This window comes from Streptomyces lanatus (assembly GCF_014655715.1).
In the GTDB taxonomy this organism is placed as follows: Bacteria; Actinomycetota; Actinomycetes; order Streptomycetales; family Streptomycetaceae; genus Streptomyces; species Streptomyces lanatus.
Genome location: NZ_BNBM01000022.1, coordinates 56,952 through 114,622, shown reverse-complemented (window position 1 = coordinate 114,622; position 57,671 = coordinate 56,952). Strand labels below are relative to the sequence as shown.

Below are 57,671 nucleotides of genomic sequence, written 5' to 3'. Positions count from 1 at the left end.
TGCGACGAAGGCGACAGCTCGCGTCCGGGGTGAGGGCCGGGCGCCGAACAGGTCCTGCGAACGGCCCTCGCAGCGGCGCCGTCCCGTGGCGTACCGGCCTCCACGACACCGTGTTCCTCGGCCACATCCGCACCTCGGGTCGTGGCCGCGCCCGCGACGGTTTTGTCTCGGCAAGGATCTTGAAGCAACCCGTAACCGGGCGAACGGTCCACGGTTGGTAGCCGTGGGGGTCCGCCACCCGTGTGCGGTCCCCCGTGCCCAGTTCCCCGGAGTTTCGAGTGGACGCTCGCGGGGCTTCGTATGTCGGGTCGGGCGAGGATGCGAGAGACCTGCTCGCCCCTGGACAGCGGGAGGACAGGGAGCCATGGCCGTGACCGAATCTGTGCGCGGGGGTATGTCCGAGTCGGCGGGGGTGGGTGCCGTACACGAGGGCATCCTTCGCCGTCAGTCGGCGCGCGAGTCGGCGGCGCGCACCTACGCACGTGCCCTGCCGATCGTGCCGGTGCGAGCACGAGGGCTGACCATCGAGGGTGCGGACGGCAGCCGCTATCTGGACTGCCTCTCCGGTGCAGGAACGTTGGCGCTCGGACACAACCATCCCGTGGTCCTGGAGGCCATCCGCGGGGTCCTCGACTCCGGTGCCCCCCTGCATGTCCTCGACCTGGCGACACCCGTCAAGGACGACTTCATCACCGAGCTGTTCCGCACCCTGCCGCCCGGTCTCGCCGACAACGCCCGGGTGCAGTTCTGCGGACCGGCCGGCACCGACGCGGTGGAAGCCGCCTTCAAGCTCGTCCGAGCCGCGACCGGCCGCACCGGAATCCTCGCCTTCAGCGGCGCCTACCACGGCATGACCGCCGGAGCGCTCGAAGCCTCCGGGGGCGCCTTCGACGTACGGGTCGCGCGCCTCCCCTACCCGCAGGACTACCGCTGCCCCTTCGGCATCGGCGGCGAACGCGGCGCCGAACTCGCAGCCCGCTGGACCGAGTCCGTCCTCGACGACCCCAAGTCGGGCGTCCGGCGCCCGGCCGGGATGATTCTCGAACCCGTCCAGGGCGAGGGCGGAGTGATCCCCGCGCCGGACGGGTGGCTGCGGCGTATGCGGCAGATCACGGCCGACCGCTCCATCCCCTTGATCGCCGACGAGGTCCAGACAGGAGTCGGGCGTACCGGATCCTTCTGGGCCGTGGAGCACAGTGGCGTCACACCCGATGTCATGGTCCTCTCCAAGGCCATCGGGGGCAGCCTGCCTCTTGCCGTCATCGTCTACCGCGACGACCTCGACGCCTGGCAACCCGGAGCCCACGCAGGCACCTTCCGCGGCAACCAACTCGCCATGGCCGCCGGCACGGCCACGCTCGCCTACGTCCGAGAGAACCGCCTCGCCGAGCGCGCGGCCGAACTGGGCTCGCGGATGCTCCACCAACTTCAGGGACTCGCGGGGGAGTACGCCTGCATCGGGGATGTGCGGGGGAGGGGGTTGATGATCGGGGTCGAGGTGGTGGAGCCGGAGGCCGAACCTGAGCGGGATGAGAAGCAGTCGGCGGTCTGGGCGCCCGAGGAGGGGTTCGATGGGCTCACCGCTTCGGGCCGGCACGGAGGAGCTGCTGACCAGTCGGCGCCGGGGGCCTCGCTGGAACCGGGTTGGCCTGGAGCCGGAGTCGGAGCGCCCGGGGCACTCGATCCGACCCGGAGCGCTGGGAGTCCGCCGATGGGCCTCGCCCGCGCCGGCGGAGGGGCGGGGACGGCAGCGGCGGTGCAGAGGGACCCGGCACGCTCCCCTCGCCCAGCCGCACCCGAACTCGCGGCAGCCATCCAGCGCGAGTGCCTGCGACGTGGCCTGATCGTCGAACTCGGCGGCCGTCACTCCAGTGTCGTACGCCTCCTTCCGCCCCTGACCATCAGCGACGAGCAGGCGTCCGCGGTGCTCGATCGACTTGCCGACGCGGTGGACGCGGTGTCCCGCGGCAAGACCGGGCCCGACCGGAGCCACGGCCGGCTGCACCTTCCGCACCCGGGGCAGGCCCGGCACAGCGACCGCGCGGATCGTGCCGAGCATGGCGGGCACGGTGAGCACGGCGATCTCGACGGGAGCGCTGATCTCGACGACAGCGCTGACCGCGCCGATCGCGATGAGAGCGCTGATCGCGCAGACCACGACGAGAGTGCCGACCGCGCCGATCGTGCCGAGCGGGCGCGATAGCCCGGCAGTCGACGCAGGCGCGCCGGCGTGCACGCAGACCCCGTCCTTCGGATCGTCACCCGTCAGCCGACGCCTCCCCGAGCAACCGCTCACCCCCAACCGAACCATCAAGCCCCCTCGACACCTCGCCTCCAACTGACACACCCCCTCCAAGCGCACCTTCGGAACGCGGCCCACTCCAACCCATCCCCCTCACCGCGATACGGCCGCCGTCGCCGCACGAGCCAGAACCACGCCAAGAGGACCAGCCTTGAACAGCACCCCCACCACGGACGGCCGCCCCGACATTCATCCGCACCTCCTGCAGCGCGACTCCTCCGTCGCACGCCTCCCCCAGGAGGAGCCGCCGACGACCGCACAGGTACCGGTCCGCACACCGACCCAGGCCGGAGCCCCGGCCCTTGAGCGCCTGCACGGCCTCACCTCCGACCTGCTGGAACACCCGGACCCGCACACCGCAGCCCACGCCGCAGCCGTGGAGAACCTGCTCCGCTGCTGGGTACGCGAGACAGGCGTCACGTCACTCCGCAACGGGATCCTCCGTATTCCGCTGCCCGCCACTGGCACGACCCTGCTGGTCCCGGTCCACTACTGGTCACCCACGGGCTGGCACCGCTTCGGCCTCCCGCGCCTGGCCGCCGCCCCGGACGAGCCCCCGCCCATCGACGCCGTCACCCTCGCCGCACTACTCACACGAGAGGCGACCTCGCGCTCGGCGCCTCCCGGTGGCGACGCCACCTCCGCCCTCACGCCCACCGCCATCCTCACCTCCGATGCCGCTCCTGCTCCTTCCGCCTCGGCGCATGATGGCGAGTCCAGGACTTCCGCTGGATCCGAGACCTCCTCCGCGCCAAAGCCCACATCCGTCACCAGTCCCGTCATGTCGGCCGCCACCGAGCTCGTCGCCCGCGTCGCCGACTCCGCCCAGCGAACCGCCACGTTCATCAGGGAGCGGCGAGAGAAGGCGGCCGACGGCCCCGACCTCTTCCTCACAGCCGAGCAGGCACTCCTCCTCGGACACCCGCTCCACCCCACACCGAAGAGTCGCGAGGGTCTCTCCGAGGCCGAAGCATGGCTGTACTCACCCGAGTTGCGCGGCTGCTTCCCTCTGCACTGGCTGGCTGTCGCTCCCTCCCTTCTCGCCACCGACTCGGCATGGACCGAACGCGGCCGTGTCATCCCCGCGCCCCAGCTCACGGCCCGACTCGCCGGCCCCGACCTCCCGCTGCCCGGCAGCTACGCAGCCTTGCCCCTACACCCTTGGCAGCTACGTGAGATCCGGCACCGTCCAGAAGTCGCATCTCTCCTCGACGCCGGACTGCTGGTCGACCTCAGTGCCCACGGCGCCCCATGGCATCCCACCTCCTCCGTACGTACCGTCCACAGGTCCCAGGCCCCTGCCATGCTCAAGCTGTCGTTGGGCCTGCGCATCACCAACTCCCGTCGTGAGAACCTCCGCAAAGAGCTGCATCGCGGAGTGGAGGTCCACCGACTCCTGCGCAGTGGTCTCTCGACGCATTGGCAGGCCGCGCACCCGGCATTCGACATCGTTCGCGACCCTGCCTGGCTCGCCGTCGATGGGCTCGACGGTGACCCTGTGCCCGGTCTCGACGTGATGATCCGGCACAACCCCTTCCGGCCCACCGACGACGTGTCGTGTGTGGCCGGCCTCGTCTCACCTCTCCCGCACGTCCCGCAATCCGGCACGTCTACGGCCCGCCCCCGCTCGGACCGGGAGCCCTTGCGGTCCCGCCTGGCCGAGCTGGTCACCCATCTCGCAGCCCGCACGGGACGATCACGAGGGGCCGTTGCCGCCGAGTGGTTCCTGCGCTACCTCGAACACGTCGTTCGCCCAGTGCTGTGGCTGGATGCCGAGGCCGGAGTCGCCCTGGAGGCGCACCAGCAGAACACGCTGCTTCTGCTGGACAGCGACGGCTGGCCCGCAGGCGGCCGGTACCGGGACAACCAGGGCTACTACTTCCGCGAGTCCCGGCGCGCAGAACTCGACACGCGGCTCCACGGCATCGGCGAGCGCAGCGACACCTTCGTCTCGGACGAGGTCACCGACGAGCGCTTCGCGTATTACCTCGCGATCAACAACGTGCTTGGTCTCATCGGTGCCTTCGGCTCCCAGCATCTCGCCGACGAACAACTGCTGCTCGCCGCCTTCCGCCGCTTCCTCGGCGAAGTGGCCTCCGGTCCCGCCCGGCTACGCACATCACTGCCTGCCCATCTGCTCGACTCACCGGTCCTGCGCTGCAAGGCCAACCTCCTGACCCGGCTGCACGGCCTCGACGAACTCGTCGGCCCCGTCGACACCCAGTCCGTCTACGTCACCATCGCCAACCCCCTTCATTCCTGAGGAACATGACTCACCCCGCCTCCTGAGAGGAGCGTCCCCGTGCCTCCCACCGACGCGACTGCCAACGCAGGTTTCGCCCCGGGCACCGAGATCGGCATCAAGACGAGCCCGAGTGCTCGCGAGGACCGCGGCCACGCTGCGCGGCACCCGGCAGCCGACGCGGGCGCAGACATCGAGGACACGCTGGACCTGCGCCTGCCCGACGAATTCCGCGCCTTCTTCGCGAACGACATCGGCACGGAGCCTTCCGGCACGGCGTCGTCCGGTGCGGAGCATGCCGGTGCCGAGGACACCGGCATCGGCGCGGAGCGAAGCCTGAACACCGGCATCGGCGTGCCTGCCTCCGCCGTCCCGAAGGACACCGATCTGCTCGGCGAAGTCGCCGACTGGGGACCGGTCAGCACGTCGGCCGGCGTGCTGCACCTTGTCCCCGTGCGGATCGAAAGAGACCTTTCGATCATCAGCCGTTGGATGAACGACCCCGCCGTCACTGCTTTCTGGGGCCTCGCCGGATCCCAGAACGCGACCGAGGAGCACCTGCACTCCCAGCTCCACGGGGATGGACGCAGCGTCCCCTGTATGGGCCTGCTGGAGGGCACGCCGATGAGTTACTGGGAGATCTACCGGGCCGACCTCGACCCGCTGGCTCGCCACTACCCGGCTCGGCCCCATGACATTGGAGTCCATCTCCTTATCGGGGGCCTCGGTGACCGTGGGCGAGGACTCGGTGGAACCCTGCTCCGAGCCGTCGCCGACCTCGCCCTCGACAACCGGCCCGCCTGCGCTCGTATCGTCGCCGAACCCGACATTCGCAACACCCCCTCCGTGGCTGCTTTCCTGACCGCAGGCTTCCGCTTCTCCGTCGAGATCGAGCTGCCCGTAAAGCGGGCGGCCCTCATGATCAAAGACAGGAGCCTGCGACACCTGCTGTGACGCCGCGTCGCGGCATCATCACTTTTGGTACACCGCTCGCGCCGATCCGGTTCCCACCTCCGGCGAACCGAATTCCGGTCGAGTCGATCTCTGCCGCGATCGAGGGATCGCGCGGTTCGTATCGTGCAAGTGAGGGGCAATGGCGCCTCCGCCCCACCTCACCCCCGACCCCACGCCTAGACCCATCCATGGACCACCGCCGGCCCACATCGGTCACAATCGGCCCTCCCCTCGACCTCACGTCGCCTTGTCCCTGATCTCAACCGAACGGATCCCATGTCCACCCGAAGCGCCCCGATCCCCACGTGAAGAGCTCCCAGTCCTGATCCGGCCCCCGTCCCCACCGGCGTGGCCCGATTGTCAGTGCCGGGCCGTAGGGTGGTCGCGCTATGACAAAGCCCTCACTCCCCGAACTCCTGCATGCTGCCGTCACTGCCGTTGGCGGCACGGAGCGCCCCGGCCAGGTGACGATGGCCGAATCCGTCGCCGAAGCGATCGACGGCAGCTCTCATCTGCTGGTCCAGGCCGGCACCGGCACCGGTAAGTCACTGGGCTACCTCGTGCCCGCGCTCGCGCATGGGGAGCGCGTCGTCGTGGCGACGGCCACCCTGGCCCTTCAGCGCCAGCTGGTGGAGCGGGACCTGCCGCGCACCGTGGATGCGCTGCATCCGCTGCTGCGCCGTCGCCCCGAGTTCGCGATGCTCAAGGGCAGGTCGAACTACCTGTGTCTGCACCGGTTGCACGAGGGCGTCCCGCAGGACGAGGAGGAGGGACTGTTCGACCAGTTCGAGGCCGCCGCACCCACCAGCAAGCTGGGGCAGGACCTGCTACGGATGCGTGACTGGGCGGACGAGACGGAGACGGGCGACCGTGATGATCTGGCGCCCGGTGTGTCCGACCGCGCCTGGGCGCAAGTGTCGGTGTCGTCGCGGGAGTGCCTCGGCGCCTCGAAGTGCGCCTACGGCGCGGAGTGCTTCGCGGAGATGGCCCGTGAGCGGGCCAAGCTCGCGGAGGTCGTCGTCACCAATCACGCCCTGCTCGCGATCGACGCCATCGAGGGCGCCCCGGTCCTACCGCAGCATGAGGTCCTGATCGTCGACGAGGCGCACGAGCTGGTCTCGCGGGTCACCGGAGTCGCCACCGGCGAACTCACTCCCGGTCAGGTCAACCGTGCCGTGCGCCGCGCCGCGAAGCTCGTCAATGAGAAGGCCGCCGACCAGCTCCAGACCGCCGCCGAGGGCTTTGAGCGGCTGATGGAGCTGGCGCTGCCGGGTCGCCTGGAGGAGATCCCGGAGGATCTCGCCTACGCGCTCATGGCGCTGCGCGACGCCTGCCGTACTGTCATCTCCGCGATCGGCGCGACGCGCGACAAGTCCGTGCAGGACGAGGACGCGGTACGCAAGCAGGCGCTGGCATCGGTCGAGACCGTGCACGACGTGGCGGAGCGGATCACCAACGGTTCGGAGTGGGACGTCGTCTGGTACGAGCGTCACGACCGTTTCGGTGCGTCTCTGCGGGTGGCCCCGATGTCGGTGTCGGGCCTGCTGAGGGAGAAGCTCTTCGCGGACCGCTCCGTCGTCCTGACCTCCGCGACCCTGAAGCTGGGCGGCGACTTCAACGGCGTCGGCGCATCCATGGGACTCGCGCCGGAGGGGACGGAGGGCGACGACATCCCGCAGTGGAAGGGACTGGATGTCGGCTCGCCCTTCGAGTACCCCAAGCAAGGCATCCTCTACGTCGCCAAGCATCTGTCGCGCCCCGCGCGGGACGGCGATCGCGCGGACATGCTCGACGAGCTGACGGAACTGATCCAGGCGGCCGGCGGCCGCACGCTCGGCCTGTTCTCCTCGATGCGAGCCGCCCAGCTGGCCGCCGAGGAGCTCCGCTCCCGCATCCCCGAGTACCCGATCCTCCTCCAGGGCGAGGAGACGCTCGGCGAGCTGATCAAGAACTTCGCGGCCGACCCGAAGACCTGCCTGTTCGGCACGCTGTCGCTCTGGCAGGGCGTCGATGTCCCCGGCCCCAGCTGTCAGCTGGTCGTCATGGACAAGATCCCGTTCCCACGCCCGGACGACCCTCTGATGAGCGCCCGCCAGAAGGCCGTGGAGGAAGCCGGCGGCAACGGTTTCATGGCGGTCGCCGCCACCCACGCCGCGCTGCTCATGGCCCAGGGTGCTGGACGCCTCGTACGGGCATCGGGGGACCGGGGCGTCGTGGCCGTACTGGATCAGCGGCTGGCCACGGCCCGCTACGGGAGCTATCTGAAGGCGTCACTGCCCGACTTCTGGTACACGACGGACCGTAACCAGGTCCGGAGGTCGCTGGCCGCGATCGATGCCTCGGCGCAGCAGACGGAGGCCGCTCAGCCCGAGTGATCGTGGTTAGCCTGTCGCGGACCCGCGACAGGCTAACCACTGATCCAAACTGATCCAAAATCCGCCTGCCGCCGGGTTCCCGCACTTCGCGGACCGGAACAGCACAGGGCCCCGGAACCGGCGCAGGGGTCCCGGGGCCCGGTCAGGGGGCGATGTCTTCAGACGTCGCCCGCCGCAGCCGTCACACGCGCCGCAGCACTGCCACCACCTTGCCCAGGATGGTCGCGTCGTCACCCGGGATCGGCTCATATGCCGCGTTGTGCGGAAGGAGCCAGACGTGGCCGTCCTCGCGCTTGAAGCGCTTCACGGTGGCCTCGCCGTCGAGCATCGCGGCCACGATGTCGCCGTTCTCGGCGACCGGCTGGCGCCGGACCGTGACCCAGTCGCCGTCGCAGATCGCGGCCTCGATCATCGAGTCACCGACGACCTTCAGCACGAACAGCTCGCCGTCACCGACCAGCTGCCGGGGGAGGGGGAAGACGTCCTCGACGGACTCCTCGGCGAGAATGGGGCCACCGGCGGCGATACGGCCGACCAGCGGGACGTACGACGCGGCGGGCTTGCCGGCGGTGTCCGTGGGCTGCACGGAGGCGGCCTGGTCGGAGCCGCGCACCTCGTACGCGCGCGGACGGTGCGGGTCGCGGCGGAGGAAGCCCTTGCGCTCCAGTGCCATCAGCTGGTGTGCGACCGAGGATGTGCTGGACAGGCCGACGGCCTGGCCGATCTCCCGCATCGACGGCGGATAGCCACGCCGCTGCACGGAATCCCTGATGACCTCGATCACTCGGCGCTGCCGGTCGGTGAGTCCCGAGCTGTCCGCCCGGATGCCGGGAGGTCGCCCCGGTAGGGAGCGCTTGTGTCCCTCGGGACTCATGGATTCGTTCATCGCATGCACCGGCTCGAGTCGGCCCTGGGAGCGGTCCTGGGCAGTGATGGTGGCACTGTCTGCGGTGGTGGTCACGTCGGCCCCTCTCGATGGTCTCCCTGCTGCACAACGGTAGTTGCTTTCGAAAGGTTGCGCCAAACACACGTTCGAGTGAAAAATCGCGAATCGGCTTACGTGATCGCGTGTCGGGGTGTATGGCTGACGACCTGACCGGCGGGCAAAAGGGCCCATTGTTGTACTCTTCACCGCCGGGGTACGACCTCGTGGGTTGTTGCCCCAGTCTGCCATCCGGGATCAGTTCAACCGGGAATCGACCCCCATCTGTGCGGGAGTCCCACGTCCCCTCCGTGCGGCGCTCACGGTATCTCCCTATGTGTCGCAGCGATACGGCTGTGCGGCCATGAGTGTGGAGCGCCGGTGCGACGGCGTGGCGCGTGCCGATGCTCGTGCGACACGCGCGTACGGCTTGGATGTATGAGCCAATCCCCACATCTAGTGGTTGGATTGCAGCAGCAGCCCAGAAGTTGTGGTCCCCCCGGTCTTCAGACCCTCGGAGATCGCCTATGCTTGGGGCTGCTTCGCGGGGCCCATGAGGCCTGGCGAGGCTATTGAGTCTGCTGTGAGGAGGGTTGGAGTTATGCACTGTCCCTTCTGCAGGCACCCCGACAGTCGTGTCGTCGACAGCCGTACGACCGACGACGGCACATCGATCCGCAGGCGCCGCCAGTGTCCTGACTGCTCCCGTCGTTTCACGACGGTGGAGACATGCTCGCTGATGGTGATCAAGCGGTCCGGAGTCACCGAGCCGTTCAGCCGTACCAAGGTCATCAATGGCGTGCGCAAGGCATGCCAGGGACGACCTGTCACCGAGGACGCGCTCGCCCAGCTCGGCCAACGGGTCGAGGAGGCGGTGCGGGCCACCGGAAGCGCCGAGCTGACCACCCACGACGTGGGGCTGGCCATACTCGGCCCGTTGCAAGAGCTCGACCTCGTCGCCTTTCTGCGATTCGCCTCCGTCTACCGGGCCTTCGACTCGCTCGAGGACTTCGAGGCCGCGATCGCGGAACTGAGGGAGGCGACGGGGCGGGCCGCGGACGACGACGACCGCGAAGCCGTTGTGGACGCAGTCACGGGGGGCCAGGAAGACGAGCGCGGGTCCGGAGGGACTGCACAGGTCCCCGTACCCGCCAACGCCGCCGAATAGGGCGAGCCGGATCCAGGCGTCAGACCCCGGATCCGGCCGAGAGGGCGGCGACACAAGACCTGCTGCGGGCGGCGACCAGAGGGTGCCCGCAGCAATAGACAGAACACGTGCCACAGGGAACATCGGGGCACTTCAGGGCGTTTTAGCCCGTACAGGGAGGCGGCATGACAGAGACGGCGAGCGGTCCGGCACGGAGTTCCCGCGCCAAGGGCACCAAGGCGACCAAGGGACTGCGTATCGAGCGCATCCACACCACCCCCGGCGTGCACCCGTACGACGAGGTGGCCTGGGAGCGCCGTGACGTCGTCATGACCAACTGGCGCGACGGCTCTGTGAACTTCGAACAGCGCGGCGTCGAGTTCCCCGACTTCTGGTCGGTGAACGCGGTCAACATCGTCACCAGCAAGTACTTCCGCGGTGCCGTCGGCACCCCGCAGCGCGAGGTAAGCCTCAAGCAGCTCATCGACCGCATTGTGAAGACGTATCGGAAGGCCGGCGAGGACTACAAGTACTTCGCTTCGCCCGCCGACGCCGAGATCTTCGAGCACGAGCTGGCGTACGCCCTCCTGCACCAGATCTTCAGCTTCAACAGCCCTGTGTGGTTCAACGTAGGCACGCCCCAGCCGCAGCAGGTCTCGGCCTGCTTCATCCTGGCCGTCGACGACTCCATGGAGTCGATCCTCGACTGGTACAAGGAAGAGGGCATGATCTTCAAGGGCGGCTCCGGCGCCGGCCTGAACCTCTCCCGCATCCGCTCCTCCAAGGAGCTTCTCTCCTCCGGCGGCAACGCCTCCGGTCCGGTCTCCTTCATGCGTGGTGCCGACGCCTCCGCAGGAACGATCAAGTCGGGTGGCGCCACGCGTCGCGCCGCCAAGATGGTCATCCTCGACGTCGACCACCCCGACATCGAGGACTTCATCGAGACCAAGGTGAAGGAAGAGGAGAAGATCCGCGCCCTGCGCGACGCGGGCTTCGACATGGACCTGGGCGGCGACGACATCACGTCCGTCCAGTACCAGAACGCCAACAACTCGGTCCGTGTGAACGACACGTTCATGAAGGCGGTCGAGTCGGGCGGCAAGTTCGGCCTGACCTCCCGTATGACCGGCGAGGTCATCGAAGAGGTCGACGCCAAGGCCCTGTTCCGCAAGATGGCCGAGGCCGCCTGGGCCTGCGCCGACCCCGGCATCCAGTACGACGACACCATCAATCACTGGCACACGTGCCCGGAGTCCGGCCGTATCAACGGCTCGAACCCGTGCAGCGAGTACATGCACCTGGACAACACGTCCTGCAACCTCGCCTCGCTGAACCTGATGAAGTTCCTCAAGGACGACGGCAAGGGCAACCAGTCCTTCGACGTCGAGCGCTTCGCGAAGGTCGTCGAGCTCGTCATCACCGCGATGGACATCTCCATCTGCTTCGCGGACTTCCCGACGCAGAAGATCGGTGAGAACACGCGCGCGTTCCGCCAGCTCGGCATCGGCTACGCCAACCTCGGCGCCCTGCTGATGGCGACCGGCCACGCGTACGACTCGGACGGCGGCCGTGCCCTGGCCGGTGCCATCACCTCCCTGATGACCGGCACGTCGTACCGCCGTTCCGCCGAACTCGCCGCGGTCGTCGGCCCGTACGACGGCTACGCCCGCAACGCGACGCCGCACCTGCGCGTCATGAAGCAGCACGCCGACGCAAACGGCAAGGCCGTCCGCATGGACGACCTCGACACGCCGATCTGGGCCGCCGCCACGGAGGCCTGGCAGGACGTGCAGCGCCTTGGTGAGAAGAACGGTTTCCGTAACTCCCAGGCGTCCGTCATCGCCCCGACCGGCACCATCGGTCTGGCGATGTCCTGCGACACCACCGGTCTTGAGCCCGACCTCGCGCTGGTCAAGTTCAAGAAGCTGGTCGGCGGCGGCTCGATGCAGATCGTCAACGGCACCGTCCCGCAGGCCCTGCGCCGCCTGGGCTACCAGGAGGAGCAGATCGAGGCGATCGTCGCCCACATCGCCGACCACGGCAATGTCGTCGACGCCCCGGGCCTCAAGCACGAGCACTACGAGGTGTTCGACTGCGCCATGGGCGAGCGCTCCATCTCCGCGATGGGCCACGTCCGCATGATGGCCGCGATCCAGCCGTGGATCTCCGGCGCCCTGTCCAAGACGGTCAACATGCCGGAGTCGGCGACCGTCGAGGAGGTCGAGGAGATCTACTTCGAGGCCTGGAAGATGGGCGTCAAGGCGCTCGCCATCTACCGCGACAACTGCAAGGTCGGCCAGCCTCTCTCCGCGAAGACCAAGGAGAAGGAGAAGACCGAGATCACGGAGAAGGCCGAGGCCACCATCCGTGAGACGGTCGAGAAGGTCGTCGAGTACCGCCCGGTCCGCAAGCGCCTCCCGAAGGGCCGTCCCGGCATCACCACGTCCTTCACCGTCGGCGGCGCCGAGGGCTACATGACCGCCAACTCCTACCCGGACGACGGTCTCGGCGAGGTCTTCCTGAAGATGTCCAAGCAGGGCTCGACGCTCGCGGGCATGATGGACGCCTTCTCGATCGCGGTCTCCGTCGGCCTCCAGTACGGCGTGCCGCTGGAGACGTACGTCTCGAAGTTCACGAACATGCGCTTCGAGCCGGCCGGCATGACGGACGACCCGGATGTGCGGATGGCGCAGTCGATCGTCGACTACATCTTCCGCCGCCTGGCGCTGGACTTCCTGCCGTTCGAGACGCGCTCCGCGCTCGGCATCCACTCCGCCGAGGAGCGTCAGCGTCACCTCGAGACGGGCTCCTACGAGCCCAACGAGGACGAGGTCGACGTCGAGGGCCTGGCCCAGTCGGCGCCGCGCGCCCAGGAGCTGAAGGCCGTCGCCACGCCGAAGGCCGAGGCCAGCGCGCCGAAGCCCGCACCGCAGCAGGCGCACACCAGCGCCGAGCTCGTGGAGATGCAACTGGGCATCCAGGCCGACGCCCCGCTCTGCTTCTCCTGCGGCACGAAGATGCAGCGGGCCGGCTCCTGCTACATCTGCGAGGGCTGCGGCTCGACCAGTGGCTGCAGCTGATCCTGCCGGGCGGCCCTGATGGGCTCTGACGGCAGATAGCTCAAAGGAGGGGTGTCGACGACATGTCGGCGCCCCTCCTCGTTGTACGGCCCGCGCGGGGGCGAGTTACGTCCACGCGCGTGTGCGAGCCACTCTCAGGGCTGGCTCAGGGCTGGCGAGCCCTGCCCATGACCGCGGTGAACGTCGCCGGGTCGTCCTCGAAACCGTGGATGCCCGAGTGGAAACCCCACGTGTTCGATCCCTCGCGTACGAACTCCGCGACCGTGGCCGCAGTCGCCCCGAGCACGCCGCCGAAGTCGTCCTCGGCCATGACGGTGTAGCCCTCGCGGATGCGCAGGGCGGGCTTGATGACGCTGACGAAGGTGCGCTCCGCCGGGTGCTGCTGGATCACGACGCCGACCATCACGCGCGCGTACCGGCTGTCGAGCCGGTCGAGCTCCACGGTCAGCACCTCGTCCCAGCCGAAGCCCTTGCCGTCCTTGCTGTCCCGGTTGAGGTAGATGGTGCCGTCAGGAGAACGGCTGTCGAAGTGCACCACGTAGGCGGGATCGCCGTAGGGATCGCTCGCCAGATAGGTCGCGGCGACTATGTCGAGATCGGTGGGCGGTTGTCCGGCCGGACTCGGGTCCCACTTGAGTGAGATCTCGACCTTCCGGATCCCCTTGTTGATGGCGTTCACCAGGCTTCCCCTTCCCCGTAACGCGTATGCCCTCAGTCCGAACTGCCCCGTGGACAAGGCCGGTTGTCCATCCTGCCACGCGCGTGGGATCGCGCGCCGGTGAGCTCTGCGGCCGAGCGTGACCGACGCCACGCCGAGTGGCCTTACCATGGCGCGGTGCTGGTCAAGTGGATTCGCTGCACCGTGGTGGACCGCCGCGGTTTCGAGCGGGGGCAGCGAAAATGGGCGGGGCTTCTGGGGGAGCCGGGATTTCGGGGGCAGGGGGGTGGCTGGAGCCGGGGGCGGCAGGGGGTGGCGCATGTCTTCTCGTTCTGGGAGAGCCGCTCCTTCTACGACTCCTTCATGGCCCGCTCTCACGACAGACTGGCGGTGGCCCAGTCGGGCACCTTCAAGGACGCGCAGGTCAAGCTCTTCGACTACCGCTTCGATGTGAAGACCGGCTTCGAGCCGCGTTTCACCGACGCGGACCTCGTCCGGGTGGCCCACTGCCGTATCCATGAAGACCGGGCCGAGCACTTCACGCTCATGCAGGAGAAGGTCTGGAATCCTGCCATGGCCGGATCTCCCGGTATGGTCCGCGGGCTGTTCGGTGAGGCACCGGGGCATGAGTTCCTGGTGCTGTCGATGTGGCAGTCGGCCGCGGAACACGGCAAGTACCGCACCGAGCGCGTGGAGCGGCTGGCGCTGAGGGCCCAGACGGAGGCGGATGTCGCGGCCCTTACGGGTGACATCGTGGAGCTCGAAGCCACCTGGACGGTTTGAAATCCGGACCCGCTACGCGTGTGCCTCAATGTGACTCGTGATGCAGTAAATGTGTGACCTACGCCGTATGGAGCCCGTACGAGTGCTCGATCTGCCGTCGGTCGATCTAGGGTTTTGGCATGGCACGACCACGGCGCATCGTCCTTGTCCGACACGGGGAGTCAACGGGCAATGTTGATGACACCGTTTACGAGCGTGAGCCCGACCACGCGCTGGCCCTGACCGAGCGGGGCTGGCGGCAGGCGGAGGAGACCGGTAAACGTCTGCGGGAGGTGTTCGGCCGCGAGCGCGTCAGCGTGTACGTCTCGCCTTATCGCCGCACGCACGAGACGCTGCGGGCCTTCCACCTGGACCCCGAGCTCATACGGGTACGTGAGGAGCCCCGCCTGCGGGAGCAGGACTGGGGGAACTGGCAGGACCGCGACGACGTACGCCTCCAGAAGTCCTACCGGGATGCCTACGGCCACTTCTTCTACCGCTTCGCCCAGGGCGAGTCCGGCGCCGACGTGTACGACCGGGTCGGCAACTTCCTGGAGAGCCTTTACCGCAGCTTCGAGGCGCCCGATCACCCGTCGAACGTGCTGCTCGTGACCCATGGACTGGCCATGCGGCTGTTCTGCATGCGCTGGTTCCACTGGACGGTCGCGGAATTCGAGTCGCTGTCGAACCCGGGGAACGCCGAGATGCGGATGCTCGTTCTCGGGGACGACGGCAAGTACACGATTGACCGGCCGTTCGAACGCTGGCGTGACCCGGAACCGTACGGGATCACCGGATAGAGTGGCAGGGCGATGACCGCTGACTCCTCTCCCGAAGGGCGCCTGGACCGCGCCCTCGCCAGCCTGCGCGGACTCGCGGTGGGGGACGCGCTCGGCTCGCAGTTCTTCGTGCCGGTGAACTACCCGCTGCTCAAGCGACGCGAGCTCCCGCCCGGCCCCTGGCAGTGGACGGACGACACCGAGATGGCGTGCTCCGTGGTCGCCGTCCTGGCCGCCCACCATCGCATCGACCAGGACGCCCTGGCCCGCTCCTTCGCCGAGCACCACGACTTCGACCGGGGCTACGGCCCCGCGGTCAACCGACTGCTGCGCCTGGTCCGCGAGGGCGGTGACTGGCGCGAACTGTCGGCCGCGCTCTTCAACGGCCAGGGCTCCTGGGGCAACGGCGCCGCGATGCGCATCGCACCCCTCGGGGCCTGGTACGCGGACGACCCCGAGCAGGCCACCCACCAGGCAGAGATCTCCGCCTACCCCACACATCAGCACCGCGAGGCCGTCGTCGGAGCCATGGCCGTCGCCGCGGCCGCCGCGTTGGCGTCCGCCCCCGGTGGTCCGCCCAGCCCTGAAGCGCTTCTCGACGGCGTCATCGCCCTCGTGCCGAAGAGCGCGGTCGGAGCAGGACTACGGCGTGCCCGGGACATGCTCGACTATGCCGACGCCAGCACCGTCGCGGCCGTCCTGGGCTGCGGACGGCGTACGACGGCTCATGACACCGTGCCCTTCGCCCTGTGGTCGGCGGCGCGCGCTCTCGGTGACTACGAGCAGGCCTTCTGGACGACCGCGCAGGTCGGCGGTGACGTGGACACCACGTGCGCCATCGTGGGCGGGGTCATCGGCTCCGGGAAGGCCGGAGCGATGCCGGTGGAGTGGGCGGAGCGGACCGAGGCACTTCCGGAGTGGGCGCCGACGTCGGTGTGACACCGACAGGGGGTGCAACAGGGTTCCGCGTCCCGCCGAAGCCAGCCCGCGATAACTTTCCGTGCATCTCGGGAACTCTGCGTGACCGCCTGTCCGTTGTCGTGGCGGTTGGTGTGAGGCTGCTGGGGCCGCACACGCAGATGACACACGAGGGGTGCAGGGGGTGGGGATATGTGGTTCACATCGGCGCTGGGCGTGCTGCTGCTGGTAGCTGCCGCTGCCACGCTCGGTCGGCTCGATCTTCCCCGCACCGTCGGGGCTCAACCGGCGAAGGTCGCCACGAGGGTGGTGCGGATGGCCGGTGCGTCGCCCTCGCGGTCGGTCCCCCGGACGCGATCCGGCCATCCGCGGCCCAGTGCGGGCCCGGCCCGGTCAGCCGGCCATCGGACCCGCCGTCCCGGAGAGGGCTTCCAGATCGCTCTTGCGCACCCGGATCACGAACCATGCGGTGGCCAGGGCGAGTACGGACATCGCGGCTGCTGCCACGAAGCCCGTGGAGATGCCCTGGGTGAGCACCTCGTGGCCCCACCGGCCAGGGAGCTGATGCGTCTGGGCGAACTCCGCCTTCTGCTCCGCCGAGCCCTCCGCCATGAACTGCGGCAGTTGCTTCTCCGCCTCGTCCTTGCTGGCCGAGCCGAACACCGTCGTCAGGATGGACAGGCCGAGCGAACCGCCCACCTGCTGGGTGGCGTTGAGGAGCCCGGACGCGGCACCCGCCTCGTGCTGGGCGACACCGGAGACCGCGGTGATCGTCAGCGTCACGAAGTTCAGACCCATACCGAAGCCGAACACCAGCATCGGGCCGAGCACTCCGCCGACATAGGAGCTGTCGGCGGTGATGAGGGTCTGCCAGGCCAATCCGATCGCCGCGAGCGCCGAACCCGCGAGCATGAACGGCTTGGGGCCGAGCACCGGCAGGAAACGCTGCGACAGGCCCGCCCCGAGCGCGATGACGACCGTCACCGGCAGGAAGGCGAGACCGGCCTCGATCGGGCTGTACTGCAGCACGTTCTGCACGAACAGGACGATGTAGAAGAACATGCCGAACATCGCCGCAGCGAGGCTGAGCATGATCACGTATGTGCCCGAGCGGTTGCGGTCGGCGAACATCCTGAGCGGGGTGATGGGCTCTTTCGCCCGCGATTCGATGAACGCGAAGGCAAGCAGCAGGACGACCGCGGCGCCGAAGGAACCGATGGTCAGGCTGTCGCGCCAGCCCTCGTCCGCCGCACGGATGAAGCCGTAGACCAAAGAGGCCATACCCGCTGTCGAGGTCACCGCGCCCGCGATGTCGAAACGTCCGTTGTGGCGTTCGGACTCGCTGATGTACATCGGCGCGAGCACGGCTATCGCGATGCCTATGGGCACATTGACGAAGAGCACCCACCGCCAGTCGAGCCACTCCGTGAGCATGCCACCCGCGAGCAGACCGATGGCACCACCGCCCGCGGATACGGCCGCGAAGACGCCGAACGCCCGGTTGCGTTCCGGGCCTTCGGGGAACGTGGTGGTGATCAGCGCCAGCGAAGTGGGCGAGGCGATCGCGCCACCCATTCCCTGGAGCACGCGCGCGGCCAGCAACTGCCAGGGTTCCTGGGCGAGTCCGCCGAGCAGCGAGGCGAGCGTGAACAGCAGGATGCCGGTCATGAAGACCCGGCGTCGGCCGAGGATGTCGCCGGCGCGACCGCCGAGGAGCAGCAGGCCGCCGAAGGTGAGCGTGTAGGAGCTGACGACCCACGTGAGGTCGGTGGTGCTGAACTTCAGTGCGTCTTGAATGTGCGGGAGTGCGATGTTCACAATCGTCGCGTCGAGTACCACCATGAGTTGGCAGGCCGCGATGACGGTGAGCGCGATGCCAGGATGTCCCTCCCGGCGGGCCGCACCTGGTTTCGGATTTTTGATCAACTGAGAGGTTGTCACTATGGGTCCCCCACAAGTGCCTTAGTGAACGCTCGCGTTCACTGTCGCGTCAACCGTAGTGAGTCCCCAGTAGTGAACGCAAGCGTTCACTCGCATTGTCGTCGCGCGTCCTGTCCCCCGTAGTTGGCGCGTGGCGATCCCAAGTCCCCGGAATCCCAGCTTCCTTTTGTTCGTTGGAGACACATTGATGGTTACCTCGCGCTGGACGGCCGCCTCCGCTCGGACGGCTTCCCCCCGCCGGCGCGGCGCCGTGCTCGAACGCGCGATCCTCGATGCCGCACTGGAACAGCTCAGCACCGTCGGCTGGAACGGCCTCACGATGGAAGGCGTCGCGGCCGGGGCGCAGACCGGCAAGGCCGCCGTCTATCGTCGCTGGCCGTCCAAGGAGGATCTCGTCGCCGACGCGCTACGGGCGGGACTGCCGCGTTTCGAGTCGGCCCCCGACCTCGGGAGTGTCCGCGAGGATCTGCTGGCGCTGTGTCTACAGGCGCGGGAGGCCATGTTCTCGCGCCCTGGATTCGCCCTGCGATCGGTGATTCACGAATGCGACAGCCTCCAGGCCGAGCGCTTCCACGGGGTGATCTTCGATGGGGTCGTGGAGCCGACGCTGGAGCTGCTCCGGGAGGTCATCACCCGCGGAATTGAGCGGGGTGAAGTGCGGGAGGACGCGGCGAACGACTATGTCTTCGATGCCATCCCCGCGATGATGATGTATCGGTCGAAGATGCGCGACAGCGAATGGGAGGACCGGGACATCGAGGAGATGATCGATCAGTTCATGCTGCCCCTGCTCCGTCCGACAGGCGCCTGACGTATCCCCTGGCAGACCCGGAGATCGCTTCGACGGGCCAGGGTGTCGAGGCGGCCTCCGGGCGGCGTAGGCTTAGGGCGCCATGCCGTACGAACCGCCTACTCACACCGTCGAGCGCTCCCTTCGCGCCACGACCGGAGCGAAGATCATTGCCGGTGTCGACGAGGTGGGGCGCGGCGCGTGGGCCGGGCCCGTCACCGTCTGCGCGGCGGTCACCGGACTGCGCCGGCCCCCAGAAGGTCTCACCGACTCCAAGCTGCTCACCGTCAAGCGGCGCACCGTGCTCGCCGAGCAACTGCGCACGTGGGTGACGTCGTACGCCCTCGGGCACGCCTCTCCGGAGGAGATCGACGAGCGGGGGATGACGGCCGCGCTGCGGCTCGCCGCGGTGCGCGCCCTGGAAACCCTGCCGGTACGGCCCGACGCCGTGATCCTCGACGGGAAGCACGACTACCTCGGAGCTCCCTGGAAGGTCCGTACGGTGATCAAGGGCGACCAGTCGTGTGTGGCCGTCGCGGCGGCCTCGGTGATCGCCAAGGTCCAGCGCGACAAAATGATGGCCGAACTGGGTATCGACCATGCAGACTTCGGTTTTGCGGACAACGCCGGGTATCCGTCGCCCGTCCACAAGGCCGCACTGGCGGAGCGGGGACCCACCCCGTACCACCGGTTGTCGTGGGCGTATCTTGATGCGCTGCCCCAGTGGCGGCACCTCAAGAAGGTCCGCACCTGGGTGGACGGAAGCGTTCCGGAGATCGAGGGGCAGCTCGGCTTCGATTTCTGACGATTCCACTCGCCTCGTGTGCCACCCGCCGATGCGACCCGTACCAGCGTTTGATAGACATCAGCTCATGCCTCTCATTCCCGAGGAGCCTCAGATTCACGAGAGTGCCCAGGGTCCCCGCGCCACGCCGGCCACCGGCCGCACCGCGCCGACCCCCCGTCCCGTACCCGGCCCGCGCCCCGCGGCTCCGTCGCGTCCCGGCCGACCCGGGCCCGTGCGGCCCGCGCCGCCGGTGCAACGTGCGCCGCGCGACATGGCCGTTGCCAAGCCCGGACCGTCGGGCCCCCTTGCTTCCGCCGCCCCCGCTCAGGAGACGGCGACTCCGCAGATCCAGCTGATCCCGGCCTCGCCCGAGGGAGCGCTCGACGCTGCCGAGGAAGCCGTCGACCTGCTGCTGGACTCGGGTCGTGCTCCCGGCGAGGTGCTGGTGATCACTACCGGCGAACAGCATCCGTGGGCCACCCACGAGCTGTCCTTCGGTGAAACCTCCTACTGGGCACAGCACGACGCGGGCGACGATGTGTTCTACGCCGACGCCGCCGTCGTGAGCCGTGCCGCATCGCGCCCTGTGGTCGTGGTGGCCGTCAACGGCGGCGCCGACGCTGCCGCCGCCAGCGCCCTTCCCTTGGCTCTCAGCCAGGCCGGTGCCCTGCTGATCGTCTGCGGTGACCCGCAGCGGATCAACTCGGTGCTGGGCGCGGGCGTCTGATCCGGTTCTGGTTTGTCCAGGGGGACAACCCGCTGGACACCGGGGGGTTGGGGCGCCGCTGCGGCGGCGTCACTGCACGGCGTGGCTTTCGGCGTGCGCGGATGAGCGAGAAACTCGCCGTGCGCGGACGCTGGGGATCCAGCGCTGTGTGCGCCCGCCGTTCCCGGGCGCATGCGTGACCGTGTACGGCGGATGAGGCCTCGTCGCGCGTCGGCGGCTGCTCATGGCACTGGGGACGGCCACGTCGTTCAGGCGACTGCGTTGCACCGGGCGGACCACCTGGTCGCCGGGTCCCTGGCTGCCGTATCGCACCGGACTACGTCCTGCGCTGCGGGCGCGGCGTCGGCAGGGAATTCCGTCTCGGGGGCTTCGGCGTTTTCTGCCCGTGCCTGAGCCGACCTTTGGTGCCCCGCGCCTGAGCAGGCGTCGAGGTCCTCAGGCCTCAGCGAGCAGCCGCGCGCCGCAGAACCTCCGAGGCCGCGCCGCCGGTGCGTGGCAGGGGGAGCGGTGACTCGGATGTGGCGAAGGGCTCCGGCGACGAATTGGCGTTGGGGCGGCGCCCGCCGCGGCCCTCACCGAGGACCTGCCAGCCGTCATGGGTCAGCGTGATGTACGCGCCGCAGCGCAGGCCGTGCAGGGTGCACGCGTCACGCAGGCCCCACATCCAGGCGCCGTCCTCCTCCGTCCAACGGGCGTCGCCGTCACGGCAGTAGAGCAGCACAGCGGTGCGCACCGGTGTGCGGCGCCGCAGGTCGTGGGGGATGACCCGGCGCAGCTGGGAGAGCAGCGCGTTGCGGAACATCCAGCCGTCGGCCGGGGCCGCCCTGCGGGTGAACGAGGCACTTGCCCGCAGCCGCTCCTCCGAGTCGAGCACGGCGACGATCGCGGTCGCCGGTTTGGGGCGGTGCCGCGAGTGCAGACCGCTGACGACCTCGCGAGGGTTCCGCAGCAGCGGAATGCCCGCCGCGGCCCACTCCGCAGGCTCGAGCATGCGGGCCAGGGAGTTGGCGGATGCGGCTGAGAGGTCGGCTGACGTCGACATGGATGCCGCGGAGGACGGAGCGAATCCGAAGGTCACGGTCCTCCCTTCGGCTACGCGCCCACACTGCGGGCGAGGTCTGATTCGGGGGAGCGCACACCGCAGCAGAGCCCTTCCGGATCACGGACGAGCCGCGCGGGGAGCGGACTCCAATTCTTGCTGTCGAACCTGGATGCGGCAACGAGCAATTGGGGCCACCGACCGATATCTGATGGTGCGCGGGTTATATCCCTACCCAGTACATGACTGCGAGACGCATGGTGCGACCGTGCACAACCAGGTCGTACGGCTTGATGTGGGCGTAGGCCCTGACGTGCGGCGGGCCCGGGCCGGCGGAAGCCGGTGTCGGTGGCGGTCATCCCTGAATGGCCAGGACCAATGGCATCACCGCCTGAGCACCCGCGCGGCGCAGCATGCGGGCCGCGACGGCGAGGGTCCAGCCGGTCTCGGTGAAGTCGTCCACCAGCAGGACAGGGCCAGGTGTCTCGGCGAGTGCCGAGGTCAGGGCGGCAGGCACGGTCAACGCGCCGTCGAGTGCCTTCAGCCGCTGTGCGCTGTTGCTCCGGGAGAGCTGGGCCGCCTCCCCGGTGTACGCGAGGGAACCCAGCAGCGGGAGTCTGCCGATCTCCGCGATGCCTGCGCCCAGGGAGTCGATCAGCTGCGGCCGGGTGCGTGAGGCGACGGTGACCACGCCGACCGGGCGGGGCATGGCGTCCTGCGCTCCGGAGGCCCAACCGCCGGGGCCCTTGGCCCAGTCGACCAGGACGCCCACCACGGCCTTCGCCACATCGTCGGGCACGGGTCCGTCCGGGGCATGTGGCGCGAACATCGGTCGCAGCCGGTTGCCCCAGCCGATGTCCGACAGCCGTCCCAACGCCCTCCCGGGCGCGGCCTGTTCGCCGACCGGGATACGTCCCTTGAGCTCGACGCCGATCGCGGGCAGACCGGTCGGCCACATGCGGCGCGGCTCGACCTCCACTCCTGCTCGGCCGAGGTCCACGCGCGCGGCGTCCAACGCGGCCGTGGACATGTCGGCGGTGAAGCGAGCGCCAGCGCAGTTGTCGCAGCGACCGCAGGGCTTGGCCCCCTCGTCGTCGAGCTGACGCTGGAGGAACTCCATCCGACAGCCCGTTGTCGAGGCGTAATCGCGCATCGCCTGCTGCTCGGCCCTGCGCTGCCGGGCGACCCAGTCGTACCGCTCGGTCTCGTACACCCAGGGCTGACCGGTGGCGATCCAGCCGCCCTTGACCCGCCGGACCGCCCCGTCCACGTCCAGGACCTTGAGCATGGTCTCCAGGCGGGAGCGGCGCAGTTCGACCAAGGGCTCCAGGGCGGGCAGGGACAGCGGCCTGTCCGCATGCGCGAGGACGTCGAGCGTGCGACGCACCATGTCCTCCGGGGGGAAGGCGAGCGAGGCGAAGTACTGCCAGATCGCCTCGTCCTCCGGGCCGGGGAGGAGGAGCACCTCGGCGTGCTCGACGCCGCGTCCGGCGCGGCCGACCTGCTGGTAGTAGGCGATGGGGGACGAGGGCGAGCCGAGGTGCACCACGAAGCCGAGGTCGGGCTTGTCGAAACCCATGCCGAGCGCGGAAGTGGCGACCAGTGCCTTGACCCTGTTGCCGAGCAGATCGTCCTCGGCCTGCTGCCGGTCGGCGTTCTCCGTCTTGCCGGTGTAAGAGGCCACTGTGTGGCCGCGCTGCCGCAGGAAGGCCGTGACCTCCTCGGCGGTGGCCACAGTGAGCGTGTAGATGATCCCCGAGCCCGGGAGATCGTCCAGGTGGTCGGCGAGCCAGGCCATCCGGTGCGCGGCGTCGGGCAGGCGCAACACGTTCAGGCTCAGGCTGTCCCGGTCCAGCGGGCCGCGCAGTACCAGGGCATCCGAGCCGCCACCTGTGCCGAGTTGTTCCGCGACATCGGCCGTCACGCGGGCGTTGGCGGTGGCGGTGGTCGCCAGCACCGGCACTCCCGGCGGGAGATCGGCGAGCATGGTGCGCAGTCGGCGGTAGTCCGGGCGGAAGTCGTGGCCCCAGTCCGAGATGCAATGTGCCTCGTCCACCACGAGAAGGCCGGTCGCCGCGGCCAGCTTGGGCAGCACCTGGTCGCGGAAGTCCGGGTTGTTGAGGCGCTCCGGCGACACCAGCAGCACATCGACGTCGCCTGCGGCGATCTCGTGCTGAATCGTGTCCCACTCCTCGGTGTTGGAGGAGTTGATGGTGCGTGCGTGGATGCCGGCCCGTGCCGCGGCCTCGACCTGGTTGCGCATGAGCGCGAGCAACGGGGAGACGATCACGGTAGGGCCGCTGCCGCGGGCCCGCAGCAGTGACGTGGCCACGAAATAGACCGCCGACTTGCCCCACCCCGTCCGTTGCACGACGAGGGCGCGGCGTCTGTCGGCGACCAGCGCCTCGATCGCCCGCCACTGGTCCTCACGCAGCCGGGCCCTGCCGCTGTCGTCCCCGACGAGGCGGGCGAGGACCGCGTCGGCGGCTGCCCGGAGATCCGCGTTGCTCGTGTGCTCCATGGGTTCCATACAACAGGACGGCACTGACATTGCGAGGGTGAGCCGCCGCGACCGTCGCGGGTTGTCGTGTCCCTGGTCGGAGTTATCCACAGGGCAAAGCGGAGCCTCGGGATCCGCGAGATCGTCTCCGCATGACGAACCACAGCGAACCGACTGGATCTCCCGAGCACCACGGCATGCGGGAGGAGGAGCAGCAGCGAGCGCCCAGGACGACTGGCCCCAGCGATGCGCGGGGTCGGCACCATCGGGGTGACGCGCAGGATGCGCGGGGCGGACATGACATGCGGGGCGGGCATGCTGATCGGGGCGGGCATGGTGAAGACCAAGGACGCGCGCAGCCCACGGACCCACTCGACTGCACCGGCTACGAAGGGCGCATGCCGGAGCACCAGGTCACTTTGCGCACGCCCGCCGAACTGGCCGACGCCGTGCCGTATCTTCTCGGATACCGCCCCGAGGACAGCATGGTGCTCGTCGCTCTGCACGACACGGACGGTCGGGGCCGGTTCGGCGGCCGGGCACGGCTCGGCATTCCCGCGGGCTCGGACGACTGGGACTCAGCGGCCGGACAGTTGGCCCACGGACTGGTGACGGGCAGCGAGCGCAGGGGAGCCCGGCCGGAGCAGATGGTCGCGTTTCTCTGCCAGGAACCCGCCAAGGACGAGACGGGCCGGCAGGTCATGGAACGGCTGCGGCCGCTGGCCCAGATGATGCGTGTCGCGTGCGGCAGCCTGGACGTGCCGGTGATCGAGGCCCTGTGCATCTCGGACGGCCGTTTCTGGTCGTACTGCTGCGATCGGCCGGAGTGCTGCCCGCCCGAGGGCCGGCCGATGGGGCTGCCCGGTACATCGGTGCTGGCAGCCGCGGCCGCCTATGCCGGAGTTCAGGTGCGCGGCACGCTGAGCGAGCTGCGGGCCAGGCTGCGGCCCTGGGAGTCCGCAGCCACCGTGGAGCAGGTGTCCGCACTGGACACCGCCGGGGCGGAGCTGATCCCCAGGATCCTCGACGCTTCGACCCGTGGGGGAGTGGCTGAGGAGACGCTGGAACTGGCCGAGCGACTCAGGAGCCGGTTCGCTGCGGCTCCGCACGTGTCCGGGACTCTCACGGCCGATCTCCGTGACGACGAACTCCTCAAGCATGCCGAAGCGGCAAGGCTCATTCTGGGATTGCAGGACCGCACGATGCGCGACCGCGTGGCCGAGTGGATGGAGGGGGACGAGGCCGGCCCCGCCTTGCGGCTCTGGCGAGCGCTCTCCCGCCGCTGTGTCGGGCCGTACCGCGAGCACGCGGCGCCGACCCTCACGCTGGCCGGCTGGGTCGCATGGTCCATCGGCGACGAACTGGAGGCCCGTGAGGCTCTCGCCATGGCGCTCGGCGCCGACTCCGACTACCTCTTCGCCCGTCTGCTGCACCAAGCCTGCAATGAAGGGCTGGACCCCGAGTCGATCCGGCGCTGCCTGCGGGCGGAGCGCGTGGGGAGGGAGGAAGAGGCGGCTGCCGTGCGGCTGGACGAACTGGGGGACGTCCAAGAGCCGGTGCGGGGTACGGCGGTGAAGCCCGCCGTGGAGTCGGACGCCGGTGAGCGTTGCCGGTCCCGGCAGCCTGCGGGCACAGGCGGCAGTTCCGCTCGCTCGGCGAGGGCTGGCGGGCGAGGGCGGGGGACCAGCGTTTCGCGGCCGCGTACGCCTGCGGGTGGAGGACCGGGGGCACTGCGGCCGGGTGGCACTCGGCCACAGGCCTCGACGACCGCGACTCCGCGTACTGCGAGGGGCACGGCGTCGCGCTCAGCGAAGAAGGGAGCCGCGCGTTACAGCGGGCATCGCTCCGACGGCGTTCGTCCCGGGGACGCGAGCGGGGAGGGGGACGCGTGAGCCTGCGCGGCAGGCGAGGCCCGAGCCACCCGAAGCAGCGCAGGCGTGCCCACGACCTTCGCCATGGCACCCCGGGATTCCCTGGCACACCCGGTGAACTCGGCCTACGCGAGCGTGGGCCGACCGGGTTACCCCATGGCTTGCGTGACCTGGAGGGATCCGTCCCCGTTCACCTGAGTGGCGGAACGCCTGGACCGGCCGCACCGCCGCACCGCTCCTGTCACTCCGGATCCCCCAGCCGGCGCCGCATTCGACCGTGGCGCGATGAGCGCAGAGGAAGCCGCCCCATGTCACAGTCGACCCCGATCTCCCCGGCCGCCGACGAGCACTTGACGGCCGGTGGGCCGGTGCCATCCGAGCGCCAGGACGCGTGGCCGTCTCCGCGCGGGGGACGACAGGTCACGCTCCTTCAGCAGCTCACAGGGCCGACGAGCCCCACCACCTCGCCTTCCTCGCTCGCAACTCCCGCCATTCCTGCGACTTCCGCACCCGCCGTACCGTCCACAGCCTTCACAACTCCGACAACTCTGGCGACTTTCACACCTCTCACAACTCCGGCCACTCAAGCCCCCACACCACCGGCAGACTCTGACCTCCTCCCGCAGCGCCAACTCCCGCCTCATAGCGCACCACCACCCACACAACGCACCCCACCAACCGCCCGCCGTCCCGCCGCACCGCCCCCACCCTCACGGACCGCAGGCCGATCCGCCGCCCTGCCCCCCACCCACAACGCCTTGATCTGCGTGGCCCTCCCAGGCCTCGCAATCTCCACGGACCAGGGGCAGTTGACCGGCAGAGGACTCGACGGCTTCTACCACGCGGGCCGCCGCATGCTCTCGCGCTGCCAGATTCGCGTGGCCGGGCGTGAACCGCTCGCGGTGCAGGCCCGGATGACCGGCGCCGACTGTGTCCGCTTCGTCGGCACACTGCGCACCTCGCCGCAGGCCGGCCCCGACCCGGACGTCGTCGTCGAGCGGACCCGTCACGCGGACGGTACCGAGCGGATCACGCTGCGCAGCGCGGCCGTTCGTCCACTGCGTCTTCCGGTCGAGGCCGCCCTGGCCACGGACCTGGCCGATCTCGGTGCCATCGCGTGTGGCAACACCGGACCGGAACTCCCCGCCAGCGTCCACGACTCCGGCCTGCGCTGGTCGTCCGGCAGAGGGGCCTCGACGGTCACGGCTGACCCGCCGCCCACCGACGCGCTGGCCTCTGCAGGCTTGCTGCGCTGGGAGTTCGAACTGCCTCCTGGCGGCAGCGCGACCATCGAGCTGAGGGTGCGACTGGACCGAGCCGGACCCGTACGTGCTGTCGGCCGCGTGGCGACGAGCCCGCTCGCTCCCGTGAGTGCGGCCGGTGACGATCCCAGGGCCGAGGCGTTGCTGCGGACGAGCGTCGAGGATCTCCAGGGCCTCCTGCTGCGTGACCCCGCCCACCCCTCCGACACCCACTTGGCAGCCGGGGCGCCCTGGCGCTGTGGCCTGGCCCCTGCCGAGGCCCTCGCCGCGGCCCGGATGACCCTGCCCCTGGGCACTCGGCTCGCGGCGGGCACGCTGCGTACCCTGGCCCGCACCCAACTCCGGGGCCAGGGACTGCAGTCCGGCATGATCCCCGGACCGAGACGGGACGCGGGGACGCATCTGCCGCCGGGCTGTACGGGCACGGAGGCCAGCCTGCTCTTCCCCGCGCTGCTGGCGGAGGCCCGGCGGTGGGGGCTGCCCGAGTCCGAGACCGAGAAACTCCTCCCGGCGGCCGAGCGTTGCCTGACGTGGCTGCGGACGGCGGTGGGCGACGGCACCTATCTGCCCGACCCACAGCCGGGCGGCCCCGTTCGATGCGAGACGCAGGCACACGCCCACCGTGCGGCACTGCTCGGCGCCGATCTGCTCGACGCCTGCGGCAGACCAGGAGGTGCCGAGCTGCGGCACCGGGCCGAGGCGCTGCGGGCGGCGTTCCGGGCGGACTTCTGGATCGACGATCTGGCCGGCGGTCGGCCCGCAGCCGCCCTGGTCGGCGACGGACGTCCCGTGCCCTGTCTGGGGGCCGCTGCCGTCCACCTCCTCGACACCGGCCTGCTGGGTGGAGGAGAACGGGCCCCCGGCCTGCTCGACAAGGTGCAGACCGAGCAGCTCGCCCGGCTGCTCGGCGGTCCCGCCATGGACTCCGGCTGGGGCCTACGAGGACTTAGCACGAAGGAGGCGGGACACAACCCGTTCGGTCATCGCAGCGGCGCCGTACATGTCCATGAGACGGCCGTCGCCGTGGCCGGTCTTGCCGCGGCCGGGTACGAGAAGGAGGCGAGCGGACTGCTGCGAGGCGTGCTGGCAGCCGCAGCGGCGTTCGGCCACCGGCTGCCCGAGATGTACGCGGGGGAGCGGCGCACCGAAGGCAGCGCTCCGCTCCCACACCCGGCGGCCTGCCGCCCCGCGGCCACCGCTGCCGCGGCCGGGGTGCTGCTGCTGACCGCGCTGGCCGGTGTGCGCCCGGACGCCCCGGCGGGGACGGTGACGCTGCGACCCATGCGCAGTGCGCCCCTCGGCGAGATCGTCCTGACGGGACTTCGGGTCGCCGGCGCCCCCTTCTCCGTACGCGTCAGCCGGCTGGGTCTCGCGATGGTGGAGGAGGCGGCCGACGGGTTGCAACTACGAGCGTGACCTCGTACGACGCGCGATGGAGGAGGCTTCGTAGAGGAGTGCAAGGCCCATACCGGGCCGAATTGGATCAACCGTCGATGGGCTCGACGAAGGGAGTGTTTATCGTCAGGCAGACGACTATGATCGCCGCATGCCCTACGACCCGTCAGCCTTTCCGCCCTTTGCCGTCACCGTGGACCTGGTCGTGCTGACCGTGCGCCGTCATGCCCTGTGCGCGTTGGCGGTGCGCAGGGGCGAACCTCCCTTTCAGGGGCGCTGGGCGCTGCCCGGTGGGTTCGTAAGGGCCGACGAGGATCTGGCGCAGGCCGCCGCGCGCGAATTGGCCGAGGAGACCGGGCTGCGCGCCCACGAACCCGCTGTCCCGGTACAGGACAACGGCGCCCACCTCGAACAGCTCGCGACCTACGGTGACCCCAAGCGGGATCCGCGGATGCGGGTCGTCAGCGTCGCCCACCTGGCGCTGGCCCCGGACCTTCCCGCGCCCCGCGCGGGCGGTGATGCCAGCAACGCCCGTTGGGCGCCGGTCGATGAACTGCTGCAGCAGGGGGGTTACGGTCGCGACGGTGAGCCGGTCGCGCCGCTCGCCTTCGACCATGCGCAGATCCTGGCGGACGGGGTGGAGCGGGCCCGTTCCAAGATCGAGTACTCGTCGCTGGCCACGGCGTTCTGCCCGACCGAGTTCACCGTCGGGGAGCTGCGCCGGGTCTACGAGGCGGTGTGGGGTGTCGCGCTCGACCCGCGCAACTTTCACCGCAAGGTGACGGGCACGCCCGGCTTTCTCGTCCCCACCGGCGGTACCACCACCCGTCAGGGCGGCCGCCCCGCCCAGCTGTTCCGGGCCGGTGGAGCCACGCTGCTCAACCCGCCGATGCTGCGCCCCGAGGTCTGACCAGAGGGGCAAAGGGGCAGCGGGGCAGGGCCGGCGGAGCCGGCGCGGATGCCGTCCGAGCTGTCCGAGGGCAGAGGCGATAGGCGAACACGCGTCCGATCAGGCAGGTCGAACCCACTGTCACCAGCGGCGTAGGCCTTGCCCTACCCGAAAAAACGGACATAGCGCGCTATCTTGCTGCGGGTGATCGAGGCGATCGGACTGACCAGCAACCCTCGCAAAGAGCTTCCCCCCGCGCTCGACGACGTGTCCTTCGAGGCCCGCGCCGGCCGCGTCACCGCGCTGCTCGGAGCGGCGGGGGCGGGCAAGACGACGGCGCTCAGACTCATGCTCGAGCTCCAACGGGGCCGGGGCATCACCTTCTTCAGAGGCCGCCCCCTGCACCGCATGGCGCATCCGTCGCGGGAGGTCGGTGTGCTCCTGGGCGACGTCCCAGGGCATCCGGCGCGCACCGTGCGCGGCCATCTGCGGATGCTGTGCGCCGCCGCCGGAGTTCCGGCCCGGCGCGCCGACGAGGTCCTGGAGGTGGTCGGACTCGTAGGCCTGCGTGATGAACGCCTCGGCACCCTCTCCCGCGGCATGGACCGCCGCCTCGGTCTGGCCTGCACGCTGCTGGCCGACCCGCACACGCTCGTGCTCGACGACCCCGCGGACGGGCTCACGACCCGCGAGCGCCGTTGGCTGCACGGTGCGCTGCGCGCCCACGCGGCCCAGGGCGGCACGGTCCTGCTGACCACGTCCGACCCCAAGGAAGCCGCGCGCAACGCCGACCGGGTCGTCACCCTGGACGGTGGCAGGCTCGTCGCCGACCAGGAGGCCGCCGACTTCGCACGCACCCGGCTGCGGCCCCGCGTCGCCGTCCGCACCCCCCACGCTTCCCGCTTCGCCACCCTGCTCACCAAGGAGGCCCGCGCCGCACACCGCTCCGTGGAGGTCGTGTGCGAGAGCGGCAACCGCCTGTCGGTGTACGGCAGTACCTGCGCCGACATCGGCGACATCGCCCACCGCCACGGCATCCTCGTACACCAACTCGCCGACGAGATCGGGGACATGGGACCCGACCCGGCGTCCGAGCTCCTCTCGAACGAGCCGCACACCGACGAGGCGCCACGCGCGGCGTACCGTGAGACGGCCGCAGACGGCGGGCGCAGGCGGCGAGCAGGCGGCGCGTCGAAGCGGAGCGCGGGGTCTTCCGCGGCAGATGAGCCGACCGCGACGTCCGAGGCGCCACGGGCCGCATCCGAGGACTCGGCGGACGGCCCGCAGGCGCACGGAGACGACACCGCCCCGCAGGGGGCCGGTTCGCGCGCGTCCGCCTCCTCTGCCGATCTTCCGCCCTCCATCTCCGTCCGCCCCGCCCCCACCCCCCTCCGCCCCCTCCGCTACGAGCTCCGTCGGGCAGCCGGTGTCGGTACCGGGTTCGTCACCGCGGGCGCCGTGCTCGTGGTGTCGGCCCTCACCGCCGTCATGCTTGCCCGGATCGGGCACACGCCGCATGCACGTCTGCTGGGCGCGTGGCCGCGGGAGCTTCCGCTGCCGCCCGCGGCGCTCGGTGCCGGGCTGCTGGGCGCGATCGCGTTCGGCGATGAGTTCCGCCACCCCGCCCTGGCGGCGGATCGCGGCACCGTCCCCCGTCGGCTGGGGTTGCTGGCCGCGAAACTCCTCGTCGCCTCCGCCACCGCCCTGGCGCTGGCCGTGCTCACCGTGGGCTGTGACATCGAGGTGCTCTATCTCGTCTACGGACGGGAGCTCGCGGAAGTTCCCGCCGACTGGCTTTCGCTGGGCGCGAGTTGGATCGGGCTCGTGGTCGGCTGTGCCTGGGCCGGGGTGCTCGCCGCGGGGCTGTTCCGGTCCACCACGGCCGGGCTCGCCGCGGTGGTCACCGTACCCATCGTCGTCGTACCGCTCGTACAGAAGGTCGTGGAGGGACCGTCCGTGCGGACGGCGGCCGGGTTTCCGCTGCGGCTGCGGGAGGTGCTCCTGTCGCAGTGGCCCTTCGGAGGGGAGCGTTACCTGGCGGCCGCCGCGCGTGTCATCGGTCAACCCGTCGGTGGCGCACTGACGTTGTCCCTCACCGCACTGCTCGGCGCCTATCTGTTCACAACCCTGAGGAGCAGAGTCCGATGACGACCGTCCGTGCCGTTCTCGGATCTGTCGTGCGCACAACTCCCCCGGGAAAGCCCATTTCTTTCCGATAAGGCGTCAATTGCGACGGGGTGAGCGATCACCCTTTCGTGTGCTTTTCACCAAAGACCTCAAGGGAGTTGGAGACGGCGCCGACAAAGGATCCGTGAGTACCCTTGCGCACACCATGATGACCGCCGCCCGCTCCACCGACTCCGGTCTGGCAGGCCCGGGCGAACTCGACCGCTACCCCTACGCCGAGGCCCCCGTCGCCGACCGAGTCGGAGCGCCCGTCTGGGAGGGCGCCGACCCGGAACTGGGCCGTGTCGGCCGGCGCGCCGCGGGCAGCCGCGGACGCGGGCTGCACGGCCAACTCGTCCAACAGCTCGGCCAGATGATCGTCTCCGGCGACCTGGGCGCCGACCGCCCGCTCGTGCCCGAGGAGATCGGGCAGCGTTTCGAGGTCTCCCGCACCGTCGTCCGTGAGTCGCTCCGCGTCCTGGAGGCCAAGGGCCTGGTCAGCGCCCGCCCGAACGTCGGCACGCGCGTGCGCCCCGTCAGCGACTGGAACCTCCTCGACCCCGACATCATCGAGTGGCGGGCCTTCGGGCCGCAGCGCGACGACCAGCGCCGGGAGCTCAGCGAGCTGCGCTGGACGATCGAGCCGCTCGCCGCCCGCCTCGCCGCCGGGCACGGGCGCGAGGACGTCCAGCAGCGGCTCGCCGACATGGTCGAGATCATGAGCCACGCCATGGGCCAGGGTGACGTCCTCACCTTCTCCCGCGCCGACGCCGAGTTCCACTCGCTGCTCATCCAGGTCGCCGGCAACCGCATGCTGGAGCACCTCTCGGGGATCGTCTCGGCCGCCCTCCAGGTCTCCGGCGGCCCCGTGACCGGCTGCGACCGGCCGAACGAGACGTCGCTGGCGCTGCACAGCAGGATCGTCGACACCCTCGCCGCCGGCGACGGCGCGGCCGCCGAGGCCGCCATGCGTCAGCTGCTCACGGTCCACCCCGAGGTGGAGCGCGTGGTGCCCGCACCCCGCGAGCACTGACCGCGCACCAGGGTGGCGCGGCCAGGGACGCCTCCCCCTCCTGTGGCGGCCCGGCCTGCGCACCCCCTCCCGTCGGACCCGCAGGATCCACCTGGATCCTGCGGGTCCGACGGTGCGACACGGCGACGGAATCGCCGTAGAGTGCTTGGCTCAAGCCAAGGGCGACCACTTCTGTCCGTATCTGAATGCTTTTGATCGGTTACGGGATGTGACTCGGGCCACGCAGATTGGGCGTAACACTCGGGGAAACAGCGCGATGACCTAAGAGGTGACAGCCGAGGAGGGAATACGGACGCCGTTCAAGGCGCTGTGAATCTTCCCGGCCCTCGCCCGCACCGTCGGTCCAATCCCCAGGCCGGTGGTCGGCTCCTGTCCGCCTGGACGGGGCCGGAAGCCGTTTTTCAACGTTCCGAGAGGTTGTTCGTGTCGGCCAGCACATCCCGTACGCTCCCGCCGGAGATCGCCGAGTCCGTCTCTGTCATGGCTCTTATCGAGCGGGGAAAGGCTGAGGGGCAGATCGCCGGCGACGATGTGCGTCGGGCCTTCGAAGCCGACCAGATTCCGGCCACTCAGTGGAAGAACGTACTGCGCAGCCTCAACCAGATCCTCGAGGAAGAGGGTGTGACGCTGATGGTCAGTGCCGCGGAGCCCAAGCGCACACGAAAGAGCGTCGCAGCGAAGAGCCCGGCCAAGCGCACCGCCACCAAGACGGTCGCGGCGAAGACGGTGACCGCCAAGAAGGCCACCGCCACCGCCACGCCCGCGGTGTCCGCCGCCGAACCCGCGGTCGAGGAAGAGACCCCCGCCAAGAAGGCCGCTGCCAAGAAGACGACCGCCAAGAAGGCGGCCGCGAAGAAGACGACGGCTGCCGCCAAGAAGACGGCTGCCAAGAAGACGGCCGGCAAGAAGGACGACGCCGAGCTGGTCGAGGAAGAAGTCCTCGAGGACGCGCCCGGCAAGACCGGCGACGAGCCCGAGGGCGCCGAGAGCGCCGGCTTCGTACTCTCCGACGAGGACGAAGACGACGCGCCCGCGCAGCAGGTCGCCGCCGCCGGTGCCACCGCCGACCCGGTCAAGGACTACCTCAAGCAGATCGGCAAGGTCCCGCTGCTCAACGCCGAGCAGGAGGTCGAGCTCGCCAAGCGCATCGAGGCCGGTCTGTTCGCCGAGGACAAGCTGGCCAACGCCGACAAGCTCGCCCCCAAGCTCAAGCGCGAGCTGGAGATCATCGCCGAGGACGGCCGCCGCGCCAAGAACCACCTGCTGGAGGCCAACCTCCGCCTCGTGGTCTCCCTGGCCAAGCGCTACACCGGCCGCGGCATGCTCTTCCTGGACCTCATCCAGGAGGGCAACCTCGGTCTGATCCGCGCGGTCGAGAAGTTCGACTACACCAAGGGCTACAAGTTCTCCACGTACGCCACCTGGTGGATCCGTCAGGCGATCACCCGCGCCATGGCCGACCAGGCCCGCACCATCCGTATCCCGGTGCACATGGTCGAGGTCATCAACAAGCTCGCGCGCGTGCAGCGCCAGATGCTCCAGGACCTGGGCCGCGAGCCCACCCCGGAGGAGCTGGCCAAGGAACTCGACATGACCCCCGAGAAGGTCATCGAGGTCCAGAAGTACGGCCGCGAGCCCATTTCCCTGCACACCCCGCTGGGCGAGGACGGCGACAGCGAGTTCGGTGACCTCATCGAGGACTCCGAGGCCGTCGTCCCGGCCGACGCCGTCAGCTTCACGCTCCTCCAGGAGCAGCTGCACTCGGTCCTCGACACCCTGTCCGAGCGCGAGGCGGGCGTCGTCTCGATGCGCTTCGGTCTCACCGACGGTCAGCCGAAGACCCTCGACGAGATCGGCAAGGTCTACGGCGTGACGCGTGAGCGCATCCGCCAGATCGAGTCGAAGACCATGTCGAAGCTGCGCCACCCGTCGCGCTCTCAGGTGCTGCGCGACTACCTCGACTAGGTCGCACGCGTACGACGCGTTCCTACGACGCGAAAGGCCCGGTCCCCGAGTGGGGCCGGGCCTTCGCGTTGGCGCGCGGGTGCGGGGTGCGGCGGGCTGACTCACTCTGGGTTTCCCATGACCACCCGAGAGTGAGGAGCGCCATGCGTCGTCCCTTTGCCCGGGCGCTGGCCCGGCCGCTGGTTCTGGCCGCCGTGGCGACCGCCATACCGCTGGTGTCCGCCGCCCCCGCGGCCGCCGACAGCATCGTCGTAGGTGGGTTCCCGGTCGATGTCTCCGACAGCCCCTGGACCGTGGCGCTGTCCAGCCGTGACCGGTTCGGGGGTACGCGGGCCGGTCAGTTCTGCGTCGGGGTGGCCGTCGGCCGGTCGACCGTGCTGACCGCGGCTCACTGCTTGAGCGAGGACGTCCTGGGATCGTCGCCGGAGGAGGTGCCCGACTTCAAGGTCATCGCGGGCCGCACGGACCTGCTGTCCGGCCGGGGGAGGGAGATCCGGGTCCGCGGCAGCTGGGTGAACCCGCGCTATGACACGGACACCAACGCCGGCGACTTCGCCGTGGTGACCCTCGCCCAGCCCCTCCCCGCCGCAGCGGTCGTCGGGATGGCCGGCCGAGGCGATCCCGCCTATGTGCCGGGGACACAGGCCCTGGTCTACGGGTGGGGGGACGTCACGGGCGGAGGCGACTATGCGCGGGGCCTGCGGGCGGCGCGGGTGCGTGTACTGCCCGACGCCTTGTGCAGACGCGCCTATCCGGGCGACGGCGACGGCAGGTATCTGGCCGGCAGCATGCTCTGTGCCGGGGAGCAGACGGGTGGCCGGGACGCCTGCCAGGGGGACAGCGGAGGGCCACTGATCGCCCGGGGAAGGCTGATCGGGCTCGTGTCCTGGGGGAACGGCTGCGGCCGCGCGGGCAGCCCCGGCGTGTACACACGGGTGTCCGAGATCGTACGCAGCATGGGGTGGCGGGCCGCGATGCGGGAGCGCCACGTGTCGGCCGTGGACGAGGGCTGAGGACTCGCGGGGGATGAGCGCGGGCGGTCCCCCCTGCTTTCAGGGGGCGACCGCCCGTCGACCGGCCTGTGCCGGAGCTGGCTCGTCGTGGTGCGAGGTGTCAGCGCTCTTCTTCGGACGCCGATGCGGGAACGGTCGTCAGCCGCTCCGTCTCGTCCTGTATCTCAGCGGCGATCTTCTTGAGTTCCGGCTCGAACTTGCGGCCGTGGTGGGCGCAGAAGAGCAGTTCTCCGCCGCTGAGCAGGACGACGCGCACGTACGCCTGTGCGCCGCAGCGGTCGCAGCGGTCAGCGGCCGTCAGCGGGCTCGCGGGGGTCAGAACAGTAGTCACGTCGCCTCTTCTCTAGCTCGACGAGCTGTCGTACCAGGGTCAACATCCAACCAGCCCCAAAACGTTCCCGCTCGCGGCTTCTCCCAGAGAGAAATTTTTTTCCGGGGCGGCTGGCTGCTGCCGGTTTGGCGGCGAATGTGCCGTAGTGCGTCTGTGGCGTGCTTACGGTTTCGCGCTGTTGGTCAAGGTCGGTCCAGCCCGGCTGGCTTGCCGGTTTGTTCATGAGGACGTGCCCGGAGCCTAAATGGTTCATGCCTGGAAGGGAACGTGATATGTACTTCACCCCATCGAGGGATCGAACACGCATACGATCCTGGACTAGTCTGTGTTTCGCACGAGGGTGGCGTTACAACGGCTCTACCAGGCCTCGGTACCCTCTTGACGGCGACCGAAGCCGCGCCCTTACCCATCAGGGCGTCATCTGAAATTCAGCGAGGAGCGAACCGCGTGACCGCCGAGACGTCCGTGCCGTCCACAGCGCTGCTGGCAGGAGCAGACCGGGACGGTTCCAACTACACCGCGCGGCACCTGCTCGTCCTCGAGGGGCTCGAGGCCGTGCGCAAGCGCCCGGGCATGTACATCGGCTCGACCGACAGCCGCGGTCTGATGCACTGCCTGTGGGAGATCATCGACAACTCCGTCGACGAGGCCCTCGGTGGCTACTGCGACCACATCGAGGTGATCCTCCACGACGACGGATCCGTGGAGGTCCGGGACAACGGCCGTGGCATCCCCGTCGACGTCGAGCCCAAGACCGGCATGTCCGGCGTCGAGGTCGTCATGACCAAGCTGCACGCCGGCGGCAAGTTCGGCGGCGGCTCCTACGCCGCCTCCGGCGGTCTGCACGGCGTGGGCGCCTCCGTGGTGAACGCCCTGTCCGCGCGGCTCGACGTCGAGGTGGACCGCAGCGGCCACACCCACGCCATCAGCTTCCGGCGCGGCGTCCCCGGGGCCTTCGCGGCCGACGGCCCGACGGCCAAGTTCGAGGCCAAGAGCGGCCTGCGCAAGACCAAGAAGATCCCCAAGACGCGCAACGGCACGCGCGTGCGTTACTGGGCCGACCGCCAGATCTTCCTCAAGGACGCCAAGCTCTCCCTGGAGAACCTCCACCAGCGCGCCCGCCAGACCGCGTTCCTGGTGCCCGGCCTGACCATCGTCGTCCGTGACGAGTTCGGCCTGGGCGACGGCGGCAGCAAGGGCGAGGAGTCCTTCCGCTTCGACGGCGGCATCAGCGAGTTCTGCGAGTACCTGGCCACCGACAAGCCGGTCTGCGACGTCCTGCGCTTCGCCGGCCAGGGCACCTTCAAGGAGACCGTCCCGGTCCTGGACGAGCATGGCCAGATGACCCCGACCCAGGTCACCCGTGAGCTCGAGGTCGACGTCGCCATGCGCTGGGGCACCGGCTACGACACGACCCTGAAGTCGTTCGTGAACATCATCGCCACCCCCAAGGGCGGCACCCACGTCGCGGGCTTCGAGACGGCCGTGTCCAGCACCATGAACGAGGTGCTGCGCACCAAGAAGATGCTGCGCGTCGCCGAGGACGACATCGTCAAGGACGACGCCCTGGAGGGGCTGACCGCGGTCGTCACCGTCCGGCTCGCCGAGCCGCAGTTCGAGGGCCAGACCAAGGAGGTGCTCGGCACCTCGGCGGCCCGTCGCATCGTGAACACCGTGATCGCCAAGGAGCTCAAGGCGTTCCTGACGTCCACCAAGCGGGACGCGGCGGCACAGGCGCGCGTGGTGCTTGAAAAGGCCGTCGCGGCGGCCCGTACACGCATCGCCGCCCGCCAGCACAAGGACGCACAGCGCCGTAAGACGGCCCTGGAGTCCTCGTCGCTGCCCGCCAAGCTCGCCGACTGCCGCAGCGACGACGTCGACCGCAGCGAGCTGTTCATCGTCGAGGGGGACTCCGCGCTCGGCACCGCCAAGCTCGCCCGGAACTCCGAGTTCCAGGCGCTGCTGCCGATCCGCGGCAAGATCCTCAACGTCCAGAAGTCGTCCGTGACCGACATGCTCAAGAACGCCGAGTGCGGCGCGATCATCCAGGTCATAGGAGCGGGGTCCGGCCGGACCTTCGACATCGACGCCGCCCGCTACGGCAAGATCATCATGATGACCGACGCCGATGTGGACGGATCTCACATCCGGACGCTGCTGCTGACGCTTTTCCAGCGCTACATGCGGCCGATGATCGAGGCCGGCCGGGTGTTCGCCGCCGTGCCTCCGCTGCACCGGATCGAGCTGATCCAGCCCAAGAAGGGCCAGGACAAGTACGTGTACACGTACTCGGACCGTGAGCTGCGCGACAAGCTCATGGAGTTCCAGAGCAAGGGTGTGCGGTACAAGGACACCATCCAGCGGTACAAGGGTCTGGGCGAGATGGACGCCGATCAGCTGGCCGAGACGACCATGGATCCGCGGCATCGGACGCTGCGGCGGATCAGCCTGACCGATCTGGAGGCCGCCGAGCGGGTGTTCGATCTGCTGATGGGGAACGATGTGGCGCCGCGTAAGGAGTTCATTTCGAGCTCGGCTGCGACGTTGGATCGGTCGCGTATCGACGCGTAGCCGCTGCGCTGGGCTGGGGGCGGGGTTCATCGGCCTCGGCTTCGCCTTCGGCACTTTTTTGGGTTCCCACCCGCACCGCCCGTACAACTTTCGTCGTCGGGTGCGGGTGGCCCCCGTGGGGCTTGAGCGCCGTCGGCGGCTGTGGGCTTGCCTGGTGCCGTCCTTGCGTGAATCACCTGATGGGGTGAAGCCCGCCGAGAAGCCGTGTCGGTGGTCTTTCCGTTCTGTCCATGCTTGGGCATGCACTCAAGCGACGATCCCTGGTACGACGCCCTCGCCTCCGGGTGGGGGGAGTCGGACGGTACGGAGGCTCCCGAGGCCGGTCCGCCGGTCGCCGGTGATGTGTACCTGGAGGTACAGCGCAGCGCCGCCTTCCGTGAAGTGCGCAGGCGCTACCGGCGGTTCGTTGTGCCCGCGGTCGTCGTGTTCCTGTCCTGGTACGTGGCCTACGTCGTGGCCGCCACGACCGCGCCGGAGCTTATGGCGCGGCCCGTGGCGGGTGCCGTGAACGTGGCCATGGTCGCGGGGCTCGGGCAGTTCCTCACCACCTTCCTGCTCACCTGGGCCTACGCCCGCCACGCGCGGCTGCGCCGGGACCGGGCTGCGCTCGAACTGCGCTGGGAAACCCAGGAGTTGACGCGCGTCGCACAGGGCGGTGTCGGGTGACGAGTGAGCATCAGAGGCTGGCGCTGCTGCTGTTCGGCGTCTTCGTCGCCGTCACGCTGGCCATCACGACCTGGGTGAGCCGCAACCGGCGTGGTTCCGCGGAGGAGTTCTACGCGGGCGGCCGTCTGTTCACGCCCATGGAGAATGGTTTTGCCATCGCCGGTGACTACATGTCGGCGGCGTCCTTCCTGGGCATTTCCGGGCTCATCGCCCTCTTCGGCTACGACGGCCTGCTGTACTCGGTCGGGTTCCTGGTGGCCTGGCTGTTGGTGCTGTTCCTGGTCGCCGAACTGGTCCGCAACTGCGGCAGGTTCACGCTCGCCGATGTGGTCGCCGCGCGGATGAACGAGCGCCCCGTGCGGATCGCGGCGGGAACTTCCTCGGTCACCGTGTCCGTTCTGTATCTGGTGGCGCAGATGGTTGGTGCGGGCACGCTGGTCGCGCTGCTGCTCGGGGGCGAGGGCGAGGCGGCGCGGGCCTGGACCGTCATCGGCGTCGGCGCGCTCATGGTGATCTATGTCTCGTTGGGAGGGATGCGAGCCACCACCTGGATCCAGATCGTCAAATCGGTCCTGCTGCTCGGCGGCACCATCGCGTTGACGGTGCTCGTCCTGCTGCGCTTCCACGGCGACTTCGACCAACTGCTGCTCACGGCGGCCGAGCGCAGCGGACACGGGGAGGCGTTCCTCGCACCCGGGTTGAAGTACGGCGGTGACTGGACGGCGCGGCTGGACTTCATCAGCCTCGGCCTCGCCCTGGTGCTGGGCACCGCCGGGCTGCCGCACATCCTGTCCCGCTTCTACACCGTGCCCACCGCCCGCGCGGCACGGCGCTCGGTGGTCTGGGCGATCGGGCTCATCGGCGGCTTCTACCTGATGACCATCGTGCTGGGCTTCGGCGCGGCCGCGATCGTCGGGCCGGAGGCGGTGCGTGGATCCAACGCGGCCGGGAACACGGCGGTACCGCTGCTGGCCCTCGACCTCGGCGGCGGCGCGGACACCACCGGAGGAACGGTTCTTTTCGCGGTCGTGGCCGCCATCGCCTTCGCCACGATCCTCGCGGTGGTCGCTGGAATCACGCTCTCCTCCTCGGCCTCCGTGGCCCACGACCTGTATGCCTCGCTACGGCGCCGGCCCGCTGGGCCCCGCAGCGAGGTGGCGGTGGCCCGTGTCGCCGCGGTCGGTATCGGCGTGGTCGCGATCGGCCTCGGACTGCTGGCCCGGGACCTCAACGTCGCCTTCCTCGTGGGGCTCGCCTTCGCCGTCGCCGCGTCCGCCAATCTGCCCGTGCTGCTGTACTCGCTGTTCTGGCGGGACTTCACCACACGCGGAGCCGTATGGGCCGTGTACGGCGGCCTGATCCCGGCCGTGGCGCTCGTGGTGCTGTCACCGGTGGTGTCGGGCAGCCCCGAATCGCTCTTCCCCGACGTCGACTTCCAGTACTTCCCCCTGCAGAACCCCGGCCTCGTCTCGATCCCGCTGGGCTTCGTCGCGGGCTGGCTGGGCACCGTCACGTCGGCCGAGGCTCCTGATGCGGCCAAGCACGCGGAGACGGAGGTGCGGTCGCTGACGGGGGCGGGGGCCGTCTAGGGCGGCGCCTACCCCGTCGTACGGCCTCCTCGTCACCGTACGGCCGCGGCGCCCGCGCACGACACTCACCGCTCGGCTGATATTCGGGCGGCCGGAATCCGTATGAAGAGGAGGGCACGGTTCCTTCCCCCGCCCCCACGGGCCGTGCCTCAGGCGCGGGTCGCCCACACGTAACGGTGTTCCGGGCGGCCCGCGTCCCCGTACTTGAGGGTGAGACGGGCCCGTCCCGTGCGTTCCAGGAGCTTGAGATAGCGCTGGGCGGTCTGGCGGCTGACGCCGGTGCGTTCGGCGATCTCCTGGGCCGACAGGGGGCCTTCGGCGTTCATCAGGGAGCGGCGTACGAGTTCCGCCGTGGTGGGGGAGTGGCCCTTGGGCAGGTCGGGTTCCGAGGACGCCGACAGGGCGCCGAAGATGCGGTCCACCTCGGCCTGCTCCGCCTCGCCGCCGCCGTCGAGGGTGCGGCGCAGCTCCGCGTACGCCTCCAGCTTGTTGCGCAGGCCCGCGAAGGCGAACGGTTTGACCAGGTACTGCAGCGCCCCGACCCGCATCGCCGCCTGTACCGTGGACACGTCCCGAGCGGCCGTCACCATGATCACGTCGGTCTGGTGGCCGCGGCGGCGCATCTCCTGGACGACCGCCAGACCCGTCTCGTCGGGCAGGTAGTGGTCCATGAGGACCAGGTCCAGCTCAGGAAGTTCCTCCACGCGGCGCAGCGCCTCGGCCGCGCTGTGCGCCTCACCGGCCACATGGAAACCCGGAACCTTCTCGACGTAGGCGGCGTTGACCCGCGCCACGCGCGTGTCGTCGTCCACGACCAGGACCTCGATCATCGCGACTCCTCCTCGGCGACGGTGTGCGGATCCGACGGCATGGTGAGGGCCGGTTCCAGTTCCAGGGCCGGCTCGGCCAGCGCCTCGGGCAGGACGACCGTGAACTCGGCGCCGCCGCCTTCCGCCTCGCCCACCGTCGCGCCGCCACCCTGCCGTTCGGCGAGCCTGCGCACCAGGGAGAGCCCGATGCCGCGTTCACGGTGGGCCGGCGGCTGCTTGGTGGACCATCCCTCGGTGAAGATCAACTCGCGCTGTTCCTCCGGGATTCCCGGCCCTGTGTCGCGCACCCTGAGGGTCGCGCTGCGTCCCTCGGCGCGCAGTTCCACCTCCACGCGCGCGTGCGGGGTGCCCGCGACGGCGTCCAGCGCGTTGTCCACCAGGTTGCCCACGATCGTGACGAGCCCGCGCGGGTCGATCAGCCGGTCCGGCAGCCCCGTGCGATCCGACAGCCGCAGCGCGACGCCGCGCTCCGCGGCCACCGTCGCCTTGCCGACCAGCAGCGCGGCGAGCAGCGGATCCTGGATCCTCTCGGCGACCTGCTCCGCGGTGGCCCGATGATCGCCGACCACCTCGCCGACGAACTCCACGGCGTCGTCGTACATCTCCAGTTCCAGCAGCCCGAGGAGCGTATGCATCCGGTTGGCGTGCTCATGGTCCTGGGCGCGCAGGGCGTCGATCAGGCCGCGCGTCGAGTCGAGCTCCCGGCCGAGCTGCTCCAGCTCGGTGCGGTCGCGCAGGGTGGCGACGGCGCCGCCGTCGTCGGTGGGCATGCGGTTGGCGACCAGGACGCGCTGGCCGCGCACCGTGAGCAGATCGGTGCCGGTCACCCGGCCGGCCAGCACATCGGCCGTACGGCCCGTGCCGAGCGCCTCGTCGAGAGACCTGCCGACGGCCTCGTCGCCGATGCCGAGCAGGCGGCGCGCCTCGTCGTTGAGGAGGCGGATACGGCCGCCGCGGTCAAGGGCGACGACGCCCTCCCGGATGCCGTGCAGCATCGCCTCGCGCTCCGCGAGCAGCGCCGAGATGTCGGAGAAGGCCAGGTCGCGGGTCTGCCGCTGGACCCGCCGTGAGATGAGCCAGGCGGCCAGGGCACCGACCGCGAGCGCGCCGCCCGCGTACGCGAGCAGCCCCGGGATGGCGTGCAGCAGACGCGCCCGCACGCTGTCGTACGCGATCCCGACCGAGACCGCCCCGACGATCTTCCCGTCGCCGTCGCGCAAGGGCACCTTTCCGCGCGCGGAGCGGCCGAGCGTGCCGTTGTCGATCTCCATGACCTCATGGCCGGCGAGGGCCTGGCCCGGGTCGGTCGAGACGAGCCGGCCGACCTCGCTCGGCGTGGGGTGGGACCAGCGCACCCCGCGTCGGTCCATCACGACGATGTACTCCGCCTTGGTGGCCTCCCGGATCCGCTCCGCCTCCCGCTGGACCGGGCCGCCCGGCGTCGCGGACGTGCTTGTCAGATCCTCGGCGATCTGCGGCTGGGCGGCCGTGGTCTGCGCGATCGACAGCGCGCGACGCATCGCCTGGTCGTCCAGCTGGTCACTGAGCGGCGCGAGGAACAGTCCGGTCGCGAGCACCGCGACTCCCGCGGCGATCGCCACCTGCATCAGCAGCACCTGCGCGAACATCCGCCGGGGCAGGCCCAGGCGCAGGCGACGGGCGGGGGGAGTGGGGCTCATACCCATGACGGTACGTGGGCGGGGGTGGGGAGCCGTAGCGGGGTGTGACGTGGATCTCCTGATCGATGTGGGGTGGGGCACTGGGCGGGCGGTTAGCGGTGGGGGGAATGTGGTCGCGGTCCGGTTACAGGCCCGGGAGGGATCCGGTGGAGCCCGGTCGAGCGGCGAGTCCGTGCCGGTGTACCCGCTCAGCCGGCCAGTGCCGCCGCCGTCGTGATCGTGGATTCGCGCACCGCCACCACGTCCATCCGCGCGGGCGAGCCGAGCACCGATGCCCCGCAGCTCTCGGCACGGGGCGGCAGGGCGGCGCTCTGAGCCACGCTGACGCGCCAGTGGCGGCCGTCCGCGTGGGCGACGGTCACCTCCCACCGCGGGGCCGCGCCGGCCGTCCGTACGACGCTCAGCGCCTCCGCGGCGTCCTCGCCCGTCGCCCTGCGCACCGCCAGCTCGGCCGCCTGGCCGGGCCGCTCCCAGGCCGAGTTCCCGCGGCATCCCTCGACGACGATCCGTCCGTCCTGGACGCTGTGCAGGATCTCCTTGACGGCATGGGCATGCGCCCGCCCGTATGCGTAGCCGTACGGCAGCACCAGCAGCGTCGGGGAGAAGCGATGCCCGCCCAGGTGGGTGACCTCCCAGACACCGTCCACCCCGGAGGCGGCGAGCTCGGCCGCGAGGGGGCGGCCCAGGAGGGCGCAGCAGCGGTCCCGCTTGCCGTTGGTGCAGACGAGGGCGAGCGGGTCGCCTGTGTGGGGCTGCCCCTGGAGAACCGAGTCGAAGGTGTGGTGATCACCCATGCCGAGAGCGGCGAAGTCGAGGTCGAGCAGCTGGCGGGGGTCGCTGATCGTGGCGGCGTGCAACCGGACGTTCCCGGGCACGGTGTGGGCCATGTACACCTGGCGCTCGGCGGGGCCACCGCAGTCGGCGTGCCGACCGGGGCGGCGGATGAGCGCGACGCGTACACCTGTGCCCTGCGCGGCCTCCTCCAGGGCACGGCCCAGCGCGGGATCCAGGTGGCTCTGGGTGAGCGCCTTGGCACCCCACGGACCGGGCTGCTCCAGCAGCAGCCAGGTCGTCGCGGTCGCCGCGGTCCCCGCGATGGGCTCGTCGAGGTCCTGCGAGACGGTTGAGCACGTACTCACAGAGGTGAGCCTAACCTGACTTGAGTCGGGGTGACTTGCCGAGGGGGCGTGGTGCCGCTTCCCGGTGCACCCCGGAAAATGCCTGTGGTCCGGCACCGGGGCGGTGCCGGACCCATGAGGTGCCCTCGTCAGCGCGCCAGTGGATGTGGGGCCCGGGGCTGTCGGCCCTGCCGTGACACGGTCCCCGCCACCACGACTGACGTGACAGTGGCCACGAAGCCGCTCATCGCACCGATGAGCGCCGTGGAACCGACCTGATCCATGACGTCACCTACGCATCGGGAATGTCCGCCTTGGCGCGGATCAGCGTCTCGCGTGTGATGACCACGATGCGCTCGTAGTCGGCGCGCGAGGCGTCGGAGGGGAGGTCCGGGTCCAGCGAGTCCGTGGCGTCCGTGCCGATGACCGCGAAATTACCGTCGGCCAGCTCGAAGATGTCAGGGCAATTGCCTCCTCCTGTGCTCCCCCGGTGACTTGGGGGGACGCCGATCCGACGGATGATCTGACTCACTGTTGCTTACCTCTGATTCACGACTGAAGAAGAACTGGCGCGCGCGACGGCTGCGGGGTGGAGGCTGCCCTGTGGGGTGCACTCGTCATCCGGCGGCGTGAGTGGCGCTCTTGTGGAGTCGCTCTACGCGATCGTGCGAGAGTCAACCCCAGTGGCGTCTGGGACAACTGGGCACTTAACTGGTTCGTTATCGCCCGCCGGTGTGATTTCTCCGCGCCCGCCTTGCCGCGGCTGCCGGAGACGTTCACACACCGCCCGCGCACCTCACCCCTGGGCGGCGGAGCGAAGGCACGACCGGCACACATGAGGGGCACAGCACAGTTTGGGCACGGGTGCTCCCACAGCAGATCCGCATGCTGCTTTAAGCCGACACAGCATGAGACGCACGCGTGTTTCACCTTGTAGTGGGCTTGGCAGAGAAGCACGCTATGTCAGCGAATCCAGACGTCCTCCAGGCAGACGCCCCGTTCCCGCAGGTCAGCAGTCCGCCGCCGGAAACGGCCGCTCAGTCGACCGGCGGCTCTCCGACCACCCACCACTCCTCGCCGTCCGCGTCATCGAGTTGACGGAGCAGATCGTCGACCAGGCGGCCCAGTTCCGCCTCGTCCGAGTCCTCGGGAAGCGTGGCCCGCTGGCCCTGGGTCGCGAACCAGTACTCCTTGACGACGGGGTTCTGCAGCAGCCCCCTCACGCGCCCGAAGAACTCCTCGCGGCTCAGATTTCCGATGCGGTAGTAGAACAGCAGATTGGTGTACAGGGCATTGGCGAACAGGTACTGGCGTCGTTTCTGCGGTGACGCCGGCACCTCGAAGATGTCCAGGACCTCCGCCAGCTCGGGGCTGTCGATCGCCTTGCTCAGCAGTTCCCAGTGCAGATGCTGCTGGTTGGCCAGGTTGCTGTGGTGATGGGTGTGCGCCACCTGTTCTTCCAGGTGCTCCAGGCGGATGCGCAGCGAGTCCAGGGCACGGCGTTGCGCGGACAGGCCGGCCAGGGCTCCTGTCACCAGGCCCAAGCCCGCGGCCACGGCTGTGCCCAGCCCTCGTATCCCAGTCCTCCGTGTGGCCATGTCAACCCCCGAATCAGGCGGCCGTCCGCCGGTCGTCGGGGTGCGGGTCGACTGGATGCGGGTCGACTGGAGGGGACCGGCGAGCGGTGGGCGGCGCTTGCCGTCTCCCAGAGTGCCGAGCGGCTCTGATCGGCGGGGAGGCGGAGAGGAGGCGCACGGAGGGAAGCGAGGGTCGCACGCTCCAGCGCCTTGCCCAACGTCTGCCCGGCAAGTGCTGCTAACAATCGTTCACTTCGCGGTGATTCTTCCGGCTCGTATCCTGGGGCGGCATTCAATTCCTCGCATGTGCGCCGAGCTGCGAGCCGGTGCACCCGTCGGCGTGAGAAAGGTCGCACGTTGAGCCAGCCGAACCCCGGTCCGCAGCAGATTCCGGTCGTCGTTCTCGCCGGATTCCTCGGTTCCGGCAAGACGACTCTGCTCAACCACCTCCTCCACCGCGGCGGAGGCACCCGTATCGGTGCCATCGTCAACGACTTCGGCGCCATCGAGATCGACGCCATGGCCGTCGCCGGCGCACTCGGCGACTCCACCGTCTCCCTCGGCAACGGCTGTCTGTGCTGCGCGGTCGACGCGAGCGAGCTGGATGTCTATCTGGAGCGGCTCGCCCGCCCGTCCGCCGGCATCGACGTCATCGTCATCGAGGCCAGCGGGCTCGCCGAACCCGAGGAGCTCGTGCGCATGCTGCTCGCCAGCGAGCATCCGGGCATCGTCTACGGCGGTCTCGTCGAGGTCGTCGACGCCGCCGAGTTCGACGACACGCGCGCCAAGCACCCCGAGATCGACCGGCATCTGGCCCTCGCCGACCTCGTCGTGGTCAACAAGCTCGACCGGACGGCGGACGCCGAGCGCGTCCTCGGGCTGGTGCGCGGGCTCGCCGATCGCGCCGCCGTCGTCCCCGCCACCTACGGTCGTATCGACCCCGAATTCCTGTTCGACTGCCGTCCGAGTGCGGAGCGCATGGGGCAGTTGTCCTTCGACGACCTGCACGAGCACCACGAGGACCACTCCGGCCATCTGCACACGGCCTACGACAGCCTGTCCTTCGCTTCCGAGGTCGCTCTCGACCCACGGCGGCTGATGGGGTTCCTGGACAGCAGGCCGGAGGGGCTGTACCGGATCAAGGGCTACGTCGACTTCGGCCCGTACGACACCGCGAACCGTTACGCCGTGCACGCCGTCGGGCCGTTCCTGCGCTTCTACCCGGAGCCGTGGCCAGCCGCCGGCCCTCGCCTCACGCAGCTCGTCCTCATCGGCTCCGGCATCGACGCCGCCGCGCTGGCCAAGGAGCTGGAGGCGTGCAAGAGCGACGCCCCACACGCCGACGAGCATGGCATGTGGGGCGTTATGCGCTACGTACAGGATCCGGAGGACGGGGTCGTCCAGGAGGCCTAGAACGGGCCGGCCACCACCGACACCGTCTTCGCCAGTGACACACCCGAGCCGTCGCGGCGCGGGTCGACCTCCGGGAGTTCGGCCGGGGTGCCGTTCTTCTGCGCGGCCCTCGCCGGGACGGCGCCCGCCCAGGCCAGGGACAGACAGTCCTCGCCCTTCAGGAACCGCTGGCAGCGCACACCGCCCGTGGCGCGGCCCTTGCGCGGGTACTGGTCGAACGGGGTCAGCTTGGCCGTCGTCTGGACCGAGTCGTCCAGCGTGCCGCGCGAGCCCGCGACGGTGAACACCATCGCGTCGGCAGCCGGGTCCACCGCTGTGAAGGAGATCACCTTCGCGCCCTCGGTGAGCTTGATGCCCGCCATGCCGCCCGCGGCGCGGCCCTGCGGGCGGACCTGCGCGGCCTGGTAGCGCAGCAGCTGGGCGTCGTCCGTGATGAAGACCAGGTCCTCCTCACCGGTGCGCAGATCGACCGCGCCGACGATCCGGTCGCCCTCCTTCAGCGTGATGACCTCCAACTCCTCCTTGTTGGACGGATAGTCGGGTACGACACGCTTGACGACGCCCTGTGCGGTGCCGAGGGCGAGGCCCGGGGAGGACTCGTCGAGGGTCGTCAGACAGACCACCGTCTCGCCGTCCTCCAGGGAGACGAACTCCGACAGGGGCGCGCCGCCCGCGAGGTTCGGTCTCGACGCCGTCTCCGGCAGCGTCGGCAGATCGACGACGTTGATCCGCAGCAGCCGGCCCGTGGACGTCACCGCGCCCACCTCGCCGCGCGCCGTGGCCGGTACCGCCGAGACGATCACATCGTGCTTGGAGCGCTTCGCGTCGCCGTCCTCCGCGAAGGGATCGCCGTTGGCCGTACGGGCCAGCAGATCCGTCGAGGACAGCAGCACCCGGCACGGGTCGTCGGCCACCTGGAGCGGTACGGCGGAGACCGGGGCGCCGGCCGCCTCCAGCAGGACCGTACGCCGCTCGGTGCCGAACTTCTTGGCCACCGCGGCCAGTTCCGCGGAGACCAGCTTGCGCAGCTCGGCGTCCGAGTCGAGGATCCGGGTCAGCTCGGCGATCTCCGCGTTGAGCCGCTCCTTCTCCGCCTCCAGCTCGATGCGGTCGTACTTGGTGAGACGGCGCAGCGGCGTGTCGAGGATGTACTGGGTCTGGATCTCGGACAGGGAGAAGCGCTCCATCAGGCGCTCCTTTGCCTGTGCGCTGTTGTCGCTGGAGCGGATGAGGCGGATGACCTCGTCGATGTCGACGAGCGCCGTCAGCAGGCCCTCGACCAGGTGGAGGCGGTCGCGGCGCTTGCCGCGGCGGAACTCGCTGCGGCGCCGGACGACCTCGAAGCGGTGGTCGAGATAGACCTCCAGGAGCTCCTTGAGGCCCAGGGTGAGGGGCTGGCCGTCGACCAGCGCCACATTGTTGATGCCGAAGGACTCCTCCATCGGCGTCAGCTTGTACAGCTGCTCCAGGACCGCCTCCGGCACGAAGCCGTTCTTGATCTCGATGACCAGACGCAGGCCGTGCTCGCGGTCGGTGAGGTCCTTGACGTCGGCGATGCCCTGGAGCTTCTTCGAGCCGACCAGGTCCTTGATCTTGGCGATGACCTTCTCCGGGCCGACCGTGAAGGGCAGCTCGGTGACGATCAGGCCCTTGCGGCGGGCGGTCACGGTCTCGATCTCGACCGTGGCGCGGATCTTGAAGGTGCCGCGGCCCGACTCGTACGCGTCCCGGACGCCCGAGAGGCCGACGATCCGGCCGCCGGTGGGCAGGTCGGGGCCCGGGACGTACTTCATCAAGGTGTCCAGATCCGCGTTCGGATAGCGGATCAGATGGCGGGCGGCCGCGATGACCTCGCCGAGGTTGTGCGGCGGCATGTTGGTGGCCATGCCGACGGCGATCCCGGAGGCGCCGTTGACCAGGAGGTTCGGGAAGGCGGCGGGCAGCGCCACCGGCTCCTGTTCCTGGCCGTCGTAGTTGGGGGTGAAGTCGACCGTGTCCTCTTCGATGGACTCGGTCATCAGGCTGGTGGCCTGGGCCTGGCGGCACTCGGTGTATCGCATGGCGGCCGGCGGGTCGTCGTTGCCCAGCGAGCCGAAGTTGCCGTGGCCGTCGACCAGCGGGACGCGCATCGAGAAGGGCTGGGCCATGCGCACCAGGGCGTCGTAGATCGACGCGTCGCCGTGCGGGTGCAACTTACCCATGACCTCGCCGACGACACGGGCGCACTTCACATAGCCGCGGTCGGGGCGCAGACCCATCTCGTTCATCTGGTAGACGATGCGCCGATGCACCGGCTTGAGGCCGTCGCGGGCGTCCGGCAGCGCGCGGGAGTAGATGACCGAGTACGCGTACTCGAGGAAGGAGCCCTGCATCTCGTCGACGACGTCGATGTCGAGGATCTTCTCCTCGTACGAGTCGTCGGGCGGCGGGGTCTTCGTGCTGCGGCGGGCCATCGCTGCCGGCTCCTTACTGAGGCGTGGACGGATCTGACGCGGACCATTGTGGACCGCGGCACTGACAACCACCGACCAGGACCCGATGTTGGGCCCCCGCCCGGCGCGTGAGAAGTGTCGCCGATGCCCGGTCCCACCTGCGACCGAGGGTGCGATCGGGCACCAACGGCCTCGGACGACAGGGTGCTTGCCGACGGAGGGGCAACCTACCCGGCCCCGCGGCAAGCCAGCGCCACGAGAGCGTTCACTCGCCGGAGTGATCGACGGGCAGCCGTGCGAAGGCCGCGGGCGGAACCCGGCGTGGATGGCTTCCGCGAGTCACACGACCCGGCACGCGCGTGTGCTCCTCGGTCGACCGGCCCGCCGTGCCGATGCCGCAGGCCACACGGCGGGCGCGGCCCGACCCGAGCGAGTGGCACCGGCCCCGGCGCGACACAGGACCGCCCCGAAACGCGGCAAGAGGCGCGGTACGACGAGCCGACCCGGCCCACGTCCCCCACCCTCCACCCGACCTGTTCCGACCGGGAACTTCGCCGACCCTCCGGACGCTGCATACAGTGGCAGGAACTGAAGCCGAACTGCTCGGCACAACGCAGCGCACGCGACCGGAAGGACACCTTGCCCATGGGTCACACGGCCACACCGGAGGCACAATCCGGCGGCCTCACCGCGACGGAGCACCGCCTGGCCAACGGCCTGCGCGTGGTGCTCTCCGAGGACCACCTCACGCCGGTCGCCGCGGTCTGTCTCTGGTACGACGTCGGCTCCCGCCACGAGGTCAAGGGCCGTACCGGACTCGCCCACCTCTTCGAGCACCTGATGTTCCAGGGTTCGAGCAGCGTGAAGGGCACGGGACACTTCGAGCTCGTCCAGGGCGCCGGCGGCTCGCCGAACGGCACCACCAGCTTCGAGCGCACCAACTACTTCGAGACCATGCCCGCCCACCAGCTGGAGCTCGCGCTCTGGCTGGAGGCCGACCGCATGGGCAGCCTCCTGGTGGCGCTCGACGAGGAGGGCCTGGAGAACCAGCGGGACGTCGTCAAGAACGAACGCCGCCAGCGCTACGACAACGTGCCCTACGGCACGGCCTTCGAGAAGCTGACCGCCCTGTCGTACCCGGACGGTCACCCGTACCACCACACGCCGATCGGCTCGATGGCCGACCTGGACGCGGCCAGCCTGGAGGACGCCCGCGCGTTCTTCCGCACCTACTACGCGCCCAACAACGCCGTGCTGTCCATCGTCGGCGACATCGACCCGGAGCAGACGCTCGCCTGGGTCGAGAAGTACTTCGGCACCATCCCGGGCCACGACGGCAAGCCCGAGCCGCGCGACGGCTCGCTGCCCGACGTGATCGGCGAGCAGCTGCGCGAGGTCGTCGAGGACAACGTCCCCGCGCGCGCGTTGATGGCCGCCTACCGCCTCCCGAAGGACGGCACGCGCGAGTGCGACGCCGCCGACCTGGCGCTGACCGTCCTCGGCGGCGGCGAGTCCTCCCGTCTCTACAACCGCCTCGTGCGACGCGACCGTACGGCCGTGGCGGCCGGGTTCGGCCTGCTGCGCCTGGCCGGTGCGCCCTCCCTGGGCTGGCTGGACGTGAAGACCTCCGGCGACGTCGAGGTGCCCGTCATCGAGTCGGCCGTGGACGAGGAGCTCGCGCGGTTCGCTGAGGAAGGCCCCACCGCCGAGGAGATGGAGCGCGCGCAGGCCCAGCTGGAGCGCGAGTGGCTGGACCGGCTCGGCACCGTCGCGGGCCGCGCCGACGAACTGTGCAGGTACGCCGTGCTGTTCGGCGACCCGCAGCTCGCGTTCACCGCGGTCGAGCGCGTCCTCGACGTCACCGCCGAGGAGGTCAAGGCGGTCGCCCAGGCCCGGCTGCGTCCCGACAACCGCGCGGTGCTCGTGTACGAGCCGACCGCCGACGAGGACGAGGACCTGGAAGCCGCCAGCACCGACGAGAACGAGGAGTCGGCCCAGTGACCGAGCTCGCCAGCATGGAGTTCCACCCGCAGCCCCAGGCGGGCGCCGCCCGGCCCTGGGCGTTCCCGGCACCCGAGCGCGGCAAGCTGGACAACGGCCTCACCGTCCTGCGCTGCCACCGCCCCGGCCAGCAGGTCATCGCCGTCGAGGTACTCCTGGACACGCCCCTGGACGCCGAGCCGAAGGGCCTGGACGGCATCGCCACGATCATGGCGCGCGCCCTGTCCGAGGGCACCGACCAGCACACCGCCGAGGAGTTCGCCGCCGAGCTGGAGCGCTGCGGCGCCACCCTCGACGCCTACGCCGACCACTCCGGCGTCCGGGTCAGCCTGGAGGTGCCCGTCTCCCGCCTGCCCAAGGCGCTCGGCCTGCTCGCCGACGCCCTCAGGGCACCCGCGTTCGACGACGCCGAGGTGGAGCGCCTGGTGCGCAACCGCCTCGACGAGATCCCGCACGAGCTGGCCAACCCCGGGCGGCGCGCCGCCAAGGAGCTCTCCAAGGAGCTGTTCCCGGCGACCTCGCGCATGTCCCGCCCGCGCCAGGGCACCGAGGACACCGTCGAAGGCATCGACTCCAAGGCCGTACGCGCCTTCTACGAGCGGTACGCACGCCCCGCCACCTCCACCGCCGTGGTCGTCGGCGACCTCACCGGCGTCGACCTCGACGCCCTGCTCGGCGACACCCTGGGCGCCTGGACCGGCACCTCGGGCGAGCCGCGCCCCGTCCCGCCGGTCACCGCGGACGACACCGGACGCGTCGTCATCGTCGACCGCCCCGGCGCCGTCCAGACGCAGCTGCTGATCGGCCGTGTCGGAGCCGACCGGCACGACCGCGTGTGGCCCGCGCAGGTGCTCGGCACCTACTGCCTCGGCGGCACCCTCACCTCCCGCCTGGACAAGGTGCTGCGCGAGGAGAAGGGCTACACCTACGGTGTGCGGGCCTTCGGCCAGGTGCTGCGCTCCGCCCCGGACGGCTCGGGCGCGGCGATGCTCGCCATCAGTGGTTCCGTCGACACCCCGAACACCGGCCCGGCCCTGGACGACCTCTGGAAGGTCCTGCGCGGGGTCGCCGCCGAGGGGCTCACCGACGCCGAGCGGGACTTCGCCGTGCAGAACCTCGTCGGGGTGGCGCCGCTGAAGTACGAGACGGCCGCGTCCGTGGCGAACACCCTGGCCGACCAGGTCGAGCAGCACCTGCCCGACGACTACCAGGCGACGCTGTACCAGCAGCTGGCCGCGACCGGCACCGTGGAGGCCACCGCGGCGGCCGTGAGCGCCTTCCCGGTGGACCGTCTGGTGACGATCCTCGTCGGTGACGCCGCCGAGATCCGGGAGCCCGTAGAGGCCCTCGGGATCGGCGAAGTCACGGTCGTGGCAGCCGAGTAGACCGCGACGCCGCCACGCGCGCGTAGGGGCCCTGGTGACGAGAGAGTCACCAGGGCCCCTTATGCCCGAATTGAGGGAGAGGTTGCCTGTCTGGCCTGTGGGATGCGCTACAAAAGCCGTGATCCGTTTGGGGATTGAAAGATGTCCCGTTTAGCGTCTTCCGGGCTGTCCGTCAGGCAGTGCGCCGCGTCCGCGGCACCGGACAGCCATCGCCGAGTCCCCGTACGGCGCGAGCCAGGGGAGCCGGGGACCCATCGAAGTCCCTGGGGTGAATCGGACGCCCGCGCGAGCCGCGAGGGGGCCCGTAGGAGACCTTCCTGCTCCGAACCCGTCAGCTAACCCGGTAGGCGAGAAGGAAGGAAAGGACCAGCCACTACATGGCGTTCACCTGCGCCACCGGGAACAGCACCGAGAAGAGCGGCGAGAAGAACCGCGCCACCGGCAGGCACCGCCGGCCGGGCCGCTTCGAGCGCACCACCGCCCGCGCGGCGGGTGTCGCCGCACTCACCGCCACCGGCGTCATCGGCACCCTGGCCGCCCCGGCGCTCGCCGCCGAGCCCGCCGCGGAGCAGACCGGCCTCATCCCCGTCATCACCTTCGACAACTCGATCGCCGACCAGATCGACGCCCAGGCCATCGCCCAGGAGCGGGCCGCCAAGGAGGCCGCCGCCGTCGAGCAGGCCGCCAAGGAGGCCGCGCGTCTGAAGGCCGCCGAGCAGGCCAAGCAGGAGCGCGAGGCCAAGGAGCGCGCCGCCCGCGAGGCCGAGCGCAAGCGCCTCATGTCCTACGTCGCTCCCATCGCCGGCTCGTACATATCCACGGGCTACAAGTCGGGCGGCGCCGTCTGGTCCTCCGGCAGCCACACCGGCGTCGACTTCCACGCCGCGAGCGGCACCTCCGTCCACGCGGTCGGCGCCGGCACCGTCGTCGAGGCCGGCTGGGGCGGGTCGTACGGCAACAACATCGTGATCAAGATGAACGACGGCACGTACACCCAGTACGGCCACCTGTCGTCCATCGGCGTCTCGGTGGGTCAGACCGTCACCCCCGGCCAGCAGATAGGCCTGTCCGGCGCCACCGGCAACGTCACCGGTCCGCATCTGCACTTCGAGGCCCGTACGACGTCGGAGTACGGCTCCGACATCGACCCGGTCTCCTACCTGCGCTCGCACGGCGTGAACGTCTGACGCCCACAGGCACCCGCGCGAAGCCCCGGGCTCATCGAGCCGGGGCTTTCCGCGTTTCAGGACCCGACGCGCAGGACCGAACGCGCAGGGCCGAACGCCTGACCAAAAAATATCCATGGATTCCGGCCGCCCGTCGGAAATTCCGGCCGGTTGCCATAGAGTCACTGAGAACACGTCATTGAACACGTCATTCGTCGACGCGTTTCACGGGGATTAAGGCGGAGGTCGCTCATGCGTATTCCGGCGCATTCGGTGTGCACGGCGATCCGGGACGACATCGTCGCCGGTGTCTACGAGCGTGGCGGCCGGCTCACCGAGGAACTGCTCGCGCGTCGCTACGGCGTCTCCCGCGTCCCCGTCCGTGAGGCCCTGCGCACCCTGGAGGCGGAGGGCTTCGTGGTGACCCGGCGGCACGCGGGCGCGTGCGTCGCCGAACCGACCGAGCAGGAGGCCGCCGACCTGCTGGAGATGCGTACGCTCCTGGAGCCGCTCGGTGCCGCCCGGGCCGCCCAGCGGCGCACCGAGGCCCATCTGAAGGTCCTGCGCGGCCTGGTCAGGCTGGGGCAGGAGCGGGCCAGGCGGGGAAACAGCGACGACCTGCGCTCGCTGGGCGGCTGGTTCCACGAGACGCTGGCCCAGGCCTCCGGCAGCCCCGCCCTGACCTCGATGCTGACCCAGCTGCGGCACAAGATCGCCTGGATGTACGCCGTCGAGGCGCCGGCCGATCCTGTGGAGTACTGGACCGAGCACGGCGCGATCGTGGACGCGGTGGCGCGCGGCGACGGCGAACGCGCCCGCGCGATGACGGCCCTGCACACCGAGCGCACGCTCTCCGCGCACCGGCTGCGGTTCGGCTCCGCCGGAGAGCGCACGGAGCGTGTGAGGAATTCGCAACATCCCGTAAACATGCCGAGCCTGCGGCATTAACACGGGCGCCGTATACAAAGAGGAGAAATTCGGTGGCGGTGAATTTCCGCTGCCCTTTTTCAGTTGCGCCGACGTGCTGCCTGAATTCCGGCATGCCCGTCTGAAAGCGATGAAGCCGTGCCCGCCGAAACAGCGAAGCCGCGCCCGCCGAAAAGGCGGACGCGGCTGCACCGTTCACTTCGGAGTCCCGCTCAGGCCATTCAGACCGTTTCGGGCAGCTCCTCGAGGCCCTCGGAGACCAGCTTCGCCAGACGGTCGAGGGCGACGTCCGCGCCCTCGGCGTCGGAGGCGAGGACGATCTCCTCGCCGCCCTGGGCGCCGAGGCCCAGGACAGCCAGCATGGAGGCCGCGTTGACGGGGTTGCCGTCAGCCTTGGCGATCGTCACCGGGATACCTGCGGCCGTGGTGGCCCGGACGAAGATGGAAGCGGGGCGGGCGTGAAGGCCCTCGGCCCAGCCGACGTTGACGCGGCGCTCAGCCATGTGATGCTGCCCTTCGGTGTTCAGGGTTGTCTAGACCAGTTTCCCACACCCGTGAAGCAGGCCGGGAGGGACAAAGCGCCCCTCCCGAGGTGACCGTCGGGTCGCGGCCTCGACCCGACAAACCGTCCTCCACAGACTGCCCCGCGCCGTTGTCAGACGCGAGCCGTAATCTGGGCCCCATGCAGAGCGCCTCGGACCGGCACGAGTACCCCGCCCACTGGGAAGCCGACGTGGTGCTGCGCGACGGCGGCACCGCGCGCATCCGCCCCATCACCGTTGATGACGCCGAGCGCCTGGTCAGCTTCTACGAGCAGGTGTCGGACGAGTCGAAGTACTACCGCTTCTTCGCGCCCTACCCGCGACTGTCCGCGAAGGACGTCCACCGCTTCACGCACCACGACTTTGTGGACCGGGTGGGACTCGCGGCCACGGTGGGCGGCGAGTTCATCGCCACCGTACGCTACGACCGGATCGGCGCCGATGGAATGCCCGCGTCCGCACCGGCCGACGAGGCCGAGGTCGCATTCCTCGTGCAGGACGCCCACCAGGGGCGCGGCGTCGCCTCCGCCCTCCTCGAACACATCGCGGCGGTCGCGCGCGAGCGTGACATCCGTCGCTTCGCCGCCGAGGTGCTGCCCGCCAACTCCAAGATGATCAAGGTGTTCACGGACGCCGGGTACACCCAGAAGCGCAGCTTCGAGGACGGCGTCGTACGTCTGGAGTTCGACCTGGAGCCGACGGACCGCTCGCTCGCCGTGCAGTACGCGCGCGAGCAGCGCGCCGAGGCCAGGTCCGTGCGCCGGCTGCTGGCCCCCGGCTCCGTCGCCGTCATCGGCGTCGGACGCACCCCGGGCGGGGTGGGTCGCGGCGTCCTCGGCAACATCAGGGACGCCGGGTTCACAGGGCGGCTGTACGCCGTGAACAAGGCGTTCCCCCAGGACCTCAAGGAAATCGACGGCGTGCCCGCGCAGCGCTCGGTCCGGGAGATCGAGGAGCAGGTCGATCTCGCGGTCGTCGCCGTCCCGGCCGCGTACGTCCCCGAGGTGGTCGCCGAATGCGGTGAGCACGGTGTGCAGGGGCTGGTCGTGCTCTCCGCGGGGTACGCCGAGAGCGGGCCCGACGGACGCGAGCGCCAGCGCGAACTCGTCCGGCACGCGCGCGCGTACGGCATGCGCATCATCGGCCCGAACGCCTTCGGGATCATCAACACCAGTGCGAGCGTTCGCCTGAACGCCTCCCTCGCGCCCGAGATGCCGAGGCCGGGCCGCATCGGGCTGTTCGCCCAGTCCGGCGCCATCGGCATCGCCCTGCTGTCCCGGCTGCACCGACGCGGCGGCGGAGTGACCGGCGTCACCGGCGTGTCCACCTTCGTGTCGTCCGGCAACCGCGCCGACGTGTCCGGCAACGACGTCCTGCAGTACTGGTACGACGACCCGGACACCGATGTCGTCCTGATGTACCTGGAGTCCATCGGCAACCCCCGCAAGTTCACCCGCCTCGCCCGGCGCACCGCGGCGGCCAAGCCCCTGGTCGTGGTGCAGGGCGCGCGGCACGGCGGGGCGGCGCCGCAGGGCCACACCGTACGGGTCACCCGGCTGCCGCACGCCACGGTGTCCGCGCTGCTGCGGCAGGCCGGCGTGATCCGCGTCGACACCATCACCGAACTGGTGGACGCGGGCCTGCTGCTCGCCCGCCAGCCGCTCCCGACCGGCCCGCGGGTGGCGATCCTCGGGAACTCCGAGTCCCTGGGGCTGCTCACCTACGACGCCTGCCTCGCCGAGGGGCTACGGCCGCTGCCGCCGCTGGACCTGACCACGGGCGCGTCAGCGGCCGACTTCCACGAGGCACTCTCGCGCGCACTCGCCGACGAGACCTGCGACGCGGTCGTGGTCACCGCGATACCGGCGATCGGCGACGCGTCGACCGGCGACGCCGAACTCGCTGAGGCCCTGCGAACGGCGGCCGA

At 70.0% G+C, this 57,671-nt stretch carries 41 protein-coding genes and 1 riboswitch (1 of these 42 only partly in view); of the genes, 28 read left to right on the top strand and 13 right to left on the bottom strand.

All coding sequences use genetic code 11. The annotated features are described in order from the left end of the window. Positions 1-364 precede the first annotated feature (364 nt). From IE325_RS39965 to IE325_RS39950, 4 genes are all read left to right on the top strand, one after another. A complete protein-coding gene (locus tag IE325_RS39965; protein ID WP_229912378.1) occupies positions 365-2,203 on the top strand; it encodes a diaminobutyrate--2-oxoglutarate transaminase family protein in 1,839 nt (612 codons plus the stop codon). A 250-nt stretch (positions 2,204-2,453) separates the two neighbouring features. Beyond that, positions 2,454-4,565 (top strand): IucA/IucC family protein, encoded by a 2,112-nt coding sequence (locus IE325_RS39960; protein WP_373315319.1) that lies wholly within the window; start codon positions 2,454-2,456, stop codon positions 4,563-4,565. 39 nt (positions 4,566-4,604) lie between these two features. Next, positions 4,605-5,498 carry a GNAT family N-acetyltransferase gene (locus IE325_RS39955; RefSeq protein WP_190075094.1) on the top strand — a complete coding sequence of 298 codons (894 nt, stop codon included), beginning with the start codon at positions 4,605-4,607 and terminating at the stop codon, positions 5,496-5,498. Positions 5,499-5,887: 389 nt separating this feature from the next. After that, positions 5,888-7,873 carry an ATP-dependent DNA helicase gene (locus tag IE325_RS39950; protein WP_190075093.1) on the top strand — a complete coding sequence of 662 codons (1,986 nt, stop codon included), beginning with the start codon at positions 5,888-5,890 and terminating at the stop codon, positions 7,871-7,873. A gap of 181 nt (positions 7,874-8,054) precedes the next feature. On the opposite strand, the gene lexA is transcribed toward IE325_RS39950, so the two are convergent. Further along, positions 8,055-8,834, bottom strand: coding sequence for a transcriptional repressor LexA (gene lexA, locus IE325_RS39945; RefSeq protein ID WP_190075092.1), 780 nt, complete (start codon positions 8,832-8,834; stop codon positions 8,055-8,057). Positions 8,835-9,396: 562 nt separating this feature from the next. Between lexA and nrdR the strand changes: the two genes are divergently transcribed. Together nrdR and IE325_RS39935 are read left to right on the top strand one after the other, a co-directional pair. Further along, on the top strand, positions 9,397-9,963 hold the full coding sequence (gene nrdR, locus IE325_RS39940; RefSeq protein WP_190075091.1) for a transcriptional regulator NrdR: 567 nt from the start codon (positions 9,397-9,399) through the stop codon (positions 9,961-9,963). 164 nt (positions 9,964-10,127) lie between these two features. Continuing rightward, positions 10,128-13,022, top strand: a complete 2,895-nt coding sequence (locus tag IE325_RS39935; RefSeq protein WP_190075090.1) for a vitamin B12-dependent ribonucleotide reductase — start codon at positions 10,128-10,130, stop codon at positions 13,020-13,022. A gap of 145 nt (positions 13,023-13,167) precedes the next feature. On the opposite strand, the gene IE325_RS39930 is transcribed toward IE325_RS39935, so the two are convergent. Beyond that, positions 13,168-13,701 carry a TerD family protein gene (locus IE325_RS39930; RefSeq protein WP_190075089.1) on the bottom strand — a complete coding sequence of 178 codons (534 nt, stop codon included), beginning with the start codon at positions 13,699-13,701 and terminating at the stop codon, positions 13,168-13,170. Positions 13,702-13,857: 156 nt separating this feature from the next. On the opposite strand from IE325_RS39930, the gene IE325_RS39925 reads away from it, so the two are divergent. The 3 genes from IE325_RS39925 (at position 13,858) to IE325_RS39915 (ending at position 16,160) form a co-directional block, all read left to right on the top strand. Further along, complete coding sequence (locus tag IE325_RS39925; protein ID WP_190075088.1) at positions 13,858-14,463, top strand: YdbC family protein; 606 nt, start codon at positions 13,858-13,860, stop codon at positions 14,461-14,463. Between the two features lie 119 nt (positions 14,464-14,582). Further along, positions 14,583-15,242, top strand: coding sequence for a histidine phosphatase family protein (locus tag IE325_RS39920; protein ID WP_190075087.1), 660 nt, complete (start codon positions 14,583-14,585; stop codon positions 15,240-15,242). Positions 15,243-15,254: 12 nt separating this feature from the next. Continuing rightward, on the top strand, positions 15,255-16,160 hold the full coding sequence (locus IE325_RS39915; protein WP_190075086.1) for an ADP-ribosylglycohydrolase family protein: 906 nt from the start codon (positions 15,255-15,257) through the stop codon (positions 16,158-16,160). A 372-nt stretch (positions 16,161-16,532) separates the two neighbouring features. Here the strand turns inward: IE325_RS39915 and IE325_RS39910 are convergent, their stop codons facing one another. Continuing rightward, positions 16,533-18,080: an MFS transporter gene (locus tag IE325_RS39910; protein WP_190075085.1), complete on the bottom strand. Its 1,548-nt coding sequence runs from the start codon at positions 18,078-18,080 to the stop codon at positions 16,533-16,535. A 187-nt stretch (positions 18,081-18,267) separates the two neighbouring features. On the opposite strand from IE325_RS39910, the gene IE325_RS39905 reads away from it, so the two are divergent. The 3 genes from IE325_RS39905 (at position 18,268) to IE325_RS39895 (ending at position 20,384) form a co-directional block, all read left to right on the top strand. Next, positions 18,268-18,891, top strand: coding sequence for a TetR/AcrR family transcriptional regulator (locus IE325_RS39905; protein WP_190075145.1), 624 nt, complete (start codon positions 18,268-18,270; stop codon positions 18,889-18,891). An 82-nt stretch (positions 18,892-18,973) separates the two neighbouring features. Continuing rightward, positions 18,974-19,675 carry a ribonuclease HII gene (rnhB, locus tag IE325_RS39900; protein ID WP_190075084.1) on the top strand — a complete coding sequence of 234 codons (702 nt, stop codon included), beginning with the start codon at positions 18,974-18,976 and terminating at the stop codon, positions 19,673-19,675. A 67-nt stretch (positions 19,676-19,742) separates the two neighbouring features. Then, a complete protein-coding gene (locus IE325_RS39895; protein WP_190075083.1) occupies positions 19,743-20,384 on the top strand; it encodes a hypothetical protein in 642 nt (213 codons plus the stop codon). 442 nt (positions 20,385-20,826) lie between these two features. Here IE325_RS39895 and IE325_RS39890 read toward each other — a convergent pair whose 3' ends face one another. After that, on the bottom strand, positions 20,827-21,462 hold the full coding sequence (locus IE325_RS39890) for a hypothetical protein (RefSeq protein ID WP_190075082.1): 636 nt from the start codon (positions 21,460-21,462) through the stop codon (positions 20,827-20,829). Positions 21,463-21,778: 316 nt separating this feature from the next. Beyond that, positions 21,779-23,944: a RecQ family ATP-dependent DNA helicase gene (locus IE325_RS39885; RefSeq protein WP_190075081.1), complete on the bottom strand. Its 2,166-nt coding sequence runs from the start codon at positions 23,942-23,944 to the stop codon at positions 21,779-21,781. Between the two features lie 377 nt (positions 23,945-24,321). Here IE325_RS39885 and IE325_RS39880 point away from each other — a divergent pair, with 377 nt between their 5' ends. The 7 genes from IE325_RS39880 (at position 24,322) to IE325_RS39850 (ending at position 35,517) form a co-directional block, all read left to right on the top strand. After that, positions 24,322-25,815 carry a DUF4192 domain-containing protein gene (locus tag IE325_RS39880; protein WP_373315317.1) on the top strand — a complete coding sequence of 498 codons (1,494 nt, stop codon included), beginning with the start codon at positions 24,322-24,324 and terminating at the stop codon, positions 25,813-25,815. A gap of 740 nt (positions 25,816-26,555) precedes the next feature. After that, the gene (locus tag IE325_RS39875; RefSeq protein WP_308437709.1) at positions 26,556-28,472 is read left to right on the top strand and encodes a glycogen debranching N-terminal domain-containing protein; all 1,917 of its coding nucleotides are present in this window, start codon (positions 26,556-26,558) and stop codon (positions 28,470-28,472) included. Between the two features lie 130 nt (positions 28,473-28,602). After that, complete coding sequence (locus IE325_RS39870) at positions 28,603-29,361, top strand: NUDIX hydrolase (RefSeq protein WP_190075079.1); 759 nt, start codon at positions 28,603-28,605, stop codon at positions 29,359-29,361. Positions 29,362-29,544: 183 nt separating this feature from the next. Beyond that, positions 29,545-31,488: an ABC transporter ATP-binding protein gene (locus IE325_RS39865; protein ID WP_190075078.1), complete on the top strand. Its 1,944-nt coding sequence runs from the start codon at positions 29,545-29,547 to the stop codon at positions 31,486-31,488. A 163-nt stretch (positions 31,489-31,651) separates the two neighbouring features. Continuing rightward, on the top strand, positions 31,652-32,539 hold the full coding sequence (locus IE325_RS39860; RefSeq protein WP_190075077.1) for a FadR/GntR family transcriptional regulator: 888 nt from the start codon (positions 31,652-31,654) through the stop codon (positions 32,537-32,539). A gap of 423 nt (positions 32,540-32,962) precedes the next feature. After that, the gene (locus tag IE325_RS39855) at positions 32,963-34,504 is read left to right on the top strand and encodes an RNA polymerase sigma factor (protein ID WP_190075076.1); all 1,542 of its coding nucleotides are present in this window, start codon (positions 32,963-32,965) and stop codon (positions 34,502-34,504) included. Between the two features lie 143 nt (positions 34,505-34,647). Beyond that, entirely contained in the window at positions 34,648-35,517 is an 870-nt protein-coding gene (locus IE325_RS39850; RefSeq protein WP_190075075.1) for a S1 family peptidase, read from the top strand. Between the two features lie 100 nt (positions 35,518-35,617). Here the strand turns inward: IE325_RS39850 and IE325_RS39845 are convergent, their stop codons facing one another. Beyond that, positions 35,618-35,848, bottom strand: a complete 231-nt coding sequence (locus tag IE325_RS39845; protein ID WP_030790025.1) for a DUF7455 domain-containing protein — start codon at positions 35,846-35,848, stop codon at positions 35,618-35,620. A 447-nt stretch (positions 35,849-36,295) separates the two neighbouring features. Between IE325_RS39845 and IE325_RS39840 the strand changes: the two genes are divergently transcribed. The 3 genes from IE325_RS39840 (at position 36,296) to IE325_RS39830 (ending at position 40,674) form a co-directional block, all read left to right on the top strand. After that, the gene (locus IE325_RS39840; RefSeq protein WP_190075074.1) at positions 36,296-38,419 is read left to right on the top strand and encodes a DNA gyrase/topoisomerase IV subunit B; all 2,124 of its coding nucleotides are present in this window, start codon (positions 36,296-36,298) and stop codon (positions 38,417-38,419) included. 240 nt (positions 38,420-38,659) lie between these two features. Further along, a complete protein-coding gene (locus IE325_RS39835) occupies positions 38,660-39,085 on the top strand; it encodes a DUF485 domain-containing protein (protein WP_190075073.1) in 426 nt (141 codons plus the stop codon). After that, positions 39,082-40,674, top strand: coding sequence for a monocarboxylic acid transporter (locus tag IE325_RS39830; RefSeq protein WP_190075072.1), 1,593 nt, complete (start codon positions 39,082-39,084; stop codon positions 40,672-40,674). Before IE325_RS39835 ends, IE325_RS39830 begins: the two co-directional genes overlap by 4 nt. A gap of 149 nt (positions 40,675-40,823) precedes the next feature. On the opposite strand, the gene IE325_RS39825 is transcribed toward IE325_RS39830, so the two are convergent. From IE325_RS39825 to IE325_RS39805, 5 genes are all read right to left on the bottom strand, one after another. Further along, positions 40,824-41,504, bottom strand: coding sequence for a response regulator (locus IE325_RS39825; RefSeq protein ID WP_190075071.1), 681 nt, complete (start codon positions 41,502-41,504; stop codon positions 40,824-40,826). Then, on the bottom strand, positions 41,501-43,183 hold the full coding sequence (locus IE325_RS39820) for an ATP-binding protein (RefSeq protein ID WP_190075070.1): 1,683 nt from the start codon (positions 43,181-43,183) through the stop codon (positions 41,501-41,503). Before IE325_RS39820 ends, IE325_RS39825 begins: the two co-directional genes overlap by 4 nt. A 188-nt stretch (positions 43,184-43,371) precedes the next feature. After that, positions 43,372-44,322 (bottom strand): ferredoxin family protein, encoded by a 951-nt coding sequence (locus IE325_RS39815; RefSeq protein WP_190075069.1) that lies wholly within the window; start codon positions 44,320-44,322, stop codon positions 43,372-43,374. A gap of 271 nt (positions 44,323-44,593) precedes the next feature. Beyond that, positions 44,594-44,833 (bottom strand): hypothetical protein, encoded by a 240-nt coding sequence (locus IE325_RS39810; RefSeq protein WP_190075068.1) that lies wholly within the window; start codon positions 44,831-44,833, stop codon positions 44,594-44,596. Between the two features lie 505 nt (positions 44,834-45,338). Continuing rightward, positions 45,339-45,857, bottom strand: a complete 519-nt coding sequence (locus tag IE325_RS39805; RefSeq protein ID WP_308437708.1) for a DUF6082 family protein — start codon at positions 45,855-45,857, stop codon at positions 45,339-45,341. A 378-nt stretch (positions 45,858-46,235) separates the two neighbouring features. Between IE325_RS39805 and IE325_RS39800 the strand changes: the two genes are divergently transcribed. Beyond that, positions 46,236-47,291 carry a CobW family GTP-binding protein gene (locus tag IE325_RS39800; RefSeq protein WP_190075066.1) on the top strand — a complete coding sequence of 352 codons (1,056 nt, stop codon included), beginning with the start codon at positions 46,236-46,238 and terminating at the stop codon, positions 47,289-47,291. Here the strand turns inward: IE325_RS39800 and IE325_RS39795 are convergent. After that, on the bottom strand, positions 47,288-49,744 hold the full coding sequence (locus IE325_RS39795) for a DNA gyrase/topoisomerase IV subunit A (protein WP_190075065.1): 2,457 nt from the start codon (positions 49,742-49,744) through the stop codon (positions 47,288-47,290). The two genes, IE325_RS39800 and IE325_RS39795, sit on opposite strands and share 4 nt — an antisense overlap. Positions 49,745-50,368: 624 nt before the next feature. Here IE325_RS39795 and IE325_RS39790 point away from each other — a divergent pair. From IE325_RS39790 to IE325_RS39775, 4 genes are all read left to right on the top strand, one after another. Next, the gene (locus tag IE325_RS39790; protein WP_190075064.1) at positions 50,369-51,724 is read left to right on the top strand and encodes a M16 family metallopeptidase; all 1,356 of its coding nucleotides are present in this window, start codon (positions 50,369-50,371) and stop codon (positions 51,722-51,724) included. Beyond that, a complete protein-coding gene (locus IE325_RS39785) occupies positions 51,721-53,109 on the top strand; it encodes a M16 family metallopeptidase (RefSeq protein ID WP_190075063.1) in 1,389 nt (462 codons plus the stop codon). The genes IE325_RS39790 and IE325_RS39785 overlap by 4 nt, the downstream gene beginning before the upstream one ends. 200 nt (positions 53,110-53,309) lie before the next feature. Then, positions 53,310-53,473: riboswitch (cyclic di-AMP (ydaO/yuaA leader) on the top strand. Positions 53,474-53,486: 13 nt separating this feature from the next. Further along, complete coding sequence (locus tag IE325_RS39780) at positions 53,487-54,296, top strand: M23 family metallopeptidase (RefSeq protein ID WP_190075062.1); 810 nt, start codon at positions 53,487-53,489, stop codon at positions 54,294-54,296. Between the two features lie 231 nt (positions 54,297-54,527). Then, complete coding sequence (locus IE325_RS39775; RefSeq protein WP_190075061.1) at positions 54,528-55,223, top strand: GntR family transcriptional regulator; 696 nt, start codon at positions 54,528-54,530, stop codon at positions 55,221-55,223. 200 nt (positions 55,224-55,423) lie between these two features. Here the strand turns inward: IE325_RS39775 and IE325_RS39770 are convergent, their stop codons facing one another. Next, complete coding sequence (locus tag IE325_RS39770; protein ID WP_062703811.1) at positions 55,424-55,705, bottom strand: HPr family phosphocarrier protein; 282 nt, start codon at positions 55,703-55,705, stop codon at positions 55,424-55,426. 179 nt (positions 55,706-55,884) lie between these two features. On the opposite strand from IE325_RS39770, the gene IE325_RS39765 reads away from it, so the two are divergent. Then, on the top strand, positions 55,885-57,671 hold the 5' portion of the coding sequence (locus IE325_RS39765; protein WP_190075060.1) for a bifunctional acetate--CoA ligase family protein/GNAT family N-acetyltransferase. The gene runs 1,057 nt beyond the window's last position; the window shows 1,787 of its 2,844 coding nt (coding positions 1-1,787); it begins with the start codon at positions 55,885-55,887; its stop codon lies off the right edge, out of view.

Excerpts from the sequence above, each read along its gene's own strand:
- IE325_RS39965 (WP_229912378.1), top strand. The coding sequence starts at position 365 with ATGGCCGTGACCGAATCTGTGCGCGGGGGTATGTCCGAGTCGGCGGGG.
- IE325_RS39950 (WP_190075093.1), top strand. The coding sequence starts at position 5,888 with ATGACAAAGCCCTCACTCCCCGAACTCCTGCATGCTGCCGTCACTGCC.
- nrdR (WP_190075091.1), top strand. The coding sequence starts at position 9,397 with ATGCACTGTCCCTTCTGCAGGCACCCCGACAGTCGTGTCGTCGACAGC.
- IE325_RS39935 (WP_190075090.1), top strand. The coding sequence starts at position 10,128 with ATGACAGAGACGGCGAGCGGTCCGGCACGGAGTTCCCGCGCCAAGGGC.
- IE325_RS39920 (WP_190075087.1), top strand. The coding sequence starts at position 14,583 with ATGGCACGACCACGGCGCATCGTCCTTGTCCGACACGGGGAGTCAACG.
- IE325_RS39915 (WP_190075086.1), top strand. The coding sequence starts at position 15,255 with ATGACCGCTGACTCCTCTCCCGAAGGGCGCCTGGACCGCGCCCTCGCC.
- IE325_RS39905 (WP_190075145.1), top strand. The coding sequence starts at position 18,268 with ATGGTTACCTCGCGCTGGACGGCCGCCTCCGCTCGGACGGCTTCCCCC.
- rnhB (WP_190075084.1), top strand. The coding sequence starts at position 18,974 with ATGCCGTACGAACCGCCTACTCACACCGTCGAGCGCTCCCTTCGCGCC.
- IE325_RS39895 (WP_190075083.1), top strand. The coding sequence starts at position 19,743 with ATGCCTCTCATTCCCGAGGAGCCTCAGATTCACGAGAGTGCCCAGGGT.
- IE325_RS39885 (WP_190075081.1), bottom strand. The coding sequence starts at position 23,944 with ATGGAGCACACGAGCAACGCGGATCTCCGGGCAGCCGCCGACGCGGTC.
- IE325_RS39880 (WP_373315317.1), top strand. The coding sequence starts at position 24,322 with ATGCCGGAGCACCAGGTCACTTTGCGCACGCCCGCCGAACTGGCCGAC.
- IE325_RS39870 (WP_190075079.1), top strand. The coding sequence starts at position 28,603 with ATGCCCTACGACCCGTCAGCCTTTCCGCCCTTTGCCGTCACCGTGGAC.
- IE325_RS39850 (WP_190075075.1), top strand. The coding sequence starts at position 34,648 with ATGCGTCGTCCCTTTGCCCGGGCGCTGGCCCGGCCGCTGGTTCTGGCC.
- IE325_RS39835 (WP_190075073.1), top strand. The coding sequence starts at position 38,660 with ATGCACTCAAGCGACGATCCCTGGTACGACGCCCTCGCCTCCGGGTGG.
- IE325_RS39825 (WP_190075071.1), bottom strand. The coding sequence starts at position 41,504 with ATGATCGAGGTCCTGGTCGTGGACGACGACACGCGCGTGGCGCGGGTC.
- IE325_RS39820 (WP_190075070.1), bottom strand. The coding sequence starts at position 43,183 with ATGAGCCCCACTCCCCCCGCCCGTCGCCTGCGCCTGGGCCTGCCCCGG.
- IE325_RS39795 (WP_190075065.1), bottom strand. The coding sequence starts at position 49,744 with ATGGCCCGCCGCAGCACGAAGACCCCGCCGCCCGACGACTCGTACGAG.
- IE325_RS39790 (WP_190075064.1), top strand. The coding sequence starts at position 50,369 with ATGGGTCACACGGCCACACCGGAGGCACAATCCGGCGGCCTCACCGCG.
- IE325_RS39780 (WP_190075062.1), top strand. The coding sequence starts at position 53,487 with ATGGCGTTCACCTGCGCCACCGGGAACAGCACCGAGAAGAGCGGCGAG.
- IE325_RS39775 (WP_190075061.1), top strand. The coding sequence starts at position 54,528 with ATGCGTATTCCGGCGCATTCGGTGTGCACGGCGATCCGGGACGACATC.
- IE325_RS39770 (WP_062703811.1), bottom strand. The coding sequence starts at position 55,705 with ATGGCTGAGCGCCGCGTCAACGTCGGCTGGGCCGAGGGCCTTCACGCC.